Below are 57,671 nucleotides of genomic sequence, written 5' to 3'. Positions count from 1 at the left end.
CCTTTATTGCAGAAGATGAACCGCTGGCGAGAGAAGTCTTGCGTGACGCTATCTGCAACCGTCAGGAACTCAGCCTGATCGGTGAAGCCGCCGATGGTGTCAGCGCCCTGACGCAAATCAATCTGCTGAAGCCTGACGTGGTGTTCATGGATATACAAATGCCTGAAATGACAGGGCTGGAAGTCTTGCGCCGTCTCAGCCACTTGCCCGACATTATCTTCACCACCGCCTATGACCAGTATGCGGTGACCGCCTTTGAACTGCATGCCGTCGATTACCTGCTCAAGCCGTTTTCACAAGAACGTTTTGACGCAGCGGTAGATCGTCTGCTGGAAGCAGCGCCTTCCCTGCAAGCCATGGAACACGCACTGAATCTGGCAGCCGGTCGCGAGGTGGGTCGTCTGGAAAGAATACTGGTGCGTGACCGTGGCCATATCTTCCCGGTGAATGTGAATGATATCGCCTACCTGAAGGCCGATGCCAAATACACTGCCATCATCGTTGGCGACAAGACCTATCTGGTCAGGCTGGGTATATCAGAACTGGAAACCCGGCTCGACCCGGCACGTTTCATACGCATACACCGCTCGCTGCTGGTGAACCTGGATTTTGTTGAATCCATGAAAGCCGATGAACAATCACAATTGCGCCTGCACATGCGCGACGGCAGTGTCTTGCTGGCCAACCGGGAAGCGTCAAGGATGCTGCGGGATATGTCTATCTGAAGGCGGTTGAACTGAAAAGTGGTCTGCAAGGTAACACACCTTGCAGACACGGAATATGCTTATCCAATCAACTCAAATTAACGGCGATGCGGTTCCCAGTGCCCTTCCCTGAAGTACCAGCCATTGCCAGCGCGTTCCCAGTGATGCGCTACCCAGTAATGGCCGGATCGTGGTGCTGACCAGTAACCACCGTGCCAGACATGGCGGCCACCTTCCCAGAACCAGGCACCGCCTATCCAGACATAGCCAGGCGTAGGGGGCACACCTATTACTTCCGCATACGGCGCAGGTGGCTCGTTCTGTATGATCACTGTACCGACAGGATAAGGCTGTGGTGCATACACAGGTTGTGGATGATATACCGGCCGTGGTGCCACTACGCAGGCCGACATCATAGTTGCCACGGCGACAGCCGTCAGGCAGAGAGGTATGGTTTTCATGGTTGACTCTTTACAAATCCGCCGCAAGCCGCGGCTGGCATGGTTGCCCTATGACCTAATAACGGCGCGAATAAAAAGCTTGTTGACCTTACAGTTGTAAAGAATTGAAACAAGGTTTAGCAGATAAGACGAAAGGCCAGGTTTTGTAACAAACTAAGGCAAATCCTGTACATGGTGAACCAAGTCGCTGTCAGATAGTCATGTATAAACAGGTTCTAATCATGTCACATCAGACTTCAGGAGCAGGGATTGATTTCTAAAAGATGTTTAAACAGTACAATATATACTGGTCATCCCGCATCTGCAGACGATGATTGCCCATCAGCGTAAGGTGCCGCTGGATGGTAAATGGGATGTTCCCAAAGTCGGCAAGCAGGGATTCTTGCGCATAGCCACCACCTTGGCAGGAGCATGTCAGCAGTGAAACTGGAGCTCGAATTTGCAAAAGCTGAAGATGCGGTGGAACTGGCGGAATTGTGCGTGCTGGCCATGCGCCCCAGCCTGGAAAAAATAGGCCGCTTTGATGCAGAACGGGCGCGGCAGCGGCTGCTGGGGAATTTTGTAGCGGAGTACACCAGGCTCATCAAGCTGGATGGCTTACTTGCAGGTTTTTTGGTACAACGTCCACAGGAAGACGATCTTCTACTTGACCACTTTTACCTGCATCCAGATTTCCAACAACGTGGTCTTGGCAGTGCAGCCATGAAGCTGGTGCTGGCAAAAGCCGACGCACTGGGAAAGATCATCCACGTTGGAGTTTTGCGTGACAGCGACGCTAACCGTTTTTACCTTCGCCACGGCTTTGTTTTGCGTGAAGTAGCTGAGTTTGACAATTACTATCTGCGTTATCCACAGTCTGATAAGCAGAGCAGGCAACATAGACCAGGTCTGGCGAATTAGTCTCTTTACAGATAACGACTGACACCCAAATGCGTATCCAGCTTCGCTTGCTCTTCTGCGTTTAGCGTTGCCCTGTGGGCCCTGATGGTATAGCCACCCTGCATGGTGCCATCGTGATTGATCATCCAGTCGATTATCGCGGCATCTTCAACATCGAAAGTATCACCAATTTCATAATCGCGTAGCTCTGCGGGTACTTCAAATAACTCGCCAGTGAATCCTGTATTGCTGTTTTCAACTACTCTCAACCACACAAACATATTGCTGGCGGCAAGTACAAATTTGGTTTTGATCAGCGGAAAGAAATCTTTGTCCGTATTACCGTGGATAAGTTTGCGGAAATGCGGCAAGGATTGCTGTGCATCTGCAAAAGCTTGTTGCATGCGCGCATCACTTGAATTGGTCAAGGCGATTTTTGCACCGGGGTCAAGGTCAGGTGTGCGCCCCGCATCTCTTCTGTACATTTGCCAGTCATACCAGCAGTTTTCAGGATCGATATCATCGTAGCCACGTGATTCGCTGAGAGCATCAGCATGAGTTTTTTCCATCATCATGACATTGGCATTGTCACGAATTTCTATGACTTCCTCATAGCTTAAAGGACTACCTTTTTTATCTTCCAGATTAACCAGAATAGCAACCAGCGCAGGGACAAAAACGGGGATTAATTTTTCTTCATTCATAGTTTAATTCCAATGCACGCGCAGGATTGCAAGAATAAGAAATTCTACTCTTACAATCCCTTGTGTATCGAAATTTTCTATGTGTGGAAATAATTTACTGTGACAAATTATTTTGGTGGCGGAGGAGGAGGTGGCGGTGCACTGGCCTGTCCGCCAGTTGCGCTAGCTGAACCCGGCGGACCTGGTGGACGCTCAGGGCGGGCGAACAGACCTTTGGGTGATGCTGTGCAGGTCGCTGAAATCTTGCCTTCGCTTGGTGTAGTGATCTGCACTACCGCACCCTCCTTCTTGTCCTTGCAGGCTTCATAGGCTTGTGGCGGCGGCTCACGCCGAGGAGGCCCGTCCTTGCCGGCCTCAGGTGGTTTTTTCTGCTCGCCATAAGGTGGCTGGGGTTGAGCGTGCCCGGTATTGCTCAGTGCCAGTATCACCAGTAGGATACTGGCGCGCGACAGGGATAACAGTGGTTTCATATTCTTCCTTTGCATCAGTCAGTGACGGGACCATCAGTCAGAACCGATGATGGCGCAGAAATATGGAGAAAATATGAAGAATAAATCTGAAGACGTCGATTTAACGCGTCACGCTGATAGCAATCCTGTCATACCTTCCATACGCATCAAATGCAGTAATATCATAACGACCTGCTTCAGGAAATTCTATGATTTGTGACTGGTTCGCCAGTTTATTTGCTATCAGATGACCATTCACCATCCAGCTGATTTCAGCTTGTGAGCCACGAATTTCCAGTCGGGCTTTGGGTACCTCCTTGTCGCTGGCTCTATGCAGGATTTCGCCATCGCTGAGGCCGACTATCTTGATGATTTCGTCGGCGTTGTAGATAGCTGCACACTCGGCTGCCCAGGCTGGTGGCAGGGCGACCTTGCGCAGGCCGGCGTCCAGCCAGGGCTCCAGTGAAGAAGGCCAGCGTGCAGCCTGCAATTTTTCCATGGGGCGTTTACTGCATTCAGGTGCTACCCGCAAGCCACTCTGGCTATCGACAAAGTAAGTGAAGATTGGTGAGGCGGTTTTCAGGCGGTCAGCAAAAGTCGGTGGTGCTGCACCATTCAAAACCCATGCCGTGCGCTGCAATGGACAGAGTTTTTCTGGCTGCTCGCTGGCGCGTGTACCCAGCGGCCAGCAGATTTTTTCCTGACTGACTGAAGCAGGTGGGGCGTTCGGGCTGGGGCTGCGGCCATCCGGTATCGCAGTAAAAATATCCACCAGCAAGGGTGCGGCCACATTTGCCCCAAAGAAGCCGGGATTCGGTGTGCCATCTGGCCGCCCTACCCAGACGCCGATGGTGTAACGATTGCTGACCCCGACAGCCCAGGCATCACGAAAACCAAAGCTGGTGCCGGTTTTCCAGGCGATGCCGCGGTAACTGCCATTACCTTCGACGGCACGTGCAACAGGTCCGCCGGTTTCCAGTATATCGCGCACGATGAAGGCGGCACCTTCACTCATCATCCTTTGTTCCTTGCGGGCTGCCGTTGGTGTCATGCGTGGCACCGCGGCGATGCCTTTGCGTGCCAGTGAAGAATAAGCACCGACCATGTCTTCCAGCTTGGCTCCTGCTCCACCCAGAATGACACTGAGATTCGGAGTCGCACCGCGCGGGAATTCCAGTTTCAGGCCACCACGCCTGAGCATGGATACAAAGTTGGAAGAACCCAGTTGTTCCAATACTTCCACTGCTGGCACATTCAGGGATTTCACCAGCGCTTCAGAAACGCTGACGGGACCATGGAAATTCTGCTGGAAATTGCCGGGCTGGTAACCGGAGAACGATTGTGGCGTATCCGATAACAAGGATTCTGAATGGATCAGTCCTTCATCCAGTGCAAATGCATACAGGAAGGGCTTCAGGGCAGAACCCGGTGAACGCGCAGCCCGTACCATATCGACATCGCTGAAACGATCGCGGTCACTAAAGTCAGCCGAACCGGCATAGCCCAGCACTTCAAACGTGGCATTGTCCATCACCATGGCGGCCATGGACACATGCGGTGGCAATTGCCGTATGCGGTCAGCCAGCAGGGTTTCTACTGTTTGCTGGATTGCTGTATCAACCGTGGTCTGGATCACAGTCTGCTGGCTTTTTGTGCGCTTTGCATGCTGCTTCATGCGCAGTGCCAGCAAAGGGGCGAGCAGCGGTTCACGAACGACCTGCGCTGTTACTGGCTCGGTCAAAGCATCGGCGATGATGTCCTTGCTCCAGTTACCATCCATGCGGTGTATCACCTTGTCACGCGCCACTTGCGCACGTTGTGGATAACGGTCTGGCCGCAAGACGGAAGGCAATTGCGGCAACACTGTCAGCAGCGCTGCCTCGGCATGTGTCAGACGACTGGCAGGTTTGCCGAGATAGGCGCGACTTGCTGCTTCCACACCTTCCAGCACGCCGCCCATGGGGGCATAGTTCAGGTATAGGGTGAGAATTTCTTTTTTCGAATAATGCGCTTCCAGTTGCAGGGCACGGGCAATTTGTTTGAGCTTGCCACGCACGGTATGTGGTGTAGGATCAATAATGCGCGCCACCTGCATGGTGATGGTGGAGCCACCGGACACTATCTTGCCATTGTGCAGCCACTGCCATGCCGCCCGCGTCAGCGCCAGTGGGTTGACACCAGGGTGCCACCAGAACGCCCGGTCTTCATACTGCGTTAATGCATCCACATAATAGGGCGAAACTTCTTGCAGGCTGATGGCGTGACGCCAGATGTGGTCGTTATCAGGGAAAGCACGCAGGGGTGTGCCGTCACGCGCCAGAACTACCATGGCGTAGGGTGAATCGCGGCCGGGTTTGGGCAGGGGGAAGCAGAGGTCAGCGATGATGAAAGTCAGTGCGACGATGATGATTGCTGCCCAGGTTTTTTTGTGAGCGAGCAAGGTTTTTCGCAGGTAAGTGAAGCTGGTGTACTTCTTGAGATTGAGCTTCATTCGGGTAGGTCTTTATTAGCAGCGTATGCAGGAAAAATAAGATAAAAGAACGAGATATGGCGTTATTTTTATAGTGATCAAATTACCCAGTTTTTGGTCTTGTTTTTGACTCTGCTTTTGACCTTCAACCGCTTGGGACAATGTAATTTGTGCTTCACGGAAAATGGAATCAGAAGAGCCGATGTTTGAGCGAAGCGAGTTTCGGGTCTTCCCATTTTTTGTGATGCGCAAATTGTGCTGGAGCGCAGCGCAAGCACCCGAAGGGCAAGTCTGCGGTCGCCTTTCTTTGATTCCTTTCTTTGGCGAAGCAAAGAAAGGAATTCGGTCGCCGGGCCGAGACCCGGCTTGTATCTGCGAAGGGCAATCGCTTAAATCAAAGTACGGCCATGCAACAAACGTCACTAGGTTCCAGCTTGCGCTGGCACGACGTTATTATGATGGCCGTTCATCGGCTGGCACTTCTCCGTTTTTCTCTGTGTCTCCGTGCCTCTGTGGTGAGAGGTTTTAAATCAGGCATTGATAAACGAATTACTTTATCAAGCGCCCAGTGTTGGGCTGATGAGGCGTAGCCCAACCTACTTAATGTTCGCTACTTCCCACTCTCCACCACAGTCAACACATCCGCCCCTCCCGTTTGCCCATACAAATCCGGCCTGTACATATCTTCCGCATACAGCGGCGGGATGACGAATTTACCAGGTGTCACTACCCGCACGCGGTAGAACAGGTTCAGCACATTCCAGTCCATGCGTACTGCTGCTACAAACCTGTCATCACGGAACTCGACGTGTTTGATGCGCGGGTCTTGCATGACTTCGGCAGGGTTGAGTTTGTCTATCGTGACGGCATTCATCTGTTCGCCCTGGACGATATTCGTATTCTCGATTTCCAGGCCAGCCGGGATGCGGTCGACGATCATGCCTGTGCCCATGGCGTTGCGGCTGCGGGCGGTGATGCGCATGATGATGGTCTCGCCGACCTTCAAGGCACGGTTACCGATTTCTGAACCATCCGGTGCATACATCTTGCGGCTGAGTTCTATCACGTCACTCTTTGCAGGTGGCAGCTTGACCAGGTTGCCGCTCACTGACAATTCCACATACAGATTGTCTTTGCTGCCATTGCTGAGTTTGACACCGGCAGCCAATTCACTGGCTTGCAATTCACGGAACAGCGTAGCTTTGGCTGACAATTCATCAGTCTTGCCAGCAATGGCCAAAGAGCCTGTCCATGGCGCTGTTTCACCAGTGCTGTAAGAGCGGCCTACCAGGAACAGGGCGAGTTTTTCCTGGGTGCTGTAGTAGCGATGTTTCTCCATTTCGTTGGCAATGACACCGATCAGGTTATCGCGACCAGCCAGCGTGATCTGGTGTCTGTCCAGCAAGGCATAGGACAGGGCAGCGTCGCGCAGGTTGCTGCCGTAGTCATACCACCAGTAACCATTGTCACGGCCTTTCTTGACACCCTCGGCCAGGGCCGCATCGCTGCGTGCCTTGTCCCCCATTTGCTTCAGGGCGATGCCCAGTTGTATCAGGCCCAGGCCGGATTGCGCATTGCCACGCGCATCATGCATCTGGCGCAAGGTGGCCAGCGGTGCTTTGTTCTGGCGTGACAGTACATACGCACCTGCTGCCAGTACACTAAAGCGGCCATTGTCACGCACGCGGTTTTCTTCCCACAGACCAGTGCCATTGGTCGTTGCTGCGGCTGTTGAGGCGGGTGTAGCTGAAGCTGTGGCTGGCAGGCGTGCTACACCTTCCTGCAAACCGCGCAGGAGGAAATCCAGCGCCTTGTTATACATGGCATCCGGCACACCGAAGCCTTGCTCACGTGCATCCACCAAAAAGCCGGTGACATAGGCTGACAACCAGTACTCATACTCAGATACATTGCCCCACAGGCTGAACCCGCCGTTCGGTGCCTGCATGGTTGCCAGGCGGGCGATGGCCTTGTCCAGCATTTCTACCCTTTGCTCGCGTGTATAAGGCTTGAGTCCAAAGCGTTTGGCGGCTTCTTCATCAACGAATACGTGCGGGTATGCGGTGCTGGTAGTTTGCTCGGCACAGCCATACGGGTAAGTTAACAACCCCTGGATGGCGGCGCGGATATCGATAGGTGCCTTGTTCGATACGACCATGTGCGCCAGCAAGGATGCCTTGTGCAAGCCTGCCAGGTCAGCTTCCCTGAGATCCAGCGATTCACCGGCTTTAACCGTAAAGCGCTTGGTGATCAGAGTTTGTGGCGTCGGTGCCTGCACGGTAAGTGCAAAGCTTCTTTCCATCTTGATGCCAGAGCCGCTGATGTTGACGGTAATGGTATGCAAGCCAGGTACCGGCTTGGCTTCGATAGGGAAGCGCAGGGTCCGTTTTTCCTGGTTTTTCAGGCTCAGGCTGCGTTCGGCTTCTGTCAGCTTCAGGGCTTCGCCGCCATTGACGCTGACTTTCAGGCTTTGCCCTGCCCCTGACAGATTGTGCAAATCCAGTGCGACGATGGCAGTGTCACCAAATGACAGGAAGCGGGGTGTCGCCAGCTCGGCAATCAGCGGTGCTGCGACTGTCATCTCAGCATCTTTGGCGCCAAAGCGTTCGCTACCAGCCACTACAGCCATCAGGCGCAAGGTGCCGTTGAAGTCGGGTATGGCCAGCGGTATCTCAGCTTCACCCTGCTCATTTAGTTGTACCGGGCCGCTGAAGATGTCGATGAGTTTCACTTTCTTCGGCAAGCTCTTGGTCGCTTTGGGCGTGGTGTCACCACCAAATTTCAGTTTACCTTTTTGCCCCTGCATTTTTTCTATGAGACGGCCATAGATGTCATGCTGGTCAGAGCCATAACGCAATTTGGCAAAGAAGAAGGCATGTGGGTCAGGCGACACAAACTTGGTGATATTCAGGATACCTACATCCACTGCCGACAAGGTCACTGTGGTTTTCTGGCCCTTGGCTTCTGGCACCTTGATTTTTACTTTGACGGTACTGTCAGGCAGCACTTTGACGGGTGCTTCCATGGTCACGGCAAATTTGCGGTCTGCCCTGTCCAGCGGGATATGCGCCAAGCCCAGTGCACGCGCCGGCGTCACCTTGTCGCCCTCATTGCCAGGGCGTAGTACCACGGCAGAGACATACAGGTCGTGGCGTTTCCAGTCCTTGTTGAGCGGGATATCGATCGTCGTTGCATCGGCACCGACAGACATGCGTTTTACCCACAGGGTCTTGTCACCTTCGACCGTGATCAGTGCTTCGCCCTTGTGCGGCGGGGTAATCGTCAGACGTGCTGTCTCACCATCTTTATAGACAGGCTTATCCAGCTTCATGGCGACCTTGTCAGGACGCACACCCTGGCTTTCATCACTGTGTGCACTCCAGCCTACATAGAAGCGATAGACAGCCTGCATCTTGGTGTCGGGGTCCAGCACTTCCAGTCTGTAACGGCCATAACGCACTGGCAGGCGTAATTTGCCACGACCATTGGCGGGCACGGCAACAGCGGCGGTTTCTACCAGCTCATCGGTTTCAGTAAAGCCAGACTGCCAGCCGCGCTGGTCTTCAAAGCGCCAGTAATAATTGCGGTCTTCACGGAACAGGCGTACCGGCAAAGTCGGTGAAGCCTGTAATTTGCCATCCTTGTCCGAGCGTATGACTTCAAATTCTACCGGACTGCCTTCAGGCGCATATTCACCCGTGAACATAGGGCGCAGACCGACCAGCACCGGGGCAGGCCAGACGACTCTTTCCATACTGCGCACGACAGGGCGGCCACCGCTTTCCAGCAGGCTCAGGGTAGTGCGTACGGTGAAGGGTGAACGACGTTTTGCTATAGGCGAGAGGTCAACATCGACCGAGGCCTTGCCTTCATCATCAAGCTTGCTTTCTTCCAGTTCAGTACGGGTCTTGGCTTCGTTTTCAGTGACGTCGCCAAATTCAAAACCTGGGTATTGTTTGGCCAGCGGATTTTTATTGCGTTCAAACTGGGCCACACCGAGCAGGCGGTTACCTGCTGCCGGCGCGCCATACAGATAATTACCGACCACATCAACACTGTAGTCACTGTCAGCCGCCAGCGTTGCCAGCTTGCTGCTGAGGTCCAGCTTCATGCGTTCTGGCAGGAATTCTTCTACACCGAAGCGGAATACCGTGCCGGGTATTTTATCAGCCGGGTCTGCCCGCAATTCCAGGGTCCAGAAACCGGTAGGTGCATCAGCTGGCAATTCCAGGCGCTTGACCAGATAACCGCCAAAGCGCTGGTCTGGCCGCCAGGTGGCGGTGAACTGATCCTTGCCATCTGGACGTTTCAGTCTGGCCTGTATGGCCTTGGCAGGCACAGCGCGGCCATCGGCATCGCGGGCCAGCACCGACACATCAAATTGTTCACCAGGACGATATAGATTGCGGCCAGAATAGGCAAACAGACGCGTCGCCTTGTAGGGCGCCCCAGTGATGTCGTATTCAGACAAGTCGAGTGCCGGTTCTTTCAATGCCAGCACAGAAATCTGCTCACCCTTGCGTGCCATCAAGACCTTGGCAGTCTTTGGTTGCTCGGCAAAAGTGACGTGACCATCGCCATCGGTTTCGGACTTGGCCAGGACCTTGCCTGCTTCATCCATCCAGGATACTTCGACGCCGCTGACAGCTTTGCCATCAGTCAGTGAACTGACAAAGGCATCGGCAGACTTGTCATACAGATGTGTATGCAGGCCAAGGTCGGATACATAGAAATAAGTGGTCTGGTATTCATAGCGGAAACGGCCGGGCTGGCTCATGACGGCGACGTAAACACCGGGGTCCTTGAGTTCCTTGATATCTTCCACCGAGATATAGGTGACACTGCGCTTGTTGGCTTTTTGCTCGGTCATGAAGCGACCCAGATAGACGCTGTCTGACATCTTGCGCAATTCATCGAGCTGGTAAACCTGAACCGCACCTTTCAGGCTGCTACGCCGCCAGTCGTAGTTATAATCATTCTCACCTTCGCCCTCTTCGCCTTCGGTTTTTACCGCATCCGCTTTTTTGGGTTTGCCATTGATGACACTGTCAAGGAAGCGCGGCAACTGGTCATTTTTCACCCGCAGGAATTGCACGTCCACTTCCGGTACATTCACGGTGACAACAGGCAGGCCACCATTTTGCTTGGCTGGTAACACCATGCCGTTACTGGCGAAATAATAGGAAGGGGAAACCGGTGCAGAGACGATAGAATAGCGCGCCTCACTGCCCAGGGTTTTGCCATTGCGCGCAGGCAGGCCAGTCTGCACCTGGATGACATAACGGGTTTGTGGCTTGATGTGCGGGAAGTACAAAAGACGTGGATTTTCACCAACCACCCAGGCCCCGGCTACTGGCTTTCCGCCCTTGCTGTCGGTGTCTTCAGCCTTGGTACTGACCGTGCTGACCTTGCCCTTTTTGGGCTGACCATCGTCGTCATAGCCATTGTCTTCATCATTGTTATTGTTGGTCTCGGCTTTTTTCAGATCTGCTGCCGAGAGGGGCATCTCGAATACCTGCAGGTATTTTTCATAGGTCTTGCTGCTGTCGAGTGGAATGCTGAAGGTCAGCGCCAGTGCCGGCGCACCATCGAGGCCACGGTCTGCTGCATCCACCAGGGTAAGCGGCGCGTTCGGATCATCATTGACCACCGGGTCGCCAACCAGGCTGCCAACCAGACTGCCAACCGTATCAGGCGCGCCCGGGCTCTTGTTTTTGTACAAGTATGCGCCGCCTATGATAGCGATGAATAAGGCGAACAACATCGCCATTTTGAACGATTTGCTTTGCATTTGGCTTCCTTGATTGGATCGGTGGTACAAAATGAATTGCTAAAATTTTGTACGATGATTATGGCACGGCCGTTGGCAATATTTCTACTCGTTACGATACCTTCCGGTGTTACGATTTCTTCCGGGGTATGAAATACAACAGACTATTGCGCGGGATCTTCAGGAAGGCGGCGGGGTAGATTCAGCAGTGCATGATTACCGGAGAAATTTGCGACGAGCAAGGCTGGTCGCAGCCGTGTTTATCGGCGATTCAGTACAGAAAATAATCTCAATACGGCTCAAAACTGATCTGATGCTTTTGCAAGACATCCAGCATCAGTTGTTTCCACGGTCCGTTGGGTACCCAGACCTTGCTGACGGCTTCATAGGCCAGACGCGGGTCTTCCTTGCCGACCACGACGCGGTACAAGAAGACCATGGTGGATGCGCGCATATTCACCTGGCAGTGCACCAGGACCTTTTTATTTCCCAGGCCTTGCAGGATGGCGGCAAAGGTCTCGTAGTCTGTGACGGTGGGCTTGTTGAAAACGATGGGGATATTCACAAAGACCAGGTTCTGGCGACCAATGATCAGGTGCTCTTCCCGCACGGCGTCAGATACATTTGGTGGGGCCAGATAGATGACGGCCTCATAGCCTTGTGCAGCCAGGCCTTCCAGCGCTTTGGCCGTGGGCTGGCCAGAGCTGGTCAGTTGGGCCGTGATGGGGACGACATTCGGTGCATCAATGTTTTGTGCCAGGCATGATGTTGAAAAGCCAGTCAATAAAGTTACACAAATGCCTGTGCATAAGTTTGTGGATAAACCTGTAGACAAGTATGTGCGTAAGTATGTGGATAAGCTTGTGGATAAGCTGTTGAATAAGAAGCTGGATAGCGCGCCCATAATCAGGCTCCCGGCGTGGCAGGGGGTTCCAGTGTCAGCAGATTGGCATCGCGGCAGATGCGCCATTTGCCATTTGCCTGCAGACGCCAGATGCTCAGGACATTGCCGCTGCGCAGTATGGGCTGGCCACCCAGTCTGGGGCTGATGCTGACTTGCAGATAGGCCCAGCTGTAAGCGAGATCAGCCTGCACGACGATTTCCTGGAGGTCGGAACGGGAAGCGATGCTGTGAGTCTGTAATACCGCCTGCAGGTTCTGGGCAAACTGCTGGCGGCCTTTCATGGGCGTATTGCCAGCCACCAGAAACACCACCTCTTCATCCATCAGATCCAGCAACTTGTCGACGTCGCCAGCTGCCGTGGCAGCTTGCCATTGCTGCATGCAGTCTTGTATGGCGGCGATGGCTTGATCCGTTGCGGCTGTGAGCATGGCTATCCTTTATCAATGTTGGGGCTGATGCGGCGACCTGCTGGTTTAGTTGTTAATTCAAGGCTTTTTGTGTGGTGGCAGCGTGGTTTGGTTGATCTGCCCCAGATCCTTGCCTTGCTGTGCCAGCAGACTTTCCAGTGCCGGTAGCAGTGGTCCCAGGGTTTCTGCCAGCATGCTGCGTACGGTATCGACCACGACTTGCGTGGTTCGTTCAATTTCTATATTCAGGCTGGCACCGGTTTTCTTGTCGGCAAAGACGGTCATGCGCAGGGTTTCCGGGATCAGCCAGACTTCAAACCAGCCTTCTTCACGGTTTACTTCTGCGATGGTCAGGCTGGCACCGTTGATGGCGATATAGCCTTTGGCAAAGATATAGCGCAACCATTCTGGTGGGACGGCGATGCGTATCACGTAATTATTTTCCAGCTCACGTATCTGGGCGATATGGGCCTTGAAGTCGATATGGCCAGATAAGGGGTGGCCACCGATTTCTGCACCATCCTTGGCGGCACGTTCTACATTGACCCGGCCCTCGGCCTGGTATTCTCCCAGGGTGGTGACAGCCAGGCTTTGCTGCATGACGTCGAATTCGGCTGCGTTGTCGCCATGCAGGGCAGTTACCGTCAGGCAGACGCCATCAACGGCGACGCTGGCACCAATTTCCAGGTCTTTGCAGAAACCGGAAGGAAATTCCAGCTGGTAAGTCCGCAAGCCGGTTTTGTCACTGAGTTGTGCGATACGGGCGATGCCCTGAACGATGCCTGTAAACATAGATAAATGCAGAAATGAGGGAATACTTGCGATTGTAAGCGATGTAGCCGATGCTGTTGGTCCGTTAATGGTCGTGGTTTTGCGTTGCCGCCAGTGGCAGTTCTATGGTGAAGGTGCAGCCCTGTCCGGCTTCGCTGGCGCAATGGACGCTGCCGCCACAGGCTTCACTGAGTTTCTTGACGATGGACAGGCCAAGGCCGGTGGAATGTTCACCGGCAGTCGGCAAGCTGGACAGGCGCGAGAATTTTTCAAACAGGTGTAACTGGTCTTCTGCCGACAGACCCGGGCCTTCATCCCGTACCTGGAATATGCCCATGCCTCGCTCAGCCCTGACGCTGAGCCATATATGCCGGCCCAGCGGTGAATACTTGATCGCATTGGAGACCAGGTTGTCAATGATTTGCACGCAGGCATCCAGGTCGGCGTGTACCATCACACTGTCCTGTACCTGCTTGACCAGCAGCAGGTCTTTGGCTTTCAGCATTTCTTCATATTGTTGCATGGCATCATGCAAGACCTTGCTCAAGTCCAGATTTTGCAGCTTGAGGTTCAGGTGGCCGGTATCCATGGCATTCACATCCAGCAGATTGCTGATAATGCGCATCATGCGCTGACCGCTATAGCTGATGCGCTCCAGATAATGCTGGCGTTGCGGTTCTGGCATGGCCTGGTACAGTTTGCGCAGCAGATCGCTCATGCCTATGATGCTGGTCAGCGGGTTTTTCAGGTCATGTGCGGCAATCCCCAGGAAATCATTTTTTTCCTTGTCCAGTTTTTGCAGGCGGGCCACGGCATCGGCCAGTTCTTCGGTACGTTGCCTGACCTTGGCATCGAGTTCCTGTTCGGCACGTTGCGAAACTTCCAGCAATTTTGCCTGGTTGTTGGCGTTTTCCTTTTTCATCAGACTGATATGGTCGGCCTGGGCCAGGGCCAGCAAGATCACTTCCGCCGCAGAACCGACCTGGAAGCCATAGTCAGTCATCCAGCTAGGTTCTATCAGTCCCAGATTGCGCATCGCCACCAGCAAGACGCCGGCGATCCAGGTCATGGAGGCCATGAAGACGATATAACCGGGGCGGTAGCCGCGCATGCCAACCAGCAGGCAGACAGGCAATATCGCCAGCATCTGTAGCAAGCCCAGTGATTGTACAAAAGGTGCGACCACATGGTTATACCCGGTCAGTACCGCGATGGCGGCTACGCTACAGAAGATTTGGATGAAGACAAAGAACCAGTGCACGCACGGCATTTTGTCGCGCAGTTTGAGGAAGCTGGAAATAAACAGCGATGCTGCCAGCACGATCAGCGGTGAGACCAGTCCCGGCAATATGTCCACCAGCCATGGCCAGTTGGGGGCGAAATACATGCCGATATGGCCGTTCAGGCTCATGCCGGCAATCAGGGTAAGCAAAGACAACAACAGGTAATACATCATGGACCGCTCATGATGCGTGATCACCAATAACAGGTTGTAGACGATCATCGCCAGCATGATGCCGTAATACACGCCCATCATATTCGAGATGAAATTTGATTCCTCGACAAAGGTCTGTGGTGTCCACAGGGTGGCACGCAGGAAGACTGCACTGGTACTTTGTATCCGCAGATACACGACATTGGCGCTGGTATCCGGCAGGTTGAGCAGGAATATGGGGAAGTGATGGCGGATTTCCAGCGCAGAAAAAGGCATGTGGTCGCCAGCACGATGGGTTTCTATGCTGCCATCGGCTCTGGGGTGATACAGGCGGATATCATCCAGCATGACGGGCGTCAGTTCCATCAGCCATTGTTGGCCGATGCTGGGGCTGGCTCTTTGCAAATCCAGGCGTAGCCAGTAGGCAGAGTTTGAGTAAGAGGCGCTAAGATTGCCACGCAGCGGTCGGAACTGGCTGGCCATTTCTGGCTGCAGGATGTCGGTGATACCCAAACGGCCGCTTTTATCTTCGAACAGTTGAAACTGCGAAACCAGCGCCAGCTTGCCGGTGTCGCCGTTCAGGCTCAACGGTACGGCATGCACATTGCTGGCCACGACGCAAAAGCACAGCACTAGCCATTGCAGAAATCGAACCAAGGTAGCGCGGGCTTCAGGCATCTTGTTGTCGGTGATTTGTAGATATCTTGAGGGGGAAGTTTTTATGTCACCTCTTTCAGACTAACAAGTTTTCTGTGGGGCGGCAATAGTCGGGGCCATATATATTGCTACTTATATGGCTGATTTATTAGGACTTACGCAAAACCGCCCCAGCTACGTTGCGGCTCCTCGCCGTACTAAAGTACTGTCTTCGTCGCAGCGCCTTGCTGGGACAATTTTGCGTAAGTCCTGTTTATATTTTAATTAAGCGGCTGATATGCGGGCTGTTTGCTACAGCCCGCACCCGGACCCAGGGTGGTGCGATGCCTGCACCTGCTCAGGTATCAAGTGTGATGTGATGCCCCAGTTCCGGAATCAGGTTGGAATGTGTCATCTTCACCAGGTTTTGGCGCAGCCACTGATGGGCAGGATTGCGACCATCCCTTTCATGCCACAACATATCGATATGGACGTCGGGCATTTTGAAAGGCAGTTCTTTCCAGATCAGGGCATCTGTCATGCCGGTGGCAGAAATCAGGTGATGCGGCAGCACGGTCAGCAAGTCAGAATTGGCGACCACGCGACCACCGGTAAAGAATTGATTGACTGTCAGCAATATGCGGCGCTCGCGCCCCAGCTGGCCGAGTGCCTCGTCCACCAGGCCATGGGCACGACCGGAAAAGCTGACCAGCAAATGTTTTGCATTGCAATAATCGTCTAATGTGATGGTGCTGTTTGCCAGCGGATGGTCTTGCCGCATGACACATACATAGTGGCCGGAATACAGCCTTTCATGACGAATTGCACTGTTGGCAGCACCCTGGCCGCCGGTTAGTTGGGCCACTACACCAGGGAAAAAGCCGACGGCAATATCAATATCACCACGCATCAGCATGGGGCGCGGTTCACGCGTGGTCAGCGGCACCATACGCATGGTGATACCCGGGGCTTCTTTTTCGACTGACCGCACCAGGGTTGGCATCCACAGCGCAGCCGTGGCATCAGCCATTGCCAGGCGGAAAGTGATCTGCGTTTTAGAGGCATCGAAACTGGTCGGTGCGATGGCGCTTTCCAGGCTGGAAAGGGCATGGCGTATGGCTGGCCACAAGGTTTCCGCACGTGGTGTCGGTTTCACGCCATAGGCGGTACGTATCAATAGTTCATCACCGAGGGAGTGACGCAGACGTTTCAACGCATTCGATACCGCCGGCTGGGTCATTGCCAGCTTATCGGCAGCGCGCGTCAGGTTTTGCTCGATCATGACGGCATCGAAGACACGCAGGAGATTCAAATCCAGTGTCAGGAAGTTCATGTTATTTGCTCCCAGCAGGAAATAAAAACAATTATTCACGAAAAGTATAATTGATATGATAAATCAAAATTAGATTTATATGGTGCGCCGCAATATTATGATGACATACAAAGTGAAAAAAAGTGGAGTGAATCATGTCTTTCCTGAATATTGCCTTTCCAGTCGCCAGCGCCTTGCCTGTTTCTCAACTGGCCATCAGTACCGTTATCGGTTCCGCCCGTCCTTTGCTGGGTCTGGGTATCCTGGCTACCATGTTGATCGTTTTCAAGCCTTTGCTGGTCGGCATGCTGCGCGCAGCCCTGCTGGTGATCAACCCAAAAAAAACGCGTGAAGAAAAAACTGCAGGCCGCAATTTGCGCAATATGCTGGCCATCCGCCGCATCGCCAATGACCTGGACGGTACATCGCCAAATATGGCTGCCGAATTGCGCGCACTGGCTGCTCGCGGTTAATTTGCAGTTAATTATCAAATAAATACGGTCGCAGTTTTATGCAACATTCTTCAGCATTTCCCGGCATGTCAGTCGCAGCAGTTCAGGCAGCGACTGCCCGCCATCCACGTGTAGTGGCAGGTTCAAAAAGCCTGGCATCCATGTTGCCGACCATTTTGACGACCGGCGTCGTTACTCTGGTTGCCAGTGCTGCCATGCGTTTGCTGTGGGTAGGTTTCGGCACGGACTTTTTTGTTGCCTGGATGGAAGCCTGGCTGACTATCTGGCCCATCGCTTTTCCGGTAGCCTATCTCAGCAAGCCGTTGGTGAACCGGCTGGCAAGCAGCCTTAGCAAGCCTTTGCCGGCAAGCGATATGCCGCAGGCTGGTTTGAGTGTGAATACGATCATGCAGGTATCTGATCGTGCCACGGCGCAAAGTGGTTTGAAGCGCAAGCCGCTCTTGTTGCCGGTACATCGCTAGACTATCTGTATCTGGTCGTGATTGATAAAAAGCCGTCTTTGTAGACGGCTTTTTTGTATCCTGTATGTGCCATTTAAGGACTTTGCTTTATCTTTTCTCTGATTTCCCCCGGATGTACTTGTCGGCAACAACAAAAAACGCGACCGTAGTCGCGTTTTTTGTTGGAGATGGGGTAAATCAGGCTGTCAGGCGTTTTTCCAGGGCAACGCGGGTCGCTTCCAGTTCTGCTGGCAGGTGGTAGGCCAGTTTTTCAAACAGCTCGGTGTGCAGGGTCAGTTCTGCAGCCCAGGCGGCTTTGTCTATGGAAGTGATGGTGTCGAACTGGGCTTGGGTAAAGTCTAGGCCATCCCAGGTCAGGTCGCTAAAGGTCGGTGTCACACCAAAGATGTTTTCGACGCCTGTGGCCTGGCCTTCTATGCGTTCCAGCATCCATTTCAGGACGCGCATATTGTCGCCAAAACCTGGCCAGACAAATTTGCCGTTTTCATCTGTACGGAACCAGTTGACGCAGAAAATCGCAGGTTGTGTTGCGCCTGCAGCTTCGATCTTCTTGCCCATGTCCAGCCAGTGCTGGAAATAGTCGCTCATGTTGTAGCCCATGAAAGGCAGCATGGCGAAAGGATCACGGCGTACCACGCCTTGCTGGCCAACGGCAGCAGCCGTGGTTTCCGAACCCATGGTGGCAGCCATGTAGACGCCTTCTACCCAGTTACGGGCTTCCGTCACCAGCGGCACGGTCGTCGAGCGGCGGCCACCGAAGATGAAGGCTGAGATCGGTACGCCAGCCGGATCATCCCAGGCAGCGTCGATGACTGGATTTTGCGTGGCGGCAACGGTGAAACGGGCGTTGGGATGGGCGGCTTTACGGCCGGTTGCTTTGGCTATTTCCGGTGTCCAGTCCTTGCCTTGCCAGTCGGTCAGGTGGGCCGGGGCTTCCTTGCTCATGCCTTCCCACCAGACATCGCCATCATCGGTCAAACCGACATTGGTGAAAATGGTGTTGGCTGTCAATGACGCCATGCAGTTGGAATTGGTGGCAGTGTTGGTGCCAGGTGCCACGCCAAAATAACCGGCTTCCGGGTTGATCGCATACAGGCGGCCATCCTGGCCAGGTTTGATCCAGGCAATGTCATCCCCAATGGTAGTGACTTTCCAGCCCTTGATGGCAGGAATCAGCATGGCGAAATTGGTCTTGCCGCAAGCTGACGGGAAAGCCGCTGCCACATAATGCTTTTTACCTTCCGGCGACTCTACACCCAGGATCAGCATGTGCTCAGCCAGCCAGCCCTGGTCACGGCCCATGGTGGACGCGATACGCAGTGCAAAGCATTTCTTGCCCAGCAAGGCATTGCCACCATAACCAGAACCAAAAGACCAGATTTCGCGGGTTTCAGGGTAATGCACGATGTATTTGGTGTTATTGCATGGCCATGCGACATCCGCCTGGCCGGCAGCCAGCGGTGCGCCTACAGTATGTACGCAGGGGACGAAATCACCATCCGTGCCCAGTACGTTATACACAGCCTGGCCCATACGCGTCATGATGCGCATGTTGACAGCAACGTAAGGGGAATCAGACAGTTCGACGCCGATATGGGCGATAGGCGAACCCAGCGGACCCATGGAAAACGGCACGACATACATGGTCCGACCACGCATGCAGCCATCAAACAGCGGGTTCAGGGTAGCGCGCATTTCTGCCGGTGCCATCCAGTTATTGGTTGGACCCGCATCTTCCTTGTTGGCCGAGCAGATATAAGTACGGTCTTCGACGCGTGCCACGTCAGAAGGGTCAGAACAGGCCAGATAGCTGTTGGGGCGTTTGGCTTCATTCAGTTTTTTCATGGTGCCAGCGGCAACCATCTGGGTGCACAGACGGTCGTACTCTTCATGCGAGCCGTCACACCAGTAAATGTTGTCAGGTTTGGTCAGGGCCGCCATGTCGGCGATCCAGTTGATCAATTTCTGATGTTTCACGTAAGCGGGTGCATTCAATGCTGTCACGCCTTGCATGATGGGTTGATTCACGATACTACCTCCAATGCCATTTCAATAAAAAAACCGGTGTAGCGGCACGGCAGGATCGTCGTTGGAATGTGGCGATGCGATCGCAGGAAGCGTTCAAGCAAGGCGGACACCATAGCGGCGGTTCTGTCGGATAATACGAAGACAAGAGGGTGTCTTGGCTCCTGGCTTGCGCCCGGCAGAATGGCGCGGGGCGGAAGAATCAAAAAGCTACGTAGGCAAGCATTGTACACGCGAGTCTGGCTTGAGGCGAATTTTGCGTCAGTTTCATTATCATTGTTTTACGTTTTATGAAAGTGAAGATTTTTCAGCCGCTTCACAATATGTTTTCATGCATCCCCTGGGGCCTGAAAAAATTGGCAATCCAGCTTATGCTTTGTCCATCAATTGATACATTTAAAACTTATTTCAGCCGTGAGGAAAAACCATGAAAATTGCCGTTTTGGATGATTATCAGGACGTAGTCCGCCATTTACCCTGCTTTAGCCTGCTGCACGAACATGAGGTCAAGGTCTTCAATAATACCGCCGTGGGGGTGGGGCAACTGGCAATACGGCTGGCGGCGTTTGATGCCGTCGTACTGATACGTGAGCGAACACGCCTGAGCAAGCCATTACTACAAAAATTACCAAATCTGAAGCTTATTTCACAAACCGGCAAAGTGGCTGGCAATATCGATATCGCCGCAGCTCATGAATGCGGTATCGCCATTGCCGAAGGCGTGGGGGACCCGACTGCGCCGGCAGAATTGACCTGGGGGCTGATCATGGCGGCCTGGCGCAGGCTGCCGAATTATGCCCAGCTTTTGCAAGAGGGCGTATGGCAGACCTCTTCACTGGAAGCAGCGAATAACCGGTTGGGCCGGGTATTGAAGAAGCGCACGCTGGGCATCTGGGGTTATGGCAAGATAGGCAAGATCATCAGCGGCTACGCCAAAGCGTTTGGCATGCAAGTCATGGTCTGGGGGCGTGAACCGAGCCGGGCCCAGGCGGCCCAGGATGGATTGCTGGTGGCCGAATCAAAAGAAGCCTTCTTTGCCGGGTGCGACATCATCAGCCTGCACCTGCGCTTGAATGATGCCACCAAAGGCATCGTCAGCCTGGCCGACCTGGCCCTGATGAAAAGCGATGCCTTGCTGGTCAACACCAGCCGTGCCGAATTGCTGCCGCCCGGTGCGCTGGAAGCCGCGCTGGATGCCGGCCACCCCGGCTTTGCCGCCATCGATGTCTTTGAAAGCGAGCCTGTGGCACCAGACCATCCACTATTACACCGCGAAAACGTATTGGCCACCCCGCATCTGGGTTATGTGGAACAGGCCAGCTATGAGCTGTATTTCGGCGCAGCGTTCCAGAATATTCTGGATTTTGCTGCAGGCAAGCCTGCCAATCTGCTTTTACCTTCGTGATTTGCCTGCATACGAGGCCCAGTCAATTCAGTCAGACTAGCGCTGTTCTTGCCACCGCGGCATGTGAAAACCATGCCGGGTAACATGCTTCTGCACAATTGTAAAAAATATTTAAAAAATAATATTGTAAATACTTTAACTTTACAAAAAATACACTAAACTGCTGAACATTGCCTGGCATTTCGGGTGCTTGCGGCTGTGCCCGACGATTGCCAGCAAGGGAACGCTGGGGCTACCAGCAAAACATTGCTGAAAATTAAGCACCGGCCTTGGTCTGGATAATTGGAAGGAGAACCTGACGATGAGACCTTATGTGTTGCATTCTCCCATGCTGAAAGCCATGCTGGGATTGGTCAGCAAAGATGTGTCCAGCCATGTTGACCGGCGGCGCTATGTCAGAATCGTGATTGCCTTGCTCTTGCCTGTCACCCTGATCCTGACGCTGGTCAGTTATCTGCAATCGGCTTATCCAGTGCTGTGGCTGATCGAAGCCTGCCTGACGATTTTTTTGCTGGTACCGGCGTTTATCTTGTCCGGCCGCGATGACAAACTCAGCCACGCCGAATCCATCATCCTGCTGTATGCCATGGTGACCACGCTGACACTGGGCTATTTTGGTGGCCACCAGGGTAGCGGCGTGCTGTGGACATTCAGTTTCCCTTTCCTGGCCTTATGGCTCAAGGGGCAGACCAGGGGCTTGCAGTGGAGCCTGTGCTGGCTGGGCGCAATGATCTTGATTTTCAAGCTGGATGGGGATGGGCCTTACGCCTTCCATTATGCAGACCAGTTTGCCGAACAGATGATTGCGGCCTTGCTGTTTTATACCTGCATTGCATTGGGCCTGAATCATAGTCGCACGCAATATGAAGGAAAATTGCGTGCCAGTGAACAGGCTGGCCAGGCCAAGCCCCAAGTCTGCCTGGAACAGCTGCAGCAGACCGCTTATCAGGATGCCGTTACCGGCTTGCCGAATGGCCTGGCCCTGCCCGATATACTGACGCAAGAAATTGTTGCCGCACATGAGCGTGGGCACAGCTTGCTGGTGATTAACATTCGTCTTAAAAAGATGTTTGAAACCACCAATATCATCGGTGCTGAAGCCAGCGACAAGCTGATCTGTTCCATCGTCGGCACCATGATGGCGACCGTAGGTTCGCGCGGATTGTTCGCGCGAACCAGGCGTGATGAATTTATCTGTATTTATCGCCAGCATGCGCAAGATATCAATGCCACCGATATCATCCGGGAAATCCTGGCCTTCCGGCTGGAATACAAAGTCAGTGACTATGCGCTGGAGGTAGATCACACCATAGGCATCGCCAGTTATCCCCTGCATGCCGTCGATGCTGAAAACCTGCTGAAAAAAGCCGCGCAAGCTTTATTGCATGCGCAGTTTGCGCATATGAAACTGGCTTTCTATGAAGAAAAACTTGAACAGCAATTCTTGCGTCAGCACCTACTGTGCGGGCAATTGCGCGATGCGCTGCACAAAGCCGAATTGAGCCTGCATTACCAGCCGCAGATCGATATGCTGACCGGCAGCGTGGTCGGTGCCGAGGCCCTGCTCAGGTGGACTGATGCGCTGGTGGGCGATATGTCGCCGACGGAATTTATCCCCGTCGCAGAAAAATCCGGCCTCATCAAACCGCTCAACCTGTGGGTGATGCGCGCCGCGTTCCGCCAGTGGCTGGTGTGGCGTGATGCCGGCCTGGATATCAGTATCGCCATCAACCTGTCGGTACGCAGTATCTGTGACCCGGAACTGGTGGCCGACATACGCCGCTTGCTGGATGAATTTGCCGTGCCACCCGACTATGTGGTGCTGGAACTGACCGAAAGCGCGTTTGCCGACACCACCGACATCGCCATGGAAACCCTGCGCAGCCTGCATGGCATGGGTTTTCGCCTGTCTGTCGATGACTTTGGTAGCGGTTATTTGCCATTGTCGCAACTGAAAGACCTGGCGATCAGTGAATTGAAAATAGACCATGAACTTATCCACAGCTTATGCACAGATTCCGGCAGCTATGCCGTGGTGGATTCCTGCATACAACTGGCCCACCAACTGCATCTGCGTGTGGTCGCCGAAGGCGTGGAAGCCAGGCAGACCGAGCAGCAGTTGCAAGCCATGGGCTGTGATATGGCGCAAGGCTATTATTTCTGCAAGCCGATAGCGGCCGATGCCTTCAGCACCTGGATGCATTTGCGCGAAAGCAGGGTGGAGTCTGCGTTATCAGGCTGACAGGTAAAGCACAGTGTGCTGGCGGTTAAATGCCGACTGCCTTGCAGCCTGTACAATCAGCTGGTTTGCCGTATTGGTATTTACCCGTCTGGATTCGTATGTCTGTTTCTTTGAAACGTATGGTCATCTGGCTGGCCCTGATCCTGTTGCTGGGTTTTTTGCTGGCTATGTCAGCTATCAGCCTGTATGGCCTGAATGACAGGCTGACCCGTACCGACCTGGCGATTGTGCCCGGCAATACCGTCCACCCGGATGGAACCCCTTCAAAACGCCTGCAAGCCAGGCTGGATGCGGCCCTTAAGCTATTTGTCGATGGCCGCTGCAAAGCCATACTGGTCAGTGGCGCACAAGGTGGAGAAGGCCATGACGAGGCGAAAGTCATGCAAAACTACCTGCTCGCGCATGGCGTGCCAGCCGCCGCCATTTATACCGACAGCCACGGCATCAACACCCTGGAAACAGCGCGCTTTGCTGCCAGCCTGATGAAACAAAAAGGCTGGACTTCTGCCGTGCTGGTTAGTCAGTTCTTCCATCTCGCCCGTTTTCAACTGGCGATGAAAAAATTCGGCTTGCCCAGCCAGGCGCATGTGCACGCCGATTATTTTGAAGCCAGGGATGCGTATTCACTGGTGCGTGAAGTGTTTGCCTATGGCGGATACCTGCTGAAGCCTGCCCAGACGCAGTAAATAGCGGCGCAGGTGAGCAGCGTTGATCAGAATATCAGAATTCCAGCGGCAGGTGCCAGCCTGTGGGGATCACGTCATGCCTGACGGTGCTTCTTTGCTGATACCGGCGTTGCAGGCTGTCCGGGCTCCAGGTACGTTCCCAGCCGGGTGGATAGGGTAATTGTTCTTCGCGTTCCGGCAGGCGCTGGCGTACGGCGATCACCGGCAAATACAGGGGCAACGGATGTCCGGGCGTATCTGCCCCCAGGCTGTAGGCATAATTGGGTAGCAAGACATCACAGACCCCGGCAAACCAGGCGGCATGGTCTTCATCCTGGCCCAGGGCCTGCGCCAGTCCGGCTGGGTCAAAGCGAGCAAATGCCTCGATCAGTTCGGCGGTGCTGGCACCGGGGGCATCGCCCCAGCCCATCACGGGATTGAAATTGTAATCCGCCCCCGAGCCATACCAGCCTTCGCGCCAGGGTCTTTGCATCCAGTTGCGTGGCCCTGTGAATAACTGCCAGCGCCAATGCAGGCCGGAAGGCTTGGGCCAGCTATACAGATACAATTTTTGGTAACCTGCGGCATGCAATTCTTTCACCATTGCCATCAGGCGCGCATGCGGCATGCGTTCTGGTGGTGAACGGCGAAACAGGATGGCTTCACCATCCGCATGCTGGACTTCATCCGTGGACAGGTTCAGGTCCAGTGTGCGTTTTTCGTCACCAAAGCGGGCAGCTACCCAGCCAGTCAATAAATTGACGGAGGTCAGCACGCCATAGCCACGATGGCGATGAAAAATGACGGTTCCCGGAGCGATGGCTTTCATATATCAACAAAGTATTCACAATGTATCTGCAAGCAATGGCTGCTTGCAGTAGTGTTTCGTTTTGGACGCCTAAGATCGTAAACTGGTTCTTAGTGTAGCAGTTAGTTGGCAACTGAGGTAGCAACTGAGCACGGAGTTTTCATGCAGGTGTCTGCCGCGTTACAATGTACAACAAATCAACCACGACTATTCAGAGACAATATCATGACCCTGCGCATTATCGCCACAGGCGGCACTTTCGATAAACATTATGACGAACTGGCAGGCAAGCTCAGCTTCGCAGATAGCCACCTGCCCGAGGTGCTGCAACGCGCCCGTCTGACTATCCCGGTGGCGCTGGAAGTCTGCATGCTGGTGGATTCGCTGGATATGGACGATACCCATCGCCAGACAGTCTTGCAGGCTTGCCAGAATGCCGCCGAAGATGCCATCGTCATCATCCACGGTACCGACACCATGCGTGAAACCGCCGAAGTGCTGGGTGCAGCCAAGCTGGGCAAGACCATCGTTTTCACCGGTGCCATGATTCCTTACGAAATTGCCAATTCTGATGCCTTCTTCAACCTGGGGTTTGCCTGCAGCGCGGCGCAATTGTTGCCAGCCGGCGTGCATGTAGCCATGAACGGCAAGGTATTTGCGTGGGACAATGTACAAAAAAATCGCAGTGCCGGTGTCTTCGTCACGAAATGAGGTAGGTATGAAACTGCTGCTGGCCATCCTACTATTCTGTTTTTCCGCGCTGACGCAAGCAGCAGAAACCCGTTTTGACTCCATCTATTTTTTTCAGTCACAAAAACAGCTGGAACAAAAAGGTATCAATGTGGACAGCTTTGGCCGCTATACCCGGGCCTTGCAGACACAGATCTACAAGGCGCTGAAAAAAGTCAAAATGCCGGAAAGCGCCGGCTATCTGGTGGTCGCCATACGCTCTGACGGCGCAGTCACATCCTGGCTGGACATGACGCCAGCCGTGCATGAATATTATGACAACCAGATCTATGAATTGGTACAGAAATTACCGCCGGTAGAGGTAAACAGCGGCATCCTGGTATTTGGCATCAAGATGGCGATAGATACCGCCGTGCACACCAAAAAAACCGTGCCTTCACCACCCAGCTGGGCGGACGCCAAAAAGAAAATTGGCGACCCTGAGAATATCGAAGAGCTGGTGTTGTCGATCTGGCCCGAATAGCTAAGCTTGCAACAGTATCTTCAGTGCTGACACCAGCGCCTCGCATTCGACATCGGTACCGATGGAAATGCGTAAAAAATCGCTGATACGTTCTTGCTTAAAATGTCGCACAACGATGCCAGATGCGCGCAAAGCCAGTGCCAGTTGCTGTGCATCGCGTTGCGGATGTCGCACAAAAATAAAATTTGCTGCCGAAGGTAAGACCTCAAAACCCAGTTCTGTGAGGCTGCTGCTAAGCCGCTCACGGCTGGCGATGACCGCATTGCAGCTTTGTTGAAAATACGCTTCATCTGCAAACGAGGCTATGGCACCGGCGACAGCCAGCTTGTCCAGCGGATAGCAGTTGAAACTGTTCTTGACACGGTTCAACCCGGCAATCAGATCAGGATGGCCAGCCGCAAAGCCCACTCGCAGCCCGGCCAGTGAACGTGATTTGGATAGCGTATGTATCACCAGCAGATTGGGGTAGCGACTGATCAGGCTGATCGCCGTCTTGCCGCCAAAATCCACGTAGGCTTCATCCACCACCACCACAGAATCGCGATTGTGTTGCAGCAGGAATTCGATTTTATCCAGGCCCAGCAAACAGCCGGTTGGTGCATTCGGGTTTGGAAAAATGATCCCGCCATTGGCTTGCAGATAGTCTTCCACGTTCAGGCGAAAATCTGCACCCAGCGGAACACGGTGATAGTTGATTTCGTACAGGCCGCAATACACCGGGTAAAAGCTATAGCTGATATCCGGAAATAATAGCGGCAGCTTATGTTTCAGCAAAGCCTGAAATGTATGCGCCAGGACTTCATCCGAACTGTTACCGACAAATACCTGGTCTGCCTGCAAGCCGTGATAGGCAGCGATGGTGTCACGCAGTGTATCTGATCCTACGTCGGGATACAGGCGCAAGTCTCCAGTGTTCGCTGCCTGTATCGCCGCCATAACTTTGGGTGAAGGCGGGTATGGGTTTTCATTCGCATTCAGCTTGATCAGCCGGTCTATTTTGGGCTGCTCACCGGGTACATACGGCGTCAGCTCGTGTACAACTTCACTCCAGTATTGACTCATGATATTGGCTTCGTTTACATAAATTTTTATTCTGGCAGGCGCTTATTCCGCCGCATCCAGATTGCTTTTGACACGCAGCAATAATTGCTGCAACTGTTGCTGTTCGTGCTCATTGAAGCCGCTGACGGCCTTGCTGTTGAGGCGCTTTGCCTGCAAGTGCAAGCCACTCAATACCGCCTTGCCGTCGGCGGTCAGCGCCAGGTGGACATTGCGGCGATCCGTGGCGTCGGCTTCGGCATCCAGCAGCCCACGGTCACGTAAGCCCTTGATCAGGCGCGCCAGTTGCGCCTTGTCGCGTCCGCTATGCTTGGCCAGGTCGCTTTGGGTAGCCTGGGGCTGCCGTCCAAAAAAACTCAGTACCTTGCCTTCCATATGCGTGATGTCATGCGGGCCGTCGCGCAATGCCTGGTATTGCAGCGACCGGTATTGATGCATGACGGTATGAATCAGATCCAGCACGCCATCTTCACTATTTTGGCGAGAATGGTTGACATTGTCATTTGTTTTGCGCATTATGGTAGATATTGTCAACTAATTTGATGGGTGAATAAATGAGTATAGCCTCTGAAACCAGCCGCGTACAACGCTTACGCCATGAAATCAAACGCCGTAACCTGCAAGTTATCCGTGTTGAAAGCCCGACCCCACAGTTCCGCCGTATTACCCTGAGTGGTACCGACCTGCCGGGCTTTATCAGCGCATCCTTTGACGATCATCTTAAACTGATACTCGCCGCCGACAGCGACAATGTCGTGATGCGTGATTACACCCCCAGACATTACGATGCCGTCAAAGGTGAACTGGTACTGGAATTTTCCATCCATGGCGACGGTCCCGCTGCGGCCTGGGCCAGTCAGGCCGCTATCGGCCAGGCTGTCACGGTCGCCGGGCCGCGTGGTTCGCTGGTTATACCGGTCGACTATGAATGGCATTTGCTGGCCGGGGATGAAACCGCCTTACCGGCGATATCCCGACGCCTGGAAGAATTGCCAGCCGGCGTGCGCGCCATCGTTATCCTGCAAGTACCGCCAGCAGAACGTAGTGCATTAAGCAGTGCAGCCGATATCAGCATTCTCTGGGTAGAATCTGCAGCAGAATTTCTGGCTACGCTACGCGCCCTGCCTTTACCTGCGGGCGACGGTTATGCCTGGTGCGCCGGTGAAGCCGCCACCATGGCCGCAACACGTCGCATACTGGCGCAAGAAAAAGGCCATGCTGGCAGCGCCATGCGGGTAGCGGCTTACTGGAAGCGCGGCTTGATTGCGCATCATGAAAACCTGGAGGCTTGAAGCACAGAATTTCGGTAGCGATAAAAACAAAATGGGGTGATGCTGGCATCACCCCCACTTCTGTTTTGAAACCAGACTTGATCAGCCGTGCACGCCGTCCTGTTTGAACATGGTCTTCAAGCCACGCAATGCCTGGCGTATGCGCGATTCATTTTCGATTAAAGCAAAGCGTACATATTCATCGCCATATTCACCAAAGCCTATGCCGGGTGAAATGCAGAGTTTGGCTTTTTCCAGCACCTGCTTGGCGAATTCGAGCGAACCCAGGTGGCGATAATGTTCGGGGATGTGTGCCCAGATATACATCGACGCTTTTGGTTTTTCCACCATCCAGCCCAGTTCATGCAAGCCCTTGACGAGTACGTCGCGGCGGCGCTGATACTGGTCGCGTATTTCATTGACGCAAGACTGGTCGCCTTCCAGTGCGGCAATCGCGGCCACCTGCACCGGGGTGAAACTGCCGTAATCGTGGTAACTCTTGATACGGGCCAGTGCTGCCACCAGCTCTTTATTACCGACCATGAAGCCTATGCGCCAGCCAGCCATGTTGTAGCTTTTCGATAGCGTGAAAAATTCTACTGCCACATCGCGCGCACCTGGCACCTGCATGATGGATGGCGCTTTCCAGCCGTCATAGGTGATGTCGGCATAGGCCAGGTCATGCACTACCAGGATATTGTGTTCTTTCGCCAGTTTGACCACGCGTTCGAAAAACTCCAGCTCCACGCATTGCGCGGTCGGGTTCGATGGAAAACCGAAGATCATCATCTTGGGCTTGGGATAGGTTTCGCGTATCGCTCTTTCCAGTTCGGCAAAAAAATCCACGCCGGGGCTCATGCGTATCGAGCGGATATCGGCACCGGCAATCACGGCACCATAGATATGGATGGGATAGCTGGGGTTAGGCACCAGTACCGTGTCACCCTTGTCCAGCGTGGCCAGCATCAGATGCGCCAGGCCTTCTTTGGAACCTATGGTGACGATGGTTTCCGAATCCGGGTTCAGGTCGACGTCATAGCGGTCCTTGTACCAGTGCGCAATCGCACGGCGCAGGCGCGGTATGCCTTTGGAAGCAGAATAACCGTGGGTGTCGGGGCGCTGGGCCACTTCCACCAGTTTTTCAACGATGTGTGCCGGGGTGGCACCATCAGGATTACCCATGGACATATCAATGATGTCTTCGCCACGACGGCGCGCCGCCATCTTCAGTTCGGCAGTGATATTGAATACGTAAGGGGGCAGGCGATTGATACGAGCGAAAGAGAACTTTGTTGCAGGCGCAGACGTGCCCTCAACAACCGAACCCCGGCCCGGCGGAGTAGATGTATTTGTCATGATCAAATTGTACGTAGTTCAGACAGTCAAAACTGACTATCAGAACGGGCGCCCGGAACCGTCCGAGCGACGTCGAGGCGATTGCCTCTGGAATTCACTTCATCAGCAGAAATGAAATCTGCTTTGATTGTAGCCAGCAATCCAAAAATGCACAAGCTGCGGTATCCTTGTCACAACAGTCGCTTAATTTTCCAACATTTGTTTTCCAACATTCTTACAGCCTCAAGCCAAGGAGTTATTCATGTCGTTGTACCAGAAAGGTATTTTGCAGCATATACCTGCCCATGCCGTCTACCTTACCCTGAACCTAAAGAACGATACCGAAGTCGTCACCATACAACAGGTGTTGCATACCCTGGCTACAATGACAGACGGCGACACTCTGGTCACCGGCCTTGGTGTCAGTCTGGTACAGGTTTTTGGGAAAAAAGTCGAAGGCCTGAAGGAATTTCAGGGCGTCGAAGGTAGCCGCGTGCGTTTGCCAGCTACACCGGCCGCCCTGTTCTGCTGGCTACGCCAGGGTGAGCGTGGGGCACTGGTACATCAATTGCGTCAATTGCTGCCGGTGCTGGCACCAGCGTTTGAATTGCAACAGCAGGTCGATACCTTCAGATACCAGGAAGGTCGTGATCTCAGCGGTTATGAAGACGGCACTGAAAATCCGGAACAGGATGCCGCCCTGGCCGCGGCATTCGTGGATGGTACGACGGCAGGGCTGGACGGTTCCAGCTTTGTCGCCGTCCAGCAATGGCTGCACAGGTTTGAACGGTTTGATGCCATGTCGGGTGATGAGCAGGACAATGCCATTGGTCGTCGCAAAAGTGATAATGAAGAATTGGAAGACGCGCCAGAATCGGCCCACGTCAAACGCACGGCGCAAGAAAATTTCACGCCCGAGGCTTTCATGCTCAGACGCTCCATGCCATGGTCGGCACAAGACAAGGCTGGTTTGTTTTTTGTCGCTTTTGCTAATTCCTTCACTCCTTTTGAAGTGCAATTGCGGCGCATGAGTGGGGCTGAAGATGGCATCGTTGATGCCCTGTTCCAGTTTACCCAGCCACAGACAGGCAGTTATTTCTGGTGCCCGCCCATGCTGAATGGGAAGCTGGATTTGCGTCAGCTCGGTATCGTCTGATTATCGTCTGCAGCGCGGGCTGTCTGGTTACTCTTGAGCAGCGCCAGAAAACCTTCCAGTGGCAAGGGCCGGGAAAAGAAATAGCCCTGGAAGGCAAAGCAGTTATGTTCGATCAGGAAGGCTCGCTGGGCGCTGGTTTCCACGCCTTCCGCTATCACGTTCAGTCCCAGGTTGACACCCAGCGAGATGATGGCACGCACGATGGTCGCGTCGTTTTCATCATGGTTGAGATCACGCACAAACGACTGGTCTATCTTCAACTGGTTCAAAGGCAGGCGTTGCAGATAGGCGAGTGAAGAATAACCGGTGCCAAAATCATCCATGGAAAAAGCGATGCCCAGCTTTTTCAACTGATGCATTTTTTCTGTCGTGGCATCGACATTGTCGAGGATGGTACTTTCCGTCAATTCTATCTTCAGGCGGGTGGCGTCAATCTGATGGCGGCCCACGATTTCACTCAGGGTTTCGACAAAATCGCATTGCTGGAACTGCTTGGCGCTGACGTTCACCGCCAGTGACAGATTTTGGGTATCAGGATTGCTTTCCCATTGCTTGATCTGGGCGCAGGCTGTTTCCAGCACCCACAGGCCGATAGGGATGATCAGGCCGGTTTCTTCCGCCAGTGGAATAAATTCAGCCGGTGAAATAAATCCGCGGTCAGGATGCTGCCAGCGCAGCAGGGCTTCGGCACCGATCAGCTTGCCATCCGAATTCACTTGCACCTGGTAGTACAGCATGAACTGTTGGTTTGCCAGTGCCACCCGCAGATTTGATTCCAGCATCATGCGTACCACCAAGATCGCCTGCATGGCCGGATCAAAGAAGCGCACCGCATTGCGACCGGCGGTTTTTGCTTCATACATGGCGGTATCGGCGCGTTTGAATAAATCCTTGACCGTGACATCACCACCCTGGAACAGGCAGACACCGATACTGCTCGAACCATGGTGTTCAAAATCGGCCATCTGGTAGGGCTGGCTCAATAGCAGGCGGATTTTTTCGGCGATACGGTCTGCCTGGCGCAAGGCATCATCACGCTGGCTGTTGAGTTCTTCCAGCACCACCACAAATTCGTCCCCACCCAGTCGCGCCACAGTATCACTGTCACGCACACAGGTCTGCAGGCGGCTGGCGGTTTCTATCAGCAGCAAGTCACCGGCATCATGGCCGCGCGTATCGTTGAGGGTCTTGAAATTGTCCAGGTCGATGAACAGAATCGCGCTGTGGGTGTCATTGCGGTTACTGATAGAAATCAGGTGTTGCAGACGGTCCATCAGCAGACGCCGGTTTGGTAACTGCGTCAGTGAATCATAAAAAGCCAGGTTGCGGATCTCGGCTTCATAACCCTTGTGCCGGCTGACATCGGTAAACGACCCTATGTAATTGCTGATCTCACCGTCCTTGTCGGTAACCGCGGTCAGGGTGATCATTTGCGGGTAAATTTCACCCCCCTTGCGCCGGCTCCACAATTCTCCATGCCAGTAGCGATGTTGTTCCAGCGAGATATTGATCTGCGCAAAAAAGTCATCGTCCTGTTGCTTGGTCTTGTGCAAGGGCGGATGCTGCCCTATCAGGTCTACCGGGTCATAACCGGTGATGCGGGTAAAGGCCTGGTTGACACGCAGGACGATCCAGTCAGGATCGGTCACGAAGATCCCTTCCTGCGATTCAAAGGTGCAGGCAGCGATACGCATGTCCTGTTCAGCCTGCTTGCGTTCGGTAATGTCGGTGACAAAACAATGCCACAGCATGGAACCGTCGGCCTCGGGTTCTGGCAAGCCATCCAGATACAGCCAGCGTACGCTGCCATCCTTGCGCCGCATGCGGAATTCACTTTGCCAGGGCGACAGGTTGCGCATGGCATTGCGGATGATTTTGGTATTGTTTTCCAGGTCGCGGCTATCTATGCGAGCCAGCAGATGCAGGGCATCTTCCCTGACTTCTTCATGCGTGACTTCAAACATCTGCACGATGGCGTCGCTGGCAAAGGGAATAGACGCGCTGTGATCCAGGCGTATTCGGTATTGCAGTATCAGGCCAGGCAGCCGCGATGCGACCTTGTTGATGCGCTGATAGGCTTCCTGCATGCGCCGGGCAGCGTCTATGCTTTCGGTCTGCAAGGCGGTAATGATCAGGGTGATCAATACCATGGTCGTCATATACGCCCACAGGATCAGCAGGTTGGCCTGGCCGCCGTCATAAAACGGCCCCATTCCATGGGAGGTGGCCCATGCTGCGAACAGCGAAGTGGTCAGCACTGCCAATGAAGAGCCAGAAATACCAAACCGCATGGCGGCCCATATCATGATGCCGACCGTGACAAAGGTCAGGTGCATATGGCTATACGGTGAGACGAAGATCAACCAGTTTGCTACCACAAACAGTATCAGGAAACCGATGATTTCCTTGTTCCTCTGCATCAGTTCCGACACTGAGCGCCAGGAAAAAGACAGCAGCAAGGGCGCTGCCAGCAAGGCCCCGACCGTATCGCCGGCCCACCAGGTGAGCCAGACCGTTTCCAGGTTATTGGTGAGGCCGTGTGACCACAGACTCAGTACACCACCGGTGGCAGAAATACACATGCCAGCCATGACTGCCAGGCCAAATCCTATGACATCACGACGTCGTGAAAAGTCGGGGCGAAATGACTGCTTGCGCAATAGCCACGTGCTCAACCAGGGGCCCAGCGTACTGCCTCCGGCAATACTGACAGACACCAGCTGTCCAAATCCGGCAGACAGTTCCAGCAGCAAGGCTGCCAGGTAAATGACTGGCAAGGCAGTTTTTCCGTAGCGCAAGAAACCGGTGATGGCGATGCCGGTTGGCAGCCAGATCAGGCTGACGTTCGGATTGGCATAGGGAATCGCCAGGCCGATGCGGCCAGCACAAAAATACACCAGCATCAGCAGCAGCAAATGGCCGATCCGTATTTCTTCTCGAAATTCTGTGGAAAGACCAACTGGCGAGGGCTTAACCATAACATTTGTATAAATACCTTGATGAGCTTTCATTATGCGGCAAAGCATAGAACGCATAAGTGAACTATTGCTACAAATCAGCTACTTGCTTGCTATGGGCCGGCACGATGCCAGGAAAATATTGTCGCAAACATAAAATTCTCTGCTATCACCGGTTTTCCGCCAATTTTTACACTTTCTTTACGCCGCCTCGCCAAGTCTTTATAAATTTTTTACTGCCTGCTCGCTATTCTTCAATGTGTAAAAAATCAATGGGGAAGCACATGGATTATTTGATGGAAATTTTATATGTCGGCGGGTTGCTTGTTTTTTTCCTGCTGGTTTGGGCCTTGATACAGGCCTGCGACAAATTGGGAGCAAAAGCATGAACACGTTTTACGTCATCGGCACGGTGGTGGCTGCCGCCTTGTTTGTGTATCTGGTAATCGCCTTGTTGAATGCAGAGGAGCTATGATGACTACGCAAGCCATAGTGTTATTGCTGCTGTTTCTCGGCGTGTTGCTGGTGCTGTCTTACCCCCTGGGTTTGCTGATCGCCAAAATCGCCGATGACAAGGCCGCTGTTCCCGGCATGGGCTGGCTGACCTGGCTGGAAAAAGGTCTGTATCGTCTGGCCGGCATTAAAGCTGATGCTAAAAATGATATCGGCATGGGCTGGAAGCAGTACGTGATTGCGCTGATCGTCTTCAATACCCTGGGTGCGCTGGCCGTGTACGTGGTGCAGCGCCTGCAACTCTGGTTGCCATTGAATCCCCAGGGTTTTGCCAATGTCAGTGTTGATTCCTCGTTCAATAATGCCGTCAGTTTTGTCAGCAATACCAACTGGCAGGGCTATGTGGGCGAATCCACCATGAGTTACCTGACCCAGATGCTGGTACTGGCCGGGCAGAATTTCTTTTCTGCGGCCACCGGTATCGCCGTCGTATTTGCGCTGATACGCGGTTTTAGCCGTCACTCTGCCAGCTCCATAGGCAATTTCTGGACCGATATCACGCGTTCCACCCTGTATCTGCTGCTGCCTCTGTCGGTCATTTTTGCTGTCTTCCTGATGGCACAGGGCGTGATCCAGAATTTTTCGGGCTATAAAGACGTGCAGTTGCTGGACCCTGTCACCTACAGCCAGCCCAAGCTGGGCACCGATGGCCAGCCGCTGAAAGATGACAAAGGTGCAGCGGTCATGGAAACCCTGACAACATCGGTACAAACCTTGCCCATGGGGCCGGTTGCTTCGCAAGAAGCGATCAAGATGCTGGGGACGAATGGTGGCGGTTTCTTTAATGCCAACTCTGCACATCCGTATGAAAATCCAAACTACCTGAGCAATTTCATGCAGATGATAACCATCTTCCTGATCCCGGCAGCGCTTTGCTTTGCCTTTGGTCGCCTGGTGGGGGATATGCGCCAGGGCTGGGCGGTGCTGGCAGCCATGACTATCCTGTTTGTCGTGATGACGGTGACGGTCATGGTGTCGGAACAGCAGGCCCATCCCGTACTGGCATCCCTGAATGTCGACCAGGCCAGCTCTGCCTTGCAGGCCGGCGGCAATATGGAAGGCAAGGAAACCCGCTTCGGTATCAGCGCTTCCAGTCTGTTCGTGGCGATTACCACCGCAGCTTCTTGCGGTGCGGTGAATGCCATGCATGATTCCCTGATGCCGGTCGGTGGCCTGGTTCCTATCGTCCTCATGCAATTCGGTGAAGTGGTGTTTGGTGGTGTCGGCAGTGGCCTGTATGGCATGCTGATCTTCGCCATACTGGCAGTATTTATTGCTGGTCTGATGATAGGTCGTACACCCGAATACCTGGGCAAGAAAATCCAGGCGTATGAAATGAAGATGACTTCCATCGCCATCCTGGTGACACCGGTACTGGTATTGGCAGGCACCGCGATTGCAGTGATGGCGGAAGCCGGCAAGGCCGGTATTCTGAATCCGGGTGCGCATGGCTTTTCTGAAGTGCTGTATGCCTTTACCTCGGCTGCCAACAATAATGGCAGTGCCTTTGCCGGTATCAGCGCCAATACGCCGTTTTATAACATCTTGCTGGCGATAGCGATGTGGTTTGGCCGTTTTGCCATGATCGTTCCCATCCTCGCCATTGCCGGTTCACTGGCGGGCAAGAAACGCCTGGAGGCGAATGCCGGCACCATGCCCACGCATGGACCCATGTTCATCGCCTTGCTGGTTGGTACCGTCGTCCTTATCAGCGTACTCAACTATGTACCTGCGCTGGCATTGGGACCGGTAGTCGAACATTTGCAGCTCATGTCGAAATAAAGCGGATGCCTGAATCAGAGTCGCGGTGAATACCATGTTTTTCACCGCGCTCTTCAGGCTCACACGTAGTTTAAGGGGATTTTCATGTCTAGTACCAGTGTACAAAAAACGATGGACAGTCTTGCTGGCAGCAAGCCACGCCTGTCCTTATTTGATTCCAGTCTCATACTGCCAGCCGTCATCGATTCATTCAAGAAGCTGAGTCCGCGCACGCAATTGCGCAGCCCGGTGATGTTCGTGGTGTATGTCGGCAGCATCATCACCAGCGCCTTATTCGTGCAAGCGCTGATGGGGCAAGGGGAAGCCAGTCCTGGTTTCATCCTCGCCATCTCGGTCTGGTTGTGGTTCACCGTGCTGTTTGCGAATTTTGCCGAAGCCCTGGCAGAAGGCCGCAGCAAGGCCCAGGCAGCGTCGCTGCGCGCATTGAAGCAAACCGTGATGGCCAAAAAACTGGCAATACCAAAACACGGCACGAGCTGGTTGCCAGCACCTGCCAATGACTTGCGCAAAGGCGATGTGGTGCTGGTCGAAGCGAACGATGTCATCCCTATCGATGGTGAAGTTATCGAAGGCGTGGCCACCGTGGATGAAAGCGCGATTACCGGCGAATCAGCACCGGTGATACGTGAATCCGGCGGTGACTTTTCGGCCGTGACGGGTGGTACCCGCGTGTTGTCTGACTGGCTGGTAGTGAAAGTCACGTCGAATCCGGGTGAAGCCTTCATCGATCGCATGATCGCCATGGTGGAAGGTGCCAAACGTCAAAAGACACCGAATGAAGTTGCGCTGACCATCTTGCTGGTGGCCCTGACCATCATCTTCCTGGCAGTCACCGTGACCTTGCTGCCATTCTCGCTGTTCAGTGTGGATGCCGCCAAGGCAGCCGGTATTGCCTCTACCCCGATTTCCATCACGGTGCTGATTGCCCTGCTGGTTTGCCTGATACCTACCACTATTGGTGGCTTGCTGTCAGCCATTGGTGTCGCCGGCATGAGCCGCATGATGCAGGCAAACGTCATCGCTACTTCTGGCCGTGCAGTGGAAGCCGCAGGCGACGTCGATGTACTGATGCTGGATAAAACCGGCACCATTACCCTGGGTAACCGTCAGGCTTCGGATTTTTTCCCGGCACCCGGTATCACCCTGCCACAACTGGCCGATTCTGCCCAACTGGCATCGCTGGCCGATGAAACCCCGGAAGGCCGCAGTATCGTCATTTTTGCCAAGCAGCGCTGTAACCTGCGCGAACGTGAAATGGCATCACTGCATGCCACATTCGTGCAATTCACCGCCCAGACCCGCATGAGCGGTGTTGATATAGCCGAGCGTGAAATACGCAAGGGTGCGGCCGATTCGGTCAAAAAATATGTGGAATCCAAGGGCCGTCCATTTCCTGCCGAGGTATCGCGGGTGGTGGAAGATATTTCCCGTCGCGGTAGCACACCGCTGGTGGTGGTGGATGATGGCAAGGTCATGGGTACGATAGAACTGAAAGACATCGTCAAGGGCGGCATCAAGGAAAGATTTGCCGAACTGCGCCGCATGGGTATCAAAACCATCATGATCACGGGTGACAACAAGCTGACCGCTGCTGCGATTGCTGCGGAAGCCGGCGTCGATGATTTTCTGGCAGAAGCCACACCAGAAGACAAGCTCAAACTGATACGCAGTTACCAGTCAGAAGGCCGGCTGGTGGCCATGACCGGTGACGGCACCAATGATGCACCGGCCCTGGCCCAGGCTGACGTTGCCGTTGCCATGAGTTCCGGCACCCAGGCGGCAAAAGAGGCCGGCAATATGGTGGACCTGGATTCGAATCCCACCAAGTTGCTGGAAATTGTGGAAATCGGCAAACAGATGCTGATGACACGTGGTTCCCTGACCACCTTCTCGATTGCCAATGACATCGCCAAATACTTTGCGATTATCCCGGCCGCCTTTGTCGCCACGTATCCACAGTTGAAGGCGCTGGACATCATGCACCTGACCAGCCCGTCGTCAGCCATCATGTCAGCGGTGATCTTCAATGCCCTGATCATCGTGTTCCTGATCCCGCTGGCCCTGAAAGGCGTCAAATATCGGGCCATCGGTGCATCCCTGTTATTGCGTCGTAATCTGCTGATCTATGGCGTGGGTGGCATCGTGTTGCCCTTCATCGGCATCAAGCTGATTGACGTCATTCTGGCTTTGCTGCATTTGGCCTGATCAGCGTTCACCATTACCCAGAAAAAGGAAATCATCATGACTAGCAGTATCAGTTCTAACAGCGTCAGCTCTAACAGCGTCAGTTCTGGCAGTATCAGTTCAACCCTGCGTCCGGCCCTGACCCTGTTTGCCGGCCTGACCCTGATCGTCGGTGTCATTTATCCGTATGCGATGACAGGCATAGGCAAACTCGCCTTCCATGACCAGGCAGAAGGCAGCCTGGTCGTGCGCGACGGCAAGACCGTCGGTTCTTCCCTGATAGGCCAGGCTTTTTCTTCGCCCGGCTATTTCTGGGGCAGGCCATCGGCCACCGGTCCCATGCCGAATAATGCACTGGCATCCAGTGGGTCGAACTTTGGCCCCACCAATCCGGCACAAACCGATGCCGTCAAAGGCCGTATCGATGCACTGAAAGCGGCAGACCCTGGCAATACCGCAAAAATACCGGTGGATCTGGTCACCGCCTCGGCCAGTGGGCTGGACCCTGACATCAGCCTGGCAGCAGCGTATTATCAGGCTGGACGCATAGCGCGTGAACGCAAACTGGAATTGAAACAGGTGAATACCCTGATCGAGCAATTTGGCAAACAGCCGGTTTTTGGCGTGCTGGGCGAAGCCAGGGTAAATGTGCTGGAATTGAACCTGGCACTGGATAAAAAAGGATAATCTGAATTATCTACGGTTTCTATTCAACAATTCATTACTTTATGGCCAATCAAAGCGATCAGCGTCCTGACCCCGATGTCTTGCTTGCCCACGTGCAGGAGCAGGAAAGGCGTGCTACCCGGGGCCGCCTGAGGATCTATTTCGGTGCATCTGCCGGTGTGGGTAAAACCTATGCCATGCTGACTGCTGCCCGCAAGCTGATCGCCGAAGGCCAGCCAGTATTGATCGGTGTGATTGAAACCCATGGCCGTGATGAAACCGCAGCCCTGCTGGAGGGACTGGAAGTCTTGCCACCGCGCGCCATTGCCCATCGCGACAAGACGCTCACAGAATTTGATATCGACACAGCGCTACAGCGTCGCCCGGCCCTGATACTGATGGATGAACTGGCACATTCCAACGCTGCCGGCTCACGCCATCCGAAACGCTGGCAGGATGTGGATGAATTGCTGGCGGCCGGCATCGATGTGTTTACCACGGTGAATGTGCAGCACCTGGAAAGCCTGAATGATGTGGTAGGCGGTATCACCGGCATACGCGTGGCCGAGACCTTGCCCGACAAGGTGTTTGACGAAGCCGATGAAGTGGTGCTGGTGGATATACCCGCCGACGAATTACTGGCCAGACTGAAGTCAGGCCGGGTGTACAAAATGCAGCAGGCCGAACGCGCGGCGCAGAATTTCTTCCGCAAGGGTAACCTGATTGCCTTGCGTGAACTGGCCCTGCGTCGCACTGCAGACCGCATAGAAGATGATGTACAGGCCTATCGCATAGAAAAATCCATAGGTGCCATCTGGAAGACCGATGCCGCCCTGCTGGCCTGCGTCGGGCCACAGGCAGAATCCGGCCATCTGGTACGCAGTGCTGCCCGCCTGGCCAGCCAGATGAATGCCGAATGGCATGCCGTGTATGTGGAAACACCCCACTTGCAGCGCCTGCCGTCGGCACAACGCGAACGTATCCTGAAAAACCTGAAACTGGCGCAAGACCTGGGTGCCAGTACGGCGGTGCTGACCGGCAAGGATATTGCCCAGGCCATCGTCGATTATGCCCACAGCCATAATTTTTCGCGCATCGTCCTGGGGCGCCAGCAGCAACGCACCTGGCATTTGCAATGGCACCGGGCGTCGCAGTTGCAGCGCATCGCCGCCTATGCGCCGGATCTCGATTTGATCGAGGTGGGCCAGGCCACCAATGCCGTTGCCGAATCCGCCAGCCACAGGGACAGCACAGCGTCACGACCCACTGAGTATGCCAGCCCGCGGGTGCCGCCGCGCCATTGGCGCTATGTGTTTGCGGCATTGGCCAGTATCTTCACCGGCCTCGTCGCCACCCCCCTGATTGACATGTTCAATCTGGTCAATATTGCGATGCTGTTCTTGCTGACGGTCGTGTTGGTGTCCGTGCGTTTTGGACGTGGCCCTTCGGTGGTGGCGACGGTCATCGGTATTGCCGTATTCGATTTCTTTTTTGTGCCACCGCGTTTTTCTTTTGCCGTCAGTGATCTGCAATACCTGATGACCTTTGCCGTGATGCTGGTGGTCGGCTTGATTACCGGTCACCTGACAGCCGATTTGCGCTACCAGGCGCGGGTGGCTTCACACCGTGAATCCCGCGCCCGTGCCCTGTATGAATTTGCACGTGATCTGTCCGGTGTGCTGCTGGCAGAGCAAATTTCCGAAACTACGCAAGTCATCATACAAAGAGCGTTCCGTGCCCAGGCGACCTTGTTGTTGCCAGACGAGGCCGGGCGCTTGCAGGCACCGGCTACGGCTGTGCCGGGTCTGGACATAGGCATTGCACAATGGGCCTTTGACAAGGTGGAAGCGGCAGGCATAGGGACCGATACCCTGCCCGCCGGTAATTTCTTTTACCTGCCGCTGGTGGCCCCCATGCGCACTCGTGGCTTGCTGGCCATACAGCCGGAAAGCCGGCGCTGGATCATGATCCCCGAACAAAGGCAGCAACTGGATACCTTTGCCGCCCTGGCCGCGATTGCGCTGGAACGTGTGCACTATATCGAAGTGGCACAGAATGCCCTGATCCATATGGAATCGGAACGCCTGCGCAATTCCCTGCTGGCAGCGCTGTCGCATGACTTGCGTACGCCACTGACTTCGCTGGTGGGTATATCTGAATCGCTGGCGATGTCGAAACCGGCCCTGGCGGATGCACAATTGAAGATGGCCCAGGCCCTGCGCGATGAAACCCTGCGCATGAGCGCCCTGGTCACCAATTTGCTGGATATGGCGAGAATAGAAAGCGGTGAAGTCAGGTTGAATTTGCAGTGGCAACCGTTTGAAGAAGTGGTCGGCAGTGCCTTGCGCATCTGTGCCTTCCAGTTGCAGCAGCACAAGGTGGAAACCCGGCTGGCCCGCGATTTACCCCTGATCAATTTTGATGCGGTATTGATAGAAAGAGTCTTGTGCAATCTATTGGAAAACGCGACCAAATATACCCCGCCCGCGTCCCTGATCACCATCGCTGCCCAGGTCAACGGTGAGCGGCTCGAAGTCAAAGTGGCCGACAATGGCCCCGGCTTGCCGCCTGGCCGTGAAGAAGCCGTATTTGAAAAATTTACCCGTGGCGAACGTGAATCTGCCTTGCCAGGTGTGGGCCTGGGTCTGGCGATTTGCCGCGCCATCGTCAGCGCGCATGGCGGCAGCATGGGGGCCGGTCATTCACCCGACGGCGGTGCCTGCATCGTGTTCAGTTTGCCATTGGGCACCCCACCGGCCATGCCTGAACCTGAACGTGAACCTGATGAACAGAAACTGATTACAGCATCATGACTCGCAACTTAAGCACACCTTCAAGCACACATGTAAGCACACTGGTCAGCACCCCCACCGCCCTGCTGGTGGAAGATGAGCCACAAATCCGTCGCTTTGTCCGCAGTGCCCTCGAAGAGGAAGAATGGCAGGTCTTCGAATCCGCCACCCTGCAACGCGGACTGGTGGATGCCGGTACCCGCCAGCCTGACCTGATCGTGCTTGATCTGGGCTTGCCCGATGGTGACGGCCTCAACTTTATCCGCGACGTGCGCAAATGGTCCAGCGTGCCAATTATTGTGCTGTCTGCCCGTGTCAGTGAACAGGACAAGATCAAGGCCCTGGATGCCGGTGCCGATGATTACCTGAGCAAGCCTTTCGGTGTCGGTGAACTGCTGGCACGGGTACGCGCCACTTTCCGGCGGCAACGTCAGCCCGGTATCGGCCTCGACGGCGTGCTGCAGTTTGGTGATGTCAAGGTCGATATGAAAGCACGCCTGGTGACCAAGGCGGGCCAGATGGTGAAACTGACACCGACAGAATTCCGGCTACTGATGGTATTGGTCACCAATGTCGGACGGGTCGTCACCAACCCACAATTACTGCGTGAGGTGTGGGGCCCCAGCCATGCCGAGAACGGACATTACCTGCGCATTTACATGGGCCACTTGCGGCATAAGCTGGAAGACGATCCCGCGCAACCGCGCTATTTGCTGACGGAGACAGCCATAGGCTATCGACTCCTTCTGCCAAATTAAAAACTGACAAGACGCCTGCAATAAGCACTGGCTACCAGTTCGCCGGAGGGGATTCTTGCGCCCTGATTTTTGCAAGACCTGAAATTTAATGTGACTGATGCCATCAACACACCCTGATGTGGTTTGCTGACATTGGCACCAACCAGGACGAACCGTCCTTCGAACGTGCTTACGATCTTACTGCGCGAGCGTGATCGGGGCTCATGCGCTGCTCAAAATGCTCATGTACTTAGAGTACATTCCGCTTTTTGCGCGGCTCTTCGCCCCGCTGACGCTCGCTCGCTACAGATCGTAAACACGTTCTTAATCATGAGAGGAAGTAGTATGAAGAAATTGATCATGGCAGCCGCCATCAGCAGCGTATTTTTTACCGGCATCGCCGCTGCAGAAGATGCCAAGCCTGACAATGAAGTCAGTTTCAATGCCGCCGTCACATCCGATTATCGCTATCGCGGTATTTCCCAAACCCGTTTGCAGCCAGCCTTGCAGGGCGGTGCCGATTACACCCACAATCCCAGCGGTTTTTATGCGGGTACCTGGGCGTCCAGCATCAAATGGACCAAGGATGCTGGTGGTGGTGGCGATGTGGAAATCGACCTGTATGCCGGCAAGCGCGGCGAAATCGCCAAGGATGTCAGCTATGACGTCGGTGTGTTGAGCTATGTCTACCCATCGAATGGCCTGGCAGTCAGTGCCAATACTACAGAAATTTACGGACAGCTATCGTACGGCCCTGCGTATGCCAAGTATTCGCATTCAGTCACCAACCTGTTCGGTTTTGCCGACAGCAAGAATAGCGGCTATCTCGATCTGGGCGCGAATATCGATATCAGTAACATCAGCAGCGGCCTGACCCTGAACCTGCACGCTGGTCACCAGCAAGTGAAGAACACAGGTGTCGCCAGTTACACCGACTGGAAACTGGGCGTCAGCAAGGATTTCGGCGTACTTACGGCTTCCCTGGCAGTCATAGGGACCAATGCCAGTGAAGTTGCTTATGCGTCGCCGACGATTGGCAAGTTTCTGGGCAAGACTGCTGTGGTGGTAATGCTCAGCAAGACTTTCTGATCTTTCTGTTTTTGTTGGTTTGATGTGGCCTGATACCTTGGATCGCAAAGATTCAAGTATCAGGCTGGCATTGATACTGGTACAGCAGCAGGTAGAAAGATGCTTTTATAGATACTAGCCAGCGTCAGATCGGGAGACGTATTGGCCAGCAGGAAACGGATATCGTGTAATTGTCGCGTCAGTTCGTTGACCAGATCTTGTCCAGTCTTGCTGTTGATGTCATCAAGTATGAACAGCACGGGTAGTGAGTGATTTTTCTCTCTTGCGGCACGAATACATTTCATCATCCTGGTCTGCCGGTCGCGGTTCCATAATGCGGTCTGTACATGAAAAACCAGCAGATGACTTTCGGCCAGGAGATGCAGGGCGACATCTGTATGTGCTTGCTGCAAGTCCGCGATGACATCGTAACCGGTTTGTCTGGCGGTCGCCAATTCAGCCATCAGGGCATCGCTGTGGACAGTGCGGATAGTGGCGGCGATTTTCATTTCTCTTGCCTGCCACATCCGGTTTTCCGTGGGTCTTTTGTATTGATTGGCCTGTTTGTCTGGCATGCACTGCGTCAGCAATAATACATTCCTGCCCATCTGGGCACGGCGTTGTGCGATGGCGGTAGCAAGACCGGCGTAGAGGCTGGCATATGGGCTTGCATGCGGGCTGGCACCATTGGCAGAGACCAGACTTAACAGCATGCTGTACTTCTGTCAGAAATGTTCATGTGAGCTCATGTGAGCAAGAGCTGACGTATTCCCGTCAGGATGTGGTGTACGGCAATGGCCGCCAGCACAAAAGCGCAGAAATGCCTGGCTGCCGTGGCGGCGATGGCAAAGCGGTAGCGATATGGCGATCCTTGCATGAGACTGCTGACCCCTGCCAGCAACATGCCCGTGCAGATGGCGCAAGCCAAGGCCGTGAATATTTCTAGTATCTCTTTCGTCTGCATCGCGGCCAGACACAACAGGCAGGCAAGCACGACGGTGGCCATGAGGTAGCGGCACAGGTTGCACCGGTGTGACAACATATGCAACGCCAGCAGCAACAGACCAAGGCCGGCAAGTAAAGCAGGAGGGGGTATGGTCTGAAAGAGAGGATTGAGTACCATAGGATAGCGCAGCATCAGCAAGGTCAAAAACAAAGGGAGCATGCAGAAGCTATGGATGGGCTTCTGGCAAGCAGTGTTTCAATGTGCCGCAAACACGGCACCAAATAATTCCTGCATGCCTGTTACCGCCAGATGATCGGCGGGCAGATATTCGCTGATCGACAAACCGTCGCGATAGGCAAGCTGTAGCGCATAGCCGGAATGAATGACCCTGGCAAATAACTGGGCAGATTTGAATTTTTTCGAGAAATTGCGCACCAGGGTTATTTTTTCGGATGAGGGCTGGACGTGGACCGAACTCATCACCACCATAATGCGCAAGCCGGGGTTGCATGCACATGCTTTTTCTACACGCTGCAACAATTCTTCTTCATGCAATTGATCCAGTTGATCCAGGTCAACCGCAATCACCGCTACGTGGGCGGCCAGCAAGGCCGAACGGCTACCCATGCAATCGCGGGATGCACTGTCGATGACGATGTCCTGGTAGTGGCAGCGCAAATTTTCCAGCTCTGGCTGCAGGCCCTTGCCGCTGATTTTTCTGGCAGTGATGGGAACAGTATGGCCATTATTGCGCCGTTCACAACTCCATTTCAGCGAAGCAAGCTGGGGATCGTTGTCCAGCAATATGACCTTGTGGCCTGCGAGTGTTCTCAGGGCTGCCAGGTTGTCAGCAAGAATGGATTTGGCTGCGCCACCGGCGCCGTCGGCAATGGTGATGATCATGGTATTTGATGGAAGAAGATAGATTCAAAAATGTCTGCGGTTCCAGCATTCAGCTCAGCAATTTCAGCACGGCACGTCTGCTATGGTCCGCGGCTATTGAATGATGCGGGCCATGTCCGGATACATGCGCCAGGCTGTCAAGCAGATCTGCCAGTTTCGTTTTACCTGCCAGCGACATCGGCGTCATTGGCAAGCGCAGTTCATCATGGATGTACCCCTGCAAGGCCAGTGCAGCCTTGACCGGTGCCGGATTGGGTTCTGAAAACAGCAGGCGTATCAAAGGCAGCAATTGTTCGAACAAGAGCTTTGCTTCTGCATAACGGGCGGCACGCATCAGTTCATACAGGGCTACGAACAGATCTGGTCGCACATGGGCTGCGGCGGAAATGGCACCGTGCCCACCCAGACCCAGGGCGTCAAACAGCAGGGCGTCATCTCCGCACAATACCTTCAGGCCAGTGCAGTTGATCAGGCCGGACAATTGCGTGGCAAGACCGGCAGATTCCTTGATGGCGACGATGTTGCTGTGTTTTTGCAAGGCGATGCAGGTACCCAGATCGATATTCACGCCGGTGCGGGCGGGAATGTTGTACAGCACCAGCGCCTTGTCGGTTGCCGTGGCAAGGGCTTCAAAATGCAGGCGTATACCCTCTTGCGCCGGACGTACATAGGCCGGTGCACTGGCCAGGAAACCTGTCAGGCGCGGGTCGTCATAGCGACGGATTTTTTCTGTCAGTACGCGGGTATCGCTGCCACCTATGCCCATCAGCACCGGGCAGGTATTTTTTGTCACTTCCAGTATGGCCGCCAGCATGTGTGCCTGTTCATACTCGTGCAGGCAGGCGGCTTCACCCGTTGTGCCACAGACCACCAGGCCATGTACGCCAGCTAGTATCAGTTGCTGGGCCAGTAGCTGCGCTTGGTCATAGTCGGGCTCACCCTGCCGGAAAGGCGTGACGAGGGGTACCCAGATGCCTTCAAATTGGGACATGATAGTTTTAAAAATGCTTGTTGAAAAGACGCTTGGGCAGATGGCTCTGGCAAGTGGCTCAAGCCAGGTTCAGGCCGGTAACAGTGGTGTGATCTTGCCGAACTCTGCCTTGGGCAGGGCGCGCATGATATGGCTGATGATGGTGTCCACGGACGATTTTCTCAGACACAGCCAGACCTTCATCTTGCTGGCATGATCGACCGGTTTGACCCGCATGAAAAGCACCAGGTCACCACAGTTCCTGAGTATCAGATGGCGCAGTTCCGTGATGGCAGCGGCATCCACGGTAATGCGCATGATGAAGTCATCCTGCTTTAATACCGGTGCCTTGCGATAACTGATGACGGGTATAGTCTGGTTGCCTTGCCTGCGTTCGCCGGCATCTTCGAACAGGAATTTTTCTCGCTTCGATGTCTGCAAGGCATCGGTAAAATCTTCATTCAGGTAGTGGTAGCGTGTTGACGACGACACCCTGGTATGCTGGTTCATGGATAATCTCTGGCTGTTTGACACAGTTCAAGATTAGCAGTTGAGGTATAAAGATTCTCTAAAAAACAGGGGCTGCATCGTAAACGTCGCGTAAATTTTACTGAGCATGAAAAAGAAAAACCCCCGTGGCCGGATGGTCGCACGGGGGTTTTGCATCTGCTGCAGTATTGCTTAATACAGCCAGAGCTTGTCGGCATCCAGTTGCAGGTAATACTCGCCCTGATCCAGCTTGAATGGCGAATAGGCACGCAAGCCATCTTCGGCGTGGCCAAACAGGCATTCCCAGCGGTCACCCAGGTACATGCAGGTGGTCAATGGCAGTTTGATAGCATTTTCAGTCTGGCTGTCGGCGATTTTGACTTTTTCCAGACGGATGATGGCGGTCACTTCTTCACCCAGGTTTTGACCACGGACGATGGCTTTCAACTGTGTGCCCCTGACCTGTACCGTGGCGACGTCGCCGTCGCGTTGTACGACTTTACCTTTGAGCTTGTTATTGCTGCCCATGAATTCGGCCGTGAACAGGGTGTTCGGTGTTTCATACATGCTTTGTGGCGTGCCCTGCTGTTCAATCACACCGTTGTTGAGCAACAGGATGCGGTCTGAAATTGCCATCGCTTCACCCTGGTCATGGGTCACCATCAGGGCCGACAGGTTCAGCCTGACGATCAGTTCACGCAGGAAGGCACGGGCTTCTTCACGCAGTTTGGCATCCAGGTTAGACAGTGGTTCATCCAGCAGGATGACCGGTGGGTTATATACCAGCGCACGGGCGATGGCGACGCGCTGTTGCTGGCCGCCGGATAACTGATGGGGGAAGCGCTCACCCAGATGACCCAGGCCCAGCTGGCCCAGTACATCCTTGACCTTGGCGGCGATATCGGTGGTGCTCAGTTTGCGCAATTTCAGGCCATAGGCCACATTGTCAAACACGGTTTTGTGCGGCCACAGCGCATACGACTGGAACACCAGCCCCAGGTTACGCTGTTCTGCGGGCACTTCCAGTTTCCTGGCACCATCAAAGATGGCACGTTCACCAAGGGTGATGGTGCCGGTCTTGGGCGATTCCAGCCCGGCTACTGCACGCAGCAAGGTGGTTTTACCGCTACCCGAAGGGCCCAGCAGGGCGACCACTTCGCCACGCTGCAAATTCATGGATACCCCTTTCAGGATGGGGTTGGCGGTCGCGCCGGAACCATATTCCAGGGTTAAATCTTGTACGCTCAGTTCAGACATAATGTTCTCTCGTTTTTATAGGGTGTCGTGTTGATGGGTGGTAGCAACTTAGTGACAGCTTAGTGGCTCAGCTTGACGCCAAAGCGCAGTGCCAGACCCAGACCGATGGCGACCAGGGTGATATTGATGAAGGACAAGGCCGCCACCAGATCAACCGAACCGCCCGCCCACAATGACACGATCAGTGCACCGATCACCTCAGTACCCGGCGACAGCAGATACACGCCGGTTGAATATTCACGTTCAAAAATCAGGAATACCATCAGCCAGGCACCCAGCAAACCGTATTTGACCAGCGGCAGGGTAACATCGCGCGTTACCTGGCCACGGCTGGCACCGACGGCGCGTGCGGCTTCTTCCAGTTCCGGCCCGACTTGCAGCAGGGCGGTGGAAATCAGGCGCAGACCATATGCCATCCACACCACGGAATACGCAATCCAGACCGAGAAGATGGTGGAACGCAAAGCCCGCAACTGCGGAATGACATTTTCGATCAGCCAGACACAGAAGGCATTGTCAAAACCCTTCAGGCCACCTTCCAGCCAGCTTGGCACAAACAGGAATACCCAGAGAAAGGACAAACCGGCCAGCAAACCAGGAATGGCACGTGGTACCAGCACGCTATAGTCGAGCAGGCGGGTAATGCCGTCCGGCTTGCGGTGCATGGCCAAGGCAATACCCGCATAACAGATCACCGCCAGCGCACCACCGATGATACCGATCAGCACGGTATTGAAAATGCCGCGCATCAGCGAAGGTTGTTCCAGGATGTCGCGGAAATGCTGAAGTGTGACCACGTCTGCCAGTTTCACCCCTTCACCCCAGTAAGAAACAAAGGCGCGCAGGATGATGCCGGACAGTGGCAAGACGATGGTAAAGATCAGCCAGGCGGCCAGTACGGCAAAGGCCAGCCATTTCCATTTACCCAGTGGCAGCGGTTTCTGGCGTGAACCCTTGCCCTTGATCGATACATATTTGTTGGCCGATTTCAGCAACCAGCGCTGCACCATGACCAATGGCATGGTGACCGCCACCAGGCAGACTGCTGCTGCTGCCATCAGGTGATACGAAGGCGTACCCAGCTTGTTGGTCAGTTTGTACAGATAAGTTGCCAGCACCAGATGGCCTTCCGGATCACCCAGCACCAGCACCAGGCCGAAGACTTCAAAGCCCAGGAAAAACACCAGCACGGCAGCAAAGGCCAGCGCTGGCATGATCATCGGCAGGGAGACATGCAGCGCCACCTGGAAAGGTGAAGCACCGGCGATCCGTGCTGCTTCTTCCACGTCCGAGCCCAGGCTTTTCAGCGCGGCAGATGAATACAGGTAGACGTGTGGCACGTGGGTCAGGCCAGCAATCATGACGATGCTGAAGAAAGAGTAAATATTCCATGGTTCAACACCGGTCAACTGCTTGACCCACAAGGTGTAGAAACCAACCGGACCCATCGACACCACATAGCCGAAACCCATCACCATGGGCGACACAAAAATCGGTACCAGTAGCATGGGTTCTATCCAGCTACGTCCCGGCAAGTCGGTGCGTATCATCAGGAAGGCTAGCAAAGCACCGAGCGGGACGGCGATACCTGCCAGACCAGAGGCCAGGATCAGACCATTCCAGAATGCCTCACGAAAATCAGGATCATCAAAAATGAAACGATAAGAATCCAGGCCCAGTTCTTTTACCGGTGAAAAGAAAGGGGCGTTCAAAAAACTCTGGAATAGTATCAGTGACAGTGGCGTAAAAATCGCCAGCAGTGTCAGCGTCACAACCAGGCCACGCGGCCAGTTCAGTTGTGACCATCTGCCACGCGGAGGTAGACTCAGGGTGCTCATGCTTGGCCCAATATCAAGGGTTGAGATTCAGTCGGATTGCAAAAAGACAGTGTGGAAAAAAGACCCACAGGAAGAACCGGCTGGCACGGTGCTACTGCAAGCATGCACCGTGCCTCAGCTTTATTTTTTGCCTGCAGTTTCTTTCCACTGCTTGAGGAAAGCGAGGCGTTTATTTTGATCCAGGTATTGCAGCAACATCGGGTTGACAGGCAATGGTTTGAGGCCGATACCGATCAGTTTGGCCAGGTCAGAATAGGTGGTTTCACCCTTGACGTCGGCGCGTATGGCGTACAGCCGGGCTTCATTCGCGATCATGGTCTGGCCACGTTTGGACAGGGTGTAGTCGAGCCACAGTTTGGCCGCATTCGGATGCTTGGCGGCTTTGCTGATGAACATCACGCGGGACAGCACCAGGGTGTAATCTTTAGGGATCTGCACACCTATGGAAGGGTCTTTGGCAGCACGTACCAATGCATACGAACCAAGGATGTTATAGCCCAGCAGGTTTTCGCCGGAAGAAATGCGTTCCAGCATGGTGCCGGTAGATGATTGCACGCGTACGGCGGCATTGCCAAAAGCCTTGGCCAATTCCCAGAATTCCTTGTTTTCACGGCTGTCCTGGGTGATGAACATGAAACCTACACCTGATTTTTCGATGTCGTAGGTGGTGACCTTGTTCTTGAATTTATCCAGCTTGCTGTTGATGAGCTTGGCAAATTCGGCGTGAGTTTTTGGTACTTCATCCGCTGTCACCAGACGTTTGTTGTAGACAAAAACCGCTGGCTCAAAGGTGGTGCCATAGGCAGAATTATTCCAGATTGCCCATTTCGGTATGCCGCTGATTTCTGGCGATGCATATACCAGGCCATAGCCGTCGGAGACCAGCTTGGTTTGCAAATCCATGGCAGATGACCACATCAGGTCGGCACTGTTACCACCGGCAGCCATTTCAGAAATATAGCGGTTGTAGACTTCGGTGGAATTCATGTCATTGTATTCGACCACTACATCCGGATACATGGTGTGGAAATCCTTGAGCAGCGGTTCTACCGCCTTGGTATCGGTGGCGCTATAGATGACCAGCTTGCCTTCTTTTTTTGCGCCGTCGACGATCTTGCTATAGTCAGCCGGGTAGCCAGCCGGTGCCTGGGCTTGGGCCTGGGCGTTCAGCATCATGATGCTGCCAACCGCCAGGGCTGCCATGCTCTTGACGAAGTAGTTTGTTGCTTTCATTTGTCTTCTCCTGTTTTTTTGTCTGGGTTAGATACTGTCTGATCATTTGTCGTTATGGGGCGATTGCTGTGTTATCGCACCATGCCAAATTCTTTTGCCTGCAGGCGGTAATTGCCGACCGCCTTGTTGATGTAATCGGTCAGTTCCTTGCCGGTCATGGCGAAGGGGAACAGGCCGTGGATTTTTCTTTGTTCTTCAAATGCAGGTGTATTCAGGGCTTGCTGGAAATGCGTGACCCATTTTTGGTAGTCGGCATCACTGACCTGCGGGCCCATATACAGGCCGCGAATAATCGGCCAGGTGACATCGAAGCCCTGCTCGCGGGCAGTGGGTACATTCGCCAGCGGGCCGGGCAGGCGCGCATCGGACAAGATCGCCAGCACCCGTATCTTGCCATCCCGCGCATGCAGGCTGGCTTCGGAGGCATCGCCGGATACTGCCTGCACATGGCCGGCCAGCAAGGCTGTAAACGATTCACCACCGCCTTCAAATGCGACCAGGCGCATGGTTTTTGAATCGATGCCTACCTGTTTGCCGATTTGTGCCATCTTCAGCCAATCCTGGCTACCGACGGTACCACCGGCACCGATGGCGATCTGGGAAGGCTTGCTCTTGATGGCATCCATCAGCTCACGCAGGTTTTTATAGGGGGAGTCCGTGCGTACCGCGATCATGCCGTAGTCGGTGCCTATGGCAGCGACCCAGCGCACATTGCTGGCGTCGGATTTACCGAATTTGCCTTCGGCCAAATTCAACAGCGAACCGCCGGAATAGGCAACCAGGGTATTAGCTTCGGCTTTTCTTTGCGAAATGATGGTGGTCCAGGCGATGGCACCGACGCCACCGGGCAAATAATTGATCTGCATCTGATGGTCGGCAGAGGCTGTCTGCGCCAACTTGCAGGTCAGGTCCATGCCGCCACCGGGTTTGGCTGGCACCAGGCATATGGCCTGTTCAGCGCTGGCCTGCTTGGCCGCTGGGCGTGCCGCGGCAACGGGAAGACTGACAAGCAGGCTTGCCAGTATCAGTGCCAGAGGGTTGCGCCGCAGTTGCATGATGAGGCCATGTTTGATTGATTGCATGGATCATACCGAAATGAATCTTTCAGTACGCTTTCACCTGTTAGGGTGTGGTTTCAGCGCATTGTCCCCCAAAGATTTGAAGAATTCATCAGATTTGATCTTGGACAGCATTAAAAACGTGGTTTTTGCCCGGTTTTCTGTATTTGGCCGATAAAGTCAGCAGAAGCTGAAGGCGTGCAGACCATCAAGACCGCTTGTGGGGTGGTGGCGGCGATTTGTGCAACTGCAGCATCCAGTTTCATGTCCTTCCTGTCATATTTGGCGGTGACAGTTGGCGGTCACAGCGGCTTGCAGCTTGCGTGCACCCGGCTTGTTGACAAAACGCGGTGTGGTGAATGGCAGCAGCAACAGACTTGGTCAGGCGATAAACCCGTTAACATAGGCAGGCATGCGCATGTGCACCGCCAGGCGGCAGGCGGATATACAATATCGACAAGTGCAAGCAAAAGTACAAGCATGGCAAGCACGCTACCCGGCAATCGGGTTTTCCTGATTGGCCGCGCAATCTGGCGGCATCGATAACAATGGTAAATTATGCGCATCCTGTTGGTTGAAGATCATATTGAGTTGTCCCACTGGCTGGCCAAGGCCTTGCGCGATGCCCATCTGACGGTGGAGACTGCGCAGAATGGTGCCGACGCCGACGCCTTGCTGCATACCCAGGAATATGCACTGGTGATCCTCGACCTCAGCCTGCCGAAAATGGATGGGCTGGAAGTATTGAAGCGCATGCGCGCACGCGGCAGTAAGGCACCGGTGCTGATACTGACAGCGCGAGGTGGCTTGAATGACCGCGTGCATGGGTTGAATTCCGGTGCCGATGATTACCTGCCCAAACCCTTTGAGCTGGCCGAACTGGAAGCGCGGGTCAAGGCCCTGTTGCGCCGCGCCCAGGGCAATGAAGCCGTTACCCTGACTTGCGGTGCCCTGAGTTTTGATACCGTCACACGCCAGTTTCATTACGATGGCCAGGCCCTGTCACTGACGCCGCGTGAATATGCAGTGCTGGAAGCCCTGATCAGTCGCCCCGGCCAGGCGGTATCCAAGGACAAGCTGTTTGATGAAGTGTTTGCCCTGGATGATGATGCGAATCTGGATGCCATAGAAATCTATATCCACCGCCTGCGCAAGAAACTCGACAGTGTCAGTGCCGGTAAGGTGGTGATCGTGACCCTGCGTGGCATAGGCTATTTGCTGGAAGCACGCTGATGTCATCGCCAGAACGCCTTGGTAGCCTGCGCGGCCAGTTTTTACGCTGGCTGTTGATTCCCCTGGTGTTGCTGGTCGCCCTGAATGCTTTTTCTGTGTACCGCAATGCGCTGGACGCGGCCGATCTGGCGTATGACCGTTCGCTGCTGTCTTCCGCCCGGGCATTGGCAGAAAGAGTCGAGATCGTGGATGGCAAGGTCGTCGCCAACGTGCCCTATGTGGCACTCGACAGTTTTGAAACCGACACCCTGGGGCGTCTGTATTACAAGGTCACCGGTGTCAATGGTGAGTTTGTATCCGGCTATGAAGATTTGCCTGACCTGCCCAAGAATGTACCGCGCTCGGAAATCTATCCGGCGCTGGTACATTTTTTTCATGCCGATTATCAGGACCAGGCAGTGCGCATCGCCGCCCTGCACCAGCCGGTGTATGACGACCAGATGCGCGGCATTGCCCTGATCGAAGTCGGCGAAACCCTGGATGCCCGCCGTGGCTTGTCACGCAAGATATTGATCGACACCCTGCTGCGCCAGGCCACGCTGGTGCTGGCCGTGGCGCTGATGGTATGGGTTGCCCTGCGTTTCGTGCTGGCACCGATCATGCAGTTGCGTGGCGATGTCGAAGCACGCGAGCCTACCGATCTGTCGGATTTTGACCCTAGCCTGGTGCACAAGGAAATCCGCCCTCTGGTGAATGCCATGAATGGCTATATGGCGCGGCTGCAAACCCTGATCAATGGCCAGAAGCGTTTCATCGCCGATGCCTCGCATCAGTTGCGTACCCCGCTCACTGTCCTGAAAACCCAGGCTGAACTGGCCTTGCGCGAGGATGACCCGGTCGCCATGCGCCAGATCGTGCAAAGCATCGCCCAGACCACCGATGCCACGGTCCACCTGGCAAACCGCCTGCTGACGCTGGCACGTACCGGCCATGGGGCGGCGGCGGCCGAGATGGAAGACCTGTCACTCAACCAGCTGGCACGCCAGGTTTGCCTGGAACTGGCCATGCCCGCCGTGCGCAAGCAGATCGACCTGGCGCTGGAGGCCGATGATGACGTGCCTTTCAGGGGCCAGGCCTTGCTGCTGCATGAGATGCTCAGCAACCTGCTCGACAATGCCATCCGCTATACCCCGGAGCAGGGGCGCATCGTCCTCAGCGTGTATAGGCAGGATGAACAGGCAATGATAGAAATTGAAGACAGCGGGCCTGGCATACCCGCATCCGAACGCGAAAAAGTGTTTGAACCCTTTTACCGTGCGGCCAGCAGCAGTGTGCTGAACCCCGGCGGCACTGGCCTGGGTTTATGCATCGTCTATGACATTGTCAAGCTGCATGGGGGCGACATCGTGCTGGGCGATGCAGGCAAGGCTGCTGATGTTGATGCTGAGAATGAGGCCAATGCCGGCGACATGTCTGATACCGGCAACGATAAAACCGCTGCTCATGGCCTGCGCGTGCATATCCGGTTTCCGCGCCACGCCTGATTGGTGTTACGATACTCAGTGGAGTATGCAAAACTCTGTCGTTTTGGACATCAACTATAGCGAAGGAGCATGATCGTGGCAGATACGCCCCCACTGAAAATAGTCCAGGGTACGGCCTTGAATGATCAGCAAAAGAAAGATTTGTTGCACCGGCTGGCGCGTGTTGAAGGCCAGTTGCGTGGTGTGCAAAAACTGATCGCCAAGGCAGCCGTACCGGCGGATTGTGAAGCAGTGGCCCAGCAAATGTCGGCAGCACGCAAGGCGCTGGACCGTTCGTTCGTGACCTTCCTTACCAGTGCCGTGGTCACGCATGCCGAAACAGCCGAAACCACGGAAGAAGCCATCGCCAGTACCCGCCGCCTTGCTTCCCTGCTGGAAAAATTTGCCTGAAAACAGGGCCAGCAACAAAGCGAGGTGCTTATGCGCAGGTCGACATCATCAAGCGGTTTTCACCGGTGTTACCGCACTGCGCTCAGGTATTTGTTGCTGCTGCTTCCTGCCTTTCTGTGCCTGTCCCTGCTGCCAGCATCTGCCTTGCGGGCGACAGAAACAGACAAGTCGGCTAAGCTGGCTAAGCCGCTGGTATTGCTGATCAGGGAATTGCGTAATGAAGACGGTGATCTGGTACCGATACGCGAAGAAATCCGCCAGGTGCTCAATTATTTTGAACGTGAATTGCGGGTGCGTTTTGAGATTCGCCGCTATCCCTGGATACGTCTGTTGAACAATGCCAGGAACGGTGAAGGTATCGTATTCGGTTTATCCAAAAATCGCGAACGCCTGGCGACTTTCCATTTTTCTGAAGCCATCTATGCCAATTATGTCTGGCTGGTCACACGCAGTGACGCCAGCTTCGTCTTCAACAATATGCAAGACCTCAGAGGCAAGACCGTGGGCGTGGTCCGTGGTGCCAGCTATGGCGATGAATTTGACAGCCTGCGCAATGTTCTGTTTCAAGTGGAAGAAGATGTCAGCTCGCATGGGGCCCGCCTGAAAAAACTGCTGAACAAAAGAATGGATGTCATGGTCTTTGGCGACCGCCGCTCACAACCTGAACAAGTGGAACAGTTGTTGATACGCCTGTTGCGCATTGAAACCAGCCAGGTGGAAACAGCCATCGAACAGAGTTTCAAGGTATTGCCGAAACCGCTGCTAATAGACGACCTGCATTTCGCTGCCATGTCGCCCCAGTATGACGCGTGGATACAGAAACTGAACCTGGCCATACTGGCAGGAAGAAAATCAGGCGAAATCAATCGCTTGCTGTTGCGGGATAAATGAGGCGTCGGCAAGCGATTATAAAAAAAATAGGAAATTACTGTGCAAGTCTCCATGTTTAAAAATATTTTCCGTAATTTGCCAGGCAATGCAAATTGGGAAGGCAGTTTTTATGAGCAGTTAACTGAACACGGGATCTGGGATAAAAACGCTTTCTGGATGCTGCATAAGGATCTTGTGCTGGCCGCAAATAAATTAAAAAACTTGAATTCAGTTGATAAAGAATTTGCCTCGGCAATAGTCAGGCTACAGTCGAATGTTGATCGTTTATTCGCTGCACATTTTAATAAGAATGATGTTTTTAAAATCGTCAACATGAGCACTGACGATATGTATGCATTCAAAGAGAGATTTGATATGGCAGTAACAGGTGTTTTCTCAGGAGAAGTGCCTTCTGAGTATGCATTCGAATTGGTCAACCCGCTGCTGTAATGTCTGCATCAATGATTTTTGCTTTGCGCATGCTGTCTGCACATTCTTTAAATTCCCACCGGGGCTGATGGTGAGTGTTGGCTCACCAAAATTGTGGTGCGCTATTCATCAGACCTGATTTCAATGGGCGGCGTGAGGATGAAATTGATTTTTGTTGAAAAGCGGATTGTGCAAAGGATTTACGCAGGTATTTTTCAGACGCATATTTTTATCGGCAATCTAGCCCCGTATTGCTAGGACTTGAAGTCTGATTCGCTACTCCATCGATTGATTAGAGCTAGCTGTAATTGCTTGTTCTGCCAGACTGCGAAAATGTATCCCAGATAGTCTTCAGCTTCGTCATGTTCCGGTATATTTTGCTCGAAACATGGGTCGTCTCGCCACCACGAAGGAAATTCAATTTGAATCTCCTCAATTGAAAATATCGTACTTTTTTTGTCAAATACGTGCCAATATTTCATACTAAGTGTTGGGGAAGCGATATTCCAACGATTAGCATTTAGCTGAAAATATAGACTTCCCTCTTCAACGTAAAGTGCTGCAATGGCAGATTCTAGAACACTGGAATTGCCACATACATTATGCCAATTTGAATTTTCGGTAGGCTTCACACAGCCAGTATGAGTATCAAATAAGATACGTCCCTGCAATCCAAAGACACGCTCTAAAATAATCTCGCTCATTGCTCACTTTTTACTTTCCGGGTTCACCCTCCATGTCAGGATAGATGTCGCGTCATCAGAAATCTAACCCGTTGGAGAGCGAAAGGCAGAGTAAGATGAAACGAGTACGCTATACGGCAGAACAAAAGGAATGGGTAATTCAACAAATGATAC

At 54.0% G+C, this 57,671-nt stretch carries 52 protein-coding genes (1 of these 52 running past the window's edge); 25 read left to right on the top strand and 27 right to left on the bottom strand.

Annotation, left to right across the window (positions count from 1 at the left end):
* Nucleotides 1–725, top strand: the 3' portion of a protein-coding gene (locus ACO0K9_RS23620) for a LytR/AlgR family response regulator transcription factor (RefSeq protein WP_422989050.1). The gene continues 16 nt to the left of window position 1, outside the view; 725 of the gene's 741 nt are visible here — the last part of the coding sequence; the start codon falls outside the window, past its left edge; its stop codon occupies nucleotides 723–725.
* A gap of 77 nt (nucleotides 726–802) precedes the next feature.
* On the opposite strand, the gene ACO0K9_RS23615 is transcribed toward ACO0K9_RS23620, so the two are convergent.
* Nucleotides 803–1,165 (bottom strand): YXWGXW repeat-containing protein, encoded by a 363-nt coding sequence (locus ACO0K9_RS23615; protein WP_422989048.1) that lies wholly within the window; start codon nucleotides 1,163–1,165, stop codon nucleotides 803–805.
* A 411-nt stretch (nucleotides 1,166–1,576) separates the two neighbouring features.
* Here ACO0K9_RS23615 and ACO0K9_RS23610 point away from each other — a divergent pair, with 411 nt between their 5' ends.
* Nucleotides 1,577–2,065, top strand: a complete 489-nt coding sequence (locus tag ACO0K9_RS23610) for a GNAT family N-acetyltransferase (RefSeq protein WP_422989046.1) — start codon at nucleotides 1,577–1,579, stop codon at nucleotides 2,063–2,065.
* Nucleotides 2,066–2,070: 5 nt separating this feature from the next.
* Here ACO0K9_RS23610 and ACO0K9_RS23605 read toward each other — a convergent pair whose 3' ends face one another.
* From ACO0K9_RS23605 to ACO0K9_RS23565, 9 genes are all read right to left on the bottom strand, one after another.
* Nucleotides 2,071–2,748 (bottom strand): DUF2314 domain-containing protein, encoded by a 678-nt coding sequence (locus ACO0K9_RS23605; protein ID WP_422989044.1) that lies wholly within the window; start codon nucleotides 2,746–2,748, stop codon nucleotides 2,071–2,073.
* 107 nt (nucleotides 2,749–2,855) lie between these two features.
* Nucleotides 2,856–3,218, bottom strand: coding sequence for a hypothetical protein (locus ACO0K9_RS23600; protein ID WP_422989042.1), 363 nt, complete (start codon nucleotides 3,216–3,218; stop codon nucleotides 2,856–2,858).
* Nucleotides 3,219–3,318: 100 nt separating this feature from the next.
* Nucleotides 3,319–5,688 (bottom strand): penicillin-binding protein 1C, encoded by a 2,370-nt coding sequence (gene pbpC, locus ACO0K9_RS23595; RefSeq protein ID WP_422989040.1) that lies wholly within the window; start codon nucleotides 5,686–5,688, stop codon nucleotides 3,319–3,321.
* Between the two features lie 589 nt (nucleotides 5,689–6,277).
* Nucleotides 6,278–11,458 carry an MG2 domain-containing protein gene (locus ACO0K9_RS23590; RefSeq protein ID WP_422989038.1) on the bottom strand — a complete coding sequence of 1,727 codons (5,181 nt, stop codon included), beginning with the start codon at nucleotides 11,456–11,458 and terminating at the stop codon, nucleotides 6,278–6,280.
* 268 nt (nucleotides 11,459–11,726) lie between these two features.
* On the bottom strand, nucleotides 11,727–12,221 hold the full coding sequence (locus tag ACO0K9_RS23585) for a protein tyrosine phosphatase family protein (RefSeq protein ID WP_422989036.1): 495 nt from the start codon (nucleotides 12,219–12,221) through the stop codon (nucleotides 11,727–11,729).
* 122 nt (nucleotides 12,222–12,343) lie between these two features.
* Entirely contained in the window at nucleotides 12,344–12,769 is a 426-nt protein-coding gene (locus ACO0K9_RS23580) for a YybH family protein (RefSeq protein ID WP_422989034.1), read from the bottom strand.
* Between the two features lie 57 nt (nucleotides 12,770–12,826).
* Nucleotides 12,827–13,540, bottom strand: coding sequence for a riboflavin synthase subunit alpha (locus ACO0K9_RS23575; protein WP_422989032.1), 714 nt, complete (start codon nucleotides 13,538–13,540; stop codon nucleotides 12,827–12,829).
* 64 nt (nucleotides 13,541–13,604) lie between these two features.
* Complete coding sequence (locus tag ACO0K9_RS23570; RefSeq protein WP_422989030.1) at nucleotides 13,605–15,632, bottom strand: sensor histidine kinase; 2,028 nt, start codon at nucleotides 15,630–15,632, stop codon at nucleotides 13,605–13,607.
* Between the two features lie 316 nt (nucleotides 15,633–15,948).
* A complete protein-coding gene (locus tag ACO0K9_RS23565; protein WP_422989028.1) occupies nucleotides 15,949–16,923 on the bottom strand; it encodes a LysR family transcriptional regulator in 975 nt (324 codons plus the stop codon).
* A gap of 134 nt (nucleotides 16,924–17,057) precedes the next feature.
* On the opposite strand from ACO0K9_RS23565, the gene ACO0K9_RS23560 reads away from it, so the two are divergent.
* On the top strand, nucleotides 17,058–17,375 hold the full coding sequence (locus ACO0K9_RS23560; protein ID WP_422989026.1) for a hypothetical protein: 318 nt from the start codon (nucleotides 17,058–17,060) through the stop codon (nucleotides 17,373–17,375).
* 38 nt (nucleotides 17,376–17,413) lie between these two features.
* Entirely contained in the window at nucleotides 17,414–17,836 is a 423-nt protein-coding gene (locus tag ACO0K9_RS23555; RefSeq protein ID WP_422989024.1) for a DUF2798 domain-containing protein, read from the top strand.
* 177 nt (nucleotides 17,837–18,013) lie between these two features.
* Here the strand turns inward: ACO0K9_RS23555 and ACO0K9_RS23550 are convergent, their stop codons facing one another.
* Nucleotides 18,014–19,864 carry a phosphoenolpyruvate carboxykinase (GTP) gene (locus tag ACO0K9_RS23550; protein ID WP_422989022.1) on the bottom strand — a complete coding sequence of 617 codons (1,851 nt, stop codon included), beginning with the start codon at nucleotides 19,862–19,864 and terminating at the stop codon, nucleotides 18,014–18,016.
* Nucleotides 19,865–20,018: 154 nt separating this feature from the next.
* Here ACO0K9_RS23550 and ACO0K9_RS23545 point away from each other — a divergent pair, with 154 nt between their 5' ends.
* From ACO0K9_RS23545 to ACO0K9_RS23530, 4 genes are all read left to right on the top strand, one after another.
* The gene (locus tag ACO0K9_RS23545; protein WP_422989020.1) at nucleotides 20,019–20,252 is read left to right on the top strand and encodes a hypothetical protein; all 234 of its coding nucleotides are present in this window, start codon (nucleotides 20,019–20,021) and stop codon (nucleotides 20,250–20,252) included.
* Between the two features lie 36 nt (nucleotides 20,253–20,288).
* Nucleotides 20,289–21,266 carry a D-2-hydroxyacid dehydrogenase family protein gene (locus tag ACO0K9_RS23540; RefSeq protein ID WP_422989018.1) on the top strand — a complete coding sequence of 326 codons (978 nt, stop codon included), beginning with the start codon at nucleotides 20,289–20,291 and terminating at the stop codon, nucleotides 21,264–21,266.
* Between the two features lie 301 nt (nucleotides 21,267–21,567).
* Nucleotides 21,568–23,508: a putative bifunctional diguanylate cyclase/phosphodiesterase gene (locus ACO0K9_RS23535; protein WP_422989016.1), complete on the top strand. Its 1,941-nt coding sequence runs from the start codon at nucleotides 21,568–21,570 to the stop codon at nucleotides 23,506–23,508.
* Nucleotides 23,509–23,606: 98 nt separating this feature from the next.
* Nucleotides 23,607–24,194, top strand: coding sequence for a YdcF family protein (locus ACO0K9_RS23530; protein ID WP_422989014.1), 588 nt, complete (start codon nucleotides 23,607–23,609; stop codon nucleotides 24,192–24,194).
* 34 nt (nucleotides 24,195–24,228) lie between these two features.
* Here the strand turns inward: ACO0K9_RS23530 and ACO0K9_RS23525 are convergent, their stop codons facing one another.
* Nucleotides 24,229–25,002 (bottom strand): L-asparaginase, encoded by a 774-nt coding sequence (locus ACO0K9_RS23525; RefSeq protein WP_422989012.1) that lies wholly within the window; start codon nucleotides 25,000–25,002, stop codon nucleotides 24,229–24,231.
* A 204-nt stretch (nucleotides 25,003–25,206) separates the two neighbouring features.
* Here ACO0K9_RS23525 and ACO0K9_RS23520 point away from each other — a divergent pair, with 204 nt between their 5' ends.
* Together ACO0K9_RS23520 and ACO0K9_RS23515 are read left to right on the top strand one after the other, a co-directional pair.
* Nucleotides 25,207–25,692: an asparaginase domain-containing protein gene (locus tag ACO0K9_RS23520; protein WP_422989010.1), complete on the top strand. Its 486-nt coding sequence runs from the start codon at nucleotides 25,207–25,209 to the stop codon at nucleotides 25,690–25,692.
* A 7-nt stretch (nucleotides 25,693–25,699) separates the two neighbouring features.
* Nucleotides 25,700–26,194 (top strand): hypothetical protein, encoded by a 495-nt coding sequence (locus ACO0K9_RS23515; protein ID WP_422989008.1) that lies wholly within the window; start codon nucleotides 25,700–25,702, stop codon nucleotides 26,192–26,194.
* Here ACO0K9_RS23515 and hisC read toward each other — a convergent pair whose 3' ends face one another.
* A complete protein-coding gene (gene hisC, locus ACO0K9_RS23510) occupies nucleotides 26,195–27,256 on the bottom strand; it encodes a histidinol-phosphate transaminase (protein WP_422989006.1) in 1,062 nt (353 codons plus the stop codon). It lies immediately after the preceding gene.
* 42 nt (nucleotides 27,257–27,298) lie between these two features.
* Entirely contained in the window at nucleotides 27,299–27,769 is a 471-nt protein-coding gene (locus tag ACO0K9_RS23505; RefSeq protein ID WP_422989004.1) for a MarR family winged helix-turn-helix transcriptional regulator, read from the bottom strand.
* 38 nt (nucleotides 27,770–27,807) lie between these two features.
* On the opposite strand from ACO0K9_RS23505, the gene ACO0K9_RS23500 reads away from it, so the two are divergent.
* Complete coding sequence (locus tag ACO0K9_RS23500; protein WP_422989002.1) at nucleotides 27,808–28,545, top strand: siderophore-interacting protein; 738 nt, start codon at nucleotides 27,808–27,810, stop codon at nucleotides 28,543–28,545.
* Nucleotides 28,546–28,626: 81 nt separating this feature from the next.
* Here ACO0K9_RS23500 and alaC read toward each other — a convergent pair whose 3' ends face one another.
* Complete coding sequence (gene alaC / locus ACO0K9_RS23495; RefSeq protein ID WP_422988999.1) at nucleotides 28,627–29,880, bottom strand: alanine transaminase; 1,254 nt, start codon at nucleotides 29,878–29,880, stop codon at nucleotides 28,627–28,629.
* A gap of 241 nt (nucleotides 29,881–30,121) precedes the next feature.
* Here alaC and ACO0K9_RS23490 point away from each other — a divergent pair, with 241 nt between their 5' ends.
* On the top strand, nucleotides 30,122–31,015 hold the full coding sequence (locus ACO0K9_RS23490; RefSeq protein ID WP_422988997.1) for a Dyp-type peroxidase: 894 nt from the start codon (nucleotides 30,122–30,124) through the stop codon (nucleotides 31,013–31,015).
* Here the strand turns inward: ACO0K9_RS23490 and ACO0K9_RS23485 are convergent.
* Nucleotides 30,997–33,993 carry an EAL domain-containing protein gene (locus tag ACO0K9_RS23485; protein ID WP_422988995.1) on the bottom strand — a complete coding sequence of 999 codons (2,997 nt, stop codon included), beginning with the start codon at nucleotides 33,991–33,993 and terminating at the stop codon, nucleotides 30,997–30,999. The genes ACO0K9_RS23490 and ACO0K9_RS23485 overlap by 19 nt on opposite strands.
* Nucleotides 33,994–34,256: 263 nt before the next feature.
* Here ACO0K9_RS23485 and ACO0K9_RS23480 point away from each other — a divergent pair, with 263 nt between their 5' ends.
* From ACO0K9_RS23480 to ACO0K9_RS23445, 8 genes are all read left to right on the top strand, one after another.
* Entirely contained in the window at nucleotides 34,257–34,361 is a 105-nt protein-coding gene (locus ACO0K9_RS23480) for a potassium ABC transporter ATPase (protein WP_422988993.1), read from the top strand.
* Nucleotides 34,358–34,447, top strand: coding sequence for a K(+)-transporting ATPase subunit F (gene kdpF / locus ACO0K9_RS23475; protein WP_422988992.1), 90 nt, complete (start codon nucleotides 34,358–34,360; stop codon nucleotides 34,445–34,447). Before ACO0K9_RS23480 ends, kdpF begins: the two co-directional genes overlap by 4 nt.
* Nucleotides 34,447–36,267 carry a potassium-transporting ATPase subunit KdpA gene (kdpA, locus tag ACO0K9_RS23470; protein ID WP_422988990.1) on the top strand — a complete coding sequence of 607 codons (1,821 nt, stop codon included), beginning with the start codon at nucleotides 34,447–34,449 and terminating at the stop codon, nucleotides 36,265–36,267. The genes kdpF and kdpA overlap by 1 nt, the downstream gene beginning before the upstream one ends.
* An 84-nt stretch (nucleotides 36,268–36,351) precedes the next feature.
* Complete coding sequence (kdpB, locus tag ACO0K9_RS23465) at nucleotides 36,352–38,472, top strand: potassium-transporting ATPase subunit KdpB (RefSeq protein ID WP_422988988.1); 2,121 nt, start codon at nucleotides 36,352–36,354, stop codon at nucleotides 38,470–38,472.
* A gap of 93 nt (nucleotides 38,473–38,565) precedes the next feature.
* Nucleotides 38,566–39,138, top strand: a complete 573-nt coding sequence (kdpC, locus tag ACO0K9_RS23460; protein ID WP_422989127.1) for a potassium-transporting ATPase subunit KdpC — start codon at nucleotides 38,566–38,568, stop codon at nucleotides 39,136–39,138.
* Nucleotides 39,139–39,179: 41 nt separating this feature from the next.
* A complete protein-coding gene (gene kdpD / locus ACO0K9_RS23455) occupies nucleotides 39,180–41,930 on the top strand; it encodes a two-component system sensor histidine kinase KdpD (RefSeq protein WP_422988986.1) in 2,751 nt (916 codons plus the stop codon).
* Nucleotides 41,927–42,667 carry a two-component system response regulator KdpE gene (gene kdpE / locus ACO0K9_RS23450; RefSeq protein ID WP_422988984.1) on the top strand — a complete coding sequence of 247 codons (741 nt, stop codon included), beginning with the start codon at nucleotides 41,927–41,929 and terminating at the stop codon, nucleotides 42,665–42,667. The genes kdpD and kdpE overlap by 4 nt, the downstream gene beginning before the upstream one ends.
* A gap of 324 nt (nucleotides 42,668–42,991) precedes the next feature.
* Nucleotides 42,992–43,735, top strand: coding sequence for a TorF family putative porin (locus ACO0K9_RS23445; protein ID WP_422988982.1), 744 nt, complete (start codon nucleotides 42,992–42,994; stop codon nucleotides 43,733–43,735).
* Nucleotides 43,736–43,794: 59 nt separating this feature from the next.
* Here the strand turns inward: ACO0K9_RS23445 and ACO0K9_RS23440 are convergent, their stop codons facing one another.
* From ACO0K9_RS23440 to ACO0K9_RS23395, 10 genes are all read right to left on the bottom strand, one after another.
* The gene (locus ACO0K9_RS23440; protein WP_422988980.1) at nucleotides 43,795–44,427 is read right to left on the bottom strand and encodes a hypothetical protein; all 633 of its coding nucleotides are present in this window, start codon (nucleotides 44,425–44,427) and stop codon (nucleotides 43,795–43,797) included.
* Nucleotides 44,428–44,459: 32 nt separating this feature from the next.
* Complete coding sequence (locus tag ACO0K9_RS23435) at nucleotides 44,460–44,879, bottom strand: hypothetical protein (protein ID WP_422988978.1); 420 nt, start codon at nucleotides 44,877–44,879, stop codon at nucleotides 44,460–44,462.
* 36 nt (nucleotides 44,880–44,915) lie between these two features.
* The gene (locus ACO0K9_RS23430; RefSeq protein WP_422988976.1) at nucleotides 44,916–45,563 is read right to left on the bottom strand and encodes a hypothetical protein; all 648 of its coding nucleotides are present in this window, start codon (nucleotides 45,561–45,563) and stop codon (nucleotides 44,916–44,918) included.
* Nucleotides 45,564–45,612: 49 nt separating this feature from the next.
* Nucleotides 45,613–46,554, bottom strand: coding sequence for a 4-hydroxy-tetrahydrodipicolinate synthase (gene dapA / locus ACO0K9_RS23425; RefSeq protein WP_422988974.1), 942 nt, complete (start codon nucleotides 46,552–46,554; stop codon nucleotides 45,613–45,615).
* 69 nt (nucleotides 46,555–46,623) lie between these two features.
* Nucleotides 46,624–47,043, bottom strand: coding sequence for a hypothetical protein (locus ACO0K9_RS23420; RefSeq protein ID WP_422988972.1), 420 nt, complete (start codon nucleotides 47,041–47,043; stop codon nucleotides 46,624–46,626).
* Nucleotides 47,044–47,214: 171 nt separating this feature from the next.
* Complete coding sequence (locus ACO0K9_RS23415; RefSeq protein WP_422988970.1) at nucleotides 47,215–48,279, bottom strand: ABC transporter ATP-binding protein; 1,065 nt, start codon at nucleotides 48,277–48,279, stop codon at nucleotides 47,215–47,217.
* 59 nt (nucleotides 48,280–48,338) lie between these two features.
* Nucleotides 48,339–50,117 (bottom strand): ABC transporter permease, encoded by a 1,779-nt coding sequence (locus ACO0K9_RS23410; RefSeq protein WP_422988968.1) that lies wholly within the window; start codon nucleotides 50,115–50,117, stop codon nucleotides 48,339–48,341.
* 120 nt (nucleotides 50,118–50,237) lie between these two features.
* Nucleotides 50,238–51,320, bottom strand: a complete 1,083-nt coding sequence (locus ACO0K9_RS23405; protein ID WP_422989125.1) for an ABC transporter substrate-binding protein — start codon at nucleotides 51,318–51,320, stop codon at nucleotides 50,238–50,240.
* Between the two features lie 101 nt (nucleotides 51,321–51,421).
* Nucleotides 51,422–52,432, bottom strand: a complete 1,011-nt coding sequence (locus ACO0K9_RS23400; RefSeq protein ID WP_422988966.1) for a Bug family tripartite tricarboxylate transporter substrate binding protein — start codon at nucleotides 52,430–52,432, stop codon at nucleotides 51,422–51,424.
* 110 nt (nucleotides 52,433–52,542) lie between these two features.
* The gene (locus tag ACO0K9_RS23395; protein ID WP_422988964.1) at nucleotides 52,543–52,674 is read right to left on the bottom strand and encodes a hypothetical protein; all 132 of its coding nucleotides are present in this window, start codon (nucleotides 52,672–52,674) and stop codon (nucleotides 52,543–52,545) included.
* 292 nt (nucleotides 52,675–52,966) lie between these two features.
* Between ACO0K9_RS23395 and ACO0K9_RS23390 the strand changes: the two genes are divergently transcribed.
* The 5 genes from ACO0K9_RS23390 (at nucleotide 52,967) to ACO0K9_RS23370 (ending at nucleotide 56,835) form a co-directional block, all read left to right on the top strand.
* Nucleotides 52,967–53,641, top strand: coding sequence for a response regulator (locus ACO0K9_RS23390; protein ID WP_422988962.1), 675 nt, complete (start codon nucleotides 52,967–52,969; stop codon nucleotides 53,639–53,641).
* Entirely contained in the window at nucleotides 53,641–55,125 is a 1,485-nt protein-coding gene (locus tag ACO0K9_RS23385) for a sensor histidine kinase (protein WP_422988960.1), read from the top strand. Before ACO0K9_RS23390 ends, ACO0K9_RS23385 begins: the two co-directional genes overlap by 1 nt.
* 75 nt (nucleotides 55,126–55,200) lie before the next feature.
* A complete protein-coding gene (locus ACO0K9_RS23380; protein WP_422988958.1) occupies nucleotides 55,201–55,515 on the top strand; it encodes a metal-sensing transcriptional repressor in 315 nt (104 codons plus the stop codon).
* Between the two features lie 93 nt (nucleotides 55,516–55,608).
* A complete protein-coding gene (locus ACO0K9_RS23375) occupies nucleotides 55,609–56,406 on the top strand; it encodes a substrate-binding periplasmic protein (RefSeq protein WP_422988956.1) in 798 nt (265 codons plus the stop codon).
* A gap of 39 nt (nucleotides 56,407–56,445) precedes the next feature.
* Nucleotides 56,446–56,835, top strand: a complete 390-nt coding sequence (locus ACO0K9_RS23370; RefSeq protein ID WP_422988954.1) for a hypothetical protein — start codon at nucleotides 56,446–56,448, stop codon at nucleotides 56,833–56,835.
* A 233-nt stretch (nucleotides 56,836–57,068) separates the two neighbouring features.
* Here the strand turns inward: ACO0K9_RS23370 and ACO0K9_RS23365 are convergent, their stop codons facing one another.
* The gene (locus tag ACO0K9_RS23365) at nucleotides 57,069–57,518 is read right to left on the bottom strand and encodes a hypothetical protein (protein ID WP_422988952.1); all 450 of its coding nucleotides are present in this window, start codon (nucleotides 57,516–57,518) and stop codon (nucleotides 57,069–57,071) included.
* Nucleotides 57,519–57,671 lie beyond the last annotated feature (153 nt).

It is taken from the genome of Undibacterium sp. Ji50W (assembly GCF_049340445.1).
In the GTDB taxonomy this organism is placed as follows: domain Bacteria; phylum Pseudomonadota; class Gammaproteobacteria; order Burkholderiales; family Burkholderiaceae_D; genus Undibacterium.
The sequence above is the reverse complement of the archived record's forward strand: the minus strand, read 5'-3'. Positions and strand labels throughout refer to the sequence as shown.

Excerpts from the sequence above, each read along its gene's own strand:
- ACO0K9_RS23615 (WP_422989048.1), bottom strand. The coding sequence starts at position 1,165 with ATGAAAACCATACCTCTCTGCCTGACGGCTGTCGCCGTGGCAACTATG.
- ACO0K9_RS23610 (WP_422989046.1), top strand. The coding sequence starts at position 1,577 with ATGTCAGCAGTGAAACTGGAGCTCGAATTTGCAAAAGCTGAAGATGCG.
- ACO0K9_RS23605 (WP_422989044.1), bottom strand. The coding sequence starts at position 2,748 with ATGAATGAAGAAAAATTAATCCCCGTTTTTGTCCCTGCGCTGGTTGCT.
- ACO0K9_RS23600 (WP_422989042.1), bottom strand. The coding sequence starts at position 3,218 with ATGAAACCACTGTTATCCCTGTCGCGCGCCAGTATCCTACTGGTGATA.
- pbpC (WP_422989040.1), bottom strand. The coding sequence starts at position 5,688 with ATGAAGCTCAATCTCAAGAAGTACACCAGCTTCACTTACCTGCGAAAA.
- ACO0K9_RS23590 (WP_422989038.1), bottom strand. The coding sequence starts at position 11,458 with ATGCAAAGCAAATCGTTCAAAATGGCGATGTTGTTCGCCTTATTCATC.
- ACO0K9_RS23580 (WP_422989034.1), bottom strand. The coding sequence starts at position 12,769 with ATGCTCACAGCCGCAACGGATCAAGCCATCGCCGCCATACAAGACTGC.
- ACO0K9_RS23575 (WP_422989032.1), bottom strand. The coding sequence starts at position 13,540 with ATGTTTACAGGCATCGTTCAGGGCATCGCCCGTATCGCACAACTCAGT.
- ACO0K9_RS23570 (WP_422989030.1), bottom strand. The coding sequence starts at position 15,632 with ATGCCTGAAGCCCGCGCTACCTTGGTTCGATTTCTGCAATGGCTAGTG.
- ACO0K9_RS23565 (WP_422989028.1), bottom strand. The coding sequence starts at position 16,923 with ATGAACTTCCTGACACTGGATTTGAATCTCCTGCGTGTCTTCGATGCC.
- ACO0K9_RS23560 (WP_422989026.1), top strand. The coding sequence starts at position 17,058 with ATGTCTTTCCTGAATATTGCCTTTCCAGTCGCCAGCGCCTTGCCTGTT.
- ACO0K9_RS23555 (WP_422989024.1), top strand. The coding sequence starts at position 17,414 with ATGCAACATTCTTCAGCATTTCCCGGCATGTCAGTCGCAGCAGTTCAG.
- ACO0K9_RS23540 (WP_422989018.1), top strand. The coding sequence starts at position 20,289 with ATGAAAATTGCCGTTTTGGATGATTATCAGGACGTAGTCCGCCATTTA.
- ACO0K9_RS23535 (WP_422989016.1), top strand. The coding sequence starts at position 21,568 with ATGAGACCTTATGTGTTGCATTCTCCCATGCTGAAAGCCATGCTGGGA.
- ACO0K9_RS23530 (WP_422989014.1), top strand. The coding sequence starts at position 23,607 with ATGTCTGTTTCTTTGAAACGTATGGTCATCTGGCTGGCCCTGATCCTG.
- ACO0K9_RS23525 (WP_422989012.1), bottom strand. The coding sequence starts at position 25,002 with ATGAAAGCCATCGCTCCGGGAACCGTCATTTTTCATCGCCATCGTGGC.
- ACO0K9_RS23520 (WP_422989010.1), top strand. The coding sequence starts at position 25,207 with ATGACCCTGCGCATTATCGCCACAGGCGGCACTTTCGATAAACATTAT.
- ACO0K9_RS23515 (WP_422989008.1), top strand. The coding sequence starts at position 25,700 with ATGAAACTGCTGCTGGCCATCCTACTATTCTGTTTTTCCGCGCTGACG.
- hisC (WP_422989006.1), bottom strand. The coding sequence starts at position 27,256 with ATGAGTCAATACTGGAGTGAAGTTGTACACGAGCTGACGCCGTATGTA.
- ACO0K9_RS23505 (WP_422989004.1), bottom strand. The coding sequence starts at position 27,769 with ATGCGCAAAACAAATGACAATGTCAACCATTCTCGCCAAAATAGTGAA.
- ACO0K9_RS23500 (WP_422989002.1), top strand. The coding sequence starts at position 27,808 with ATGAGTATAGCCTCTGAAACCAGCCGCGTACAACGCTTACGCCATGAA.
- alaC (WP_422988999.1), bottom strand. The coding sequence starts at position 29,880 with ATGACAAATACATCTACTCCGCCGGGCCGGGGTTCGGTTGTTGAGGGC.
- ACO0K9_RS23490 (WP_422988997.1), top strand. The coding sequence starts at position 30,122 with ATGTCGTTGTACCAGAAAGGTATTTTGCAGCATATACCTGCCCATGCC.
- ACO0K9_RS23485 (WP_422988995.1), bottom strand. The coding sequence starts at position 33,993 with ATGGTTAAGCCCTCGCCAGTTGGTCTTTCCACAGAATTTCGAGAAGAA.
- ACO0K9_RS23480 (WP_422988993.1), top strand. The coding sequence starts at position 34,257 with ATGGATTATTTGATGGAAATTTTATATGTCGGCGGGTTGCTTGTTTTT.
- kdpF (WP_422988992.1), top strand. The coding sequence starts at position 34,358 with ATGAACACGTTTTACGTCATCGGCACGGTGGTGGCTGCCGCCTTGTTT.
- kdpA (WP_422988990.1), top strand. The coding sequence starts at position 34,447 with ATGACTACGCAAGCCATAGTGTTATTGCTGCTGTTTCTCGGCGTGTTG.
- kdpB (WP_422988988.1), top strand. The coding sequence starts at position 36,352 with ATGTCTAGTACCAGTGTACAAAAAACGATGGACAGTCTTGCTGGCAGC.
- kdpD (WP_422988986.1), top strand. The coding sequence starts at position 39,180 with ATGGCCAATCAAAGCGATCAGCGTCCTGACCCCGATGTCTTGCTTGCC.
- kdpE (WP_422988984.1), top strand. The coding sequence starts at position 41,927 with ATGACTCGCAACTTAAGCACACCTTCAAGCACACATGTAAGCACACTG.
- ACO0K9_RS23445 (WP_422988982.1), top strand. The coding sequence starts at position 42,992 with ATGAAGAAATTGATCATGGCAGCCGCCATCAGCAGCGTATTTTTTACC.
- ACO0K9_RS23440 (WP_422988980.1), bottom strand. The coding sequence starts at position 44,427 with ATGCTGTTAAGTCTGGTCTCTGCCAATGGTGCCAGCCCGCATGCAAGC.
- ACO0K9_RS23435 (WP_422988978.1), bottom strand. The coding sequence starts at position 44,879 with ATGCTCCCTTTGTTTTTGACCTTGCTGATGCTGCGCTATCCTATGGTA.
- ACO0K9_RS23430 (WP_422988976.1), bottom strand. The coding sequence starts at position 45,563 with ATGATCATCACCATTGCCGACGGCGCCGGTGGCGCAGCCAAATCCATT.
- dapA (WP_422988974.1), bottom strand. The coding sequence starts at position 46,554 with ATGTCCCAATTTGAAGGCATCTGGGTACCCCTCGTCACGCCTTTCCGG.
- ACO0K9_RS23420 (WP_422988972.1), bottom strand. The coding sequence starts at position 47,043 with ATGAACCAGCATACCAGGGTGTCGTCGTCAACACGCTACCACTACCTG.
- ACO0K9_RS23415 (WP_422988970.1), bottom strand. The coding sequence starts at position 48,279 with ATGTCTGAACTGAGCGTACAAGATTTAACCCTGGAATATGGTTCCGGC.
- ACO0K9_RS23410 (WP_422988968.1), bottom strand. The coding sequence starts at position 50,117 with ATGAGCACCCTGAGTCTACCTCCGCGTGGCAGATGGTCACAACTGAAC.
- ACO0K9_RS23405 (WP_422989125.1), bottom strand. The coding sequence starts at position 51,320 with ATGGCAGCCCTGGCGGTTGGCAGCATCATGATGCTGAACGCCCAGGCC.
- ACO0K9_RS23400 (WP_422988966.1), bottom strand. The coding sequence starts at position 52,432 with ATGCAATCAATCAAACATGGCCTCATCATGCAACTGCGGCGCAACCCT.
- ACO0K9_RS23395 (WP_422988964.1), bottom strand. The coding sequence starts at position 52,674 with ATGAAACTGGATGCTGCAGTTGCACAAATCGCCGCCACCACCCCACAA.
- ACO0K9_RS23390 (WP_422988962.1), top strand. The coding sequence starts at position 52,967 with ATGCGCATCCTGTTGGTTGAAGATCATATTGAGTTGTCCCACTGGCTG.
- ACO0K9_RS23385 (WP_422988960.1), top strand. The coding sequence starts at position 53,641 with ATGTCATCGCCAGAACGCCTTGGTAGCCTGCGCGGCCAGTTTTTACGC.
- ACO0K9_RS23365 (WP_422988952.1), bottom strand. The coding sequence starts at position 57,518 with ATGAGCGAGATTATTTTAGAGCGTGTCTTTGGATTGCAGGGACGTATC.